Annotated in this window: 53 protein-coding genes and 6 pseudogenes (2 of these 59 only partly in view); 38 read left to right on the top strand and 21 right to left on the bottom strand. The window is 58.3% G+C overall.

Going from position 1 to position 56,296, the window contains the following annotated elements:
- From AC07UI_RS26725 to AC07UI_RS26680, 10 genes are all read left to right on the top strand, one after another.
- On the top strand, positions 1-1,031 hold the 3' portion of the coding sequence (locus tag AC07UI_RS26725) for a glycosyltransferase (protein ID WP_494995310.1). It extends 262 nt beyond the left edge of the window; only the last 1,031 of its 1,293 coding nucleotides appear in the window; its start codon lies off the left edge, out of view; the stop codon is at positions 1,029-1,031.
- A gap of 245 nt (positions 1,032-1,276) precedes the next feature.
- A complete protein-coding gene (locus AC07UI_RS26720; protein WP_494995309.1) occupies positions 1,277-1,753 on the top strand; it encodes a PI-PLC domain-containing protein in 477 nt (158 codons plus the stop codon).
- A 102-nt stretch (positions 1,754-1,855) separates the two neighbouring features.
- Positions 1,856-2,758 carry a helix-turn-helix domain-containing protein gene (locus AC07UI_RS26715; RefSeq protein ID WP_494995308.1) on the top strand — a complete coding sequence of 301 codons (903 nt, stop codon included), beginning with the start codon at positions 1,856-1,858 and terminating at the stop codon, positions 2,756-2,758.
- Between the two features lie 332 nt (positions 2,759-3,090).
- Complete coding sequence (locus AC07UI_RS26710; protein ID WP_494995307.1) at positions 3,091-4,401, top strand: ABC transporter substrate-binding protein; 1,311 nt, start codon at positions 3,091-3,093, stop codon at positions 4,399-4,401.
- An 82-nt stretch (positions 4,402-4,483) separates the two neighbouring features.
- On the top strand, positions 4,484-5,410 hold the full coding sequence (locus AC07UI_RS26705; RefSeq protein WP_494995306.1) for a carbohydrate ABC transporter permease: 927 nt from the start codon (positions 4,484-4,486) through the stop codon (positions 5,408-5,410).
- 10 nt (positions 5,411-5,420) lie between these two features.
- Positions 5,421-6,251, top strand: coding sequence for a carbohydrate ABC transporter permease (locus AC07UI_RS26700; protein ID WP_494995305.1), 831 nt, complete (start codon positions 5,421-5,423; stop codon positions 6,249-6,251).
- A 108-nt stretch (positions 6,252-6,359) separates the two neighbouring features.
- Complete coding sequence (locus tag AC07UI_RS26695) at positions 6,360-7,463, top strand: ABC transporter ATP-binding protein (RefSeq protein WP_494995304.1); 1,104 nt, start codon at positions 6,360-6,362, stop codon at positions 7,461-7,463.
- Positions 7,464-7,479: 16 nt separating this feature from the next.
- On the top strand, positions 7,480-8,955 hold the full coding sequence (locus tag AC07UI_RS26690; protein ID WP_494995303.1) for a mannitol dehydrogenase family protein: 1,476 nt from the start codon (positions 7,480-7,482) through the stop codon (positions 8,953-8,955).
- A 120-nt stretch (positions 8,956-9,075) separates the two neighbouring features.
- Entirely contained in the window at positions 9,076-10,572 is a 1,497-nt protein-coding gene (xylB, locus tag AC07UI_RS26685) for a xylulokinase (protein WP_494995302.1), read from the top strand.
- Positions 10,573-10,586: 14 nt separating this feature from the next.
- The gene (locus AC07UI_RS26680) at positions 10,587-11,531 is read left to right on the top strand and encodes a carbohydrate kinase family protein (RefSeq protein WP_494995301.1); all 945 of its coding nucleotides are present in this window, start codon (positions 10,587-10,589) and stop codon (positions 11,529-11,531) included.
- A gap of 9 nt (positions 11,532-11,540) precedes the next feature.
- Here AC07UI_RS26680 and AC07UI_RS26675 read toward each other — a convergent pair.
- Together AC07UI_RS26675 and ampC are read right to left on the bottom strand one after the other, a co-directional pair.
- Positions 11,541-11,671, bottom strand: a pseudogene (locus tag AC07UI_RS26675) (IS5/IS1182 family transposase); the annotation flags it as partial.
- A gap of 37 nt (positions 11,672-11,708) precedes the next feature.
- The gene (gene ampC / locus AC07UI_RS26670) at positions 11,709-12,890 is read right to left on the bottom strand and encodes a class C beta-lactamase (RefSeq protein WP_494995300.1); all 1,182 of its coding nucleotides are present in this window, start codon (positions 12,888-12,890) and stop codon (positions 11,709-11,711) included.
- Positions 12,891-13,141: 251 nt separating this feature from the next.
- Here ampC and AC07UI_RS26665 point away from each other — a divergent pair, with 251 nt between their 5' ends.
- Positions 13,142-14,326 carry an MFS transporter gene (locus AC07UI_RS26665; RefSeq protein ID WP_494995299.1) on the top strand — a complete coding sequence of 395 codons (1,185 nt, stop codon included), beginning with the start codon at positions 13,142-13,144 and terminating at the stop codon, positions 14,324-14,326.
- Positions 14,327-14,332: 6 nt separating this feature from the next.
- Here AC07UI_RS26665 and AC07UI_RS26660 read toward each other — a convergent pair whose 3' ends face one another.
- On the bottom strand, positions 14,333-15,370 hold the full coding sequence (locus tag AC07UI_RS26660) for an alpha/beta hydrolase family protein (RefSeq protein ID WP_494995298.1): 1,038 nt from the start codon (positions 15,368-15,370) through the stop codon (positions 14,333-14,335).
- A gap of 251 nt (positions 15,371-15,621) precedes the next feature.
- Positions 15,622-16,233 carry an FMN-dependent NADH-azoreductase gene (locus AC07UI_RS26655; protein WP_494995297.1) on the bottom strand — a complete coding sequence of 204 codons (612 nt, stop codon included), beginning with the start codon at positions 16,231-16,233 and terminating at the stop codon, positions 15,622-15,624.
- A gap of 129 nt (positions 16,234-16,362) precedes the next feature.
- Between AC07UI_RS26655 and AC07UI_RS26650 the strand changes: the two genes are divergently transcribed.
- Complete coding sequence (locus AC07UI_RS26650; RefSeq protein ID WP_494995296.1) at positions 16,363-17,271, top strand: LysR substrate-binding domain-containing protein; 909 nt, start codon at positions 16,363-16,365, stop codon at positions 17,269-17,271.
- Positions 17,268-17,627: an MmcQ/YjbR family DNA-binding protein gene (locus tag AC07UI_RS26645; protein ID WP_494995295.1), complete on the top strand. Its 360-nt coding sequence runs from the start codon at positions 17,268-17,270 to the stop codon at positions 17,625-17,627. Before AC07UI_RS26650 ends, AC07UI_RS26645 begins: the two co-directional genes overlap by 4 nt.
- Here the strand turns inward: AC07UI_RS26645 and AC07UI_RS26640 are convergent.
- A complete protein-coding gene (locus AC07UI_RS26640; RefSeq protein WP_494995294.1) occupies positions 17,622-18,047 on the bottom strand; it encodes a DUF1294 domain-containing protein in 426 nt (141 codons plus the stop codon). The genes AC07UI_RS26645 and AC07UI_RS26640 overlap by 6 nt on opposite strands.
- Positions 18,044-18,874 carry an undecaprenyl-diphosphate phosphatase gene (locus tag AC07UI_RS26635; protein ID WP_494995293.1) on the bottom strand — a complete coding sequence of 277 codons (831 nt, stop codon included), beginning with the start codon at positions 18,872-18,874 and terminating at the stop codon, positions 18,044-18,046. The genes AC07UI_RS26640 and AC07UI_RS26635 overlap by 4 nt, the downstream gene beginning before the upstream one ends.
- A 437-nt stretch (positions 18,875-19,311) precedes the next feature.
- On the opposite strand from AC07UI_RS26635, the gene pnuC reads away from it, so the two are divergent.
- The 8 genes from pnuC to fapF all read left to right on the top strand — a co-directional run bounded on the left by pnuC (position 19,312) and on the right by fapF (position 25,742).
- Complete coding sequence (gene pnuC, locus AC07UI_RS26630; protein WP_494995292.1) at positions 19,312-19,875, top strand: nicotinamide riboside transporter PnuC; 564 nt, start codon at positions 19,312-19,314, stop codon at positions 19,873-19,875.
- Positions 19,872-20,396 carry an AAA family ATPase gene (locus AC07UI_RS26625; RefSeq protein ID WP_494995291.1) on the top strand — a complete coding sequence of 175 codons (525 nt, stop codon included), beginning with the start codon at positions 19,872-19,874 and terminating at the stop codon, positions 20,394-20,396. Before pnuC ends, AC07UI_RS26625 begins: the two co-directional genes overlap by 4 nt.
- A gap of 329 nt (positions 20,397-20,725) precedes the next feature.
- The gene (gene fapA / locus AC07UI_RS26620) at positions 20,726-21,163 is read left to right on the top strand and encodes a functional amyloid chaperone FapA (protein ID WP_494995290.1); all 438 of its coding nucleotides are present in this window, start codon (positions 20,726-20,728) and stop codon (positions 21,161-21,163) included.
- A 1-nt stretch (position 21,164) separates the two neighbouring features.
- Positions 21,165-21,737 (top strand): fibril amyloid subunit FapB, encoded by a 573-nt coding sequence (fapB, locus tag AC07UI_RS26615; protein ID WP_494995289.1) that lies wholly within the window; start codon positions 21,165-21,167, stop codon positions 21,735-21,737.
- A 52-nt stretch (positions 21,738-21,789) separates the two neighbouring features.
- Positions 21,790-22,890, top strand: a complete 1,101-nt coding sequence (fapC, locus tag AC07UI_RS26610) for an amyloid-like fimbrin subunit FapC (RefSeq protein ID WP_494995288.1) — start codon at positions 21,790-21,792, stop codon at positions 22,888-22,890.
- A 69-nt stretch (positions 22,891-22,959) separates the two neighbouring features.
- Positions 22,960-23,640 carry a fibril amyloid maturation endopeptidase FapD gene (gene fapD, locus AC07UI_RS26605; protein ID WP_494995287.1) on the top strand — a complete coding sequence of 227 codons (681 nt, stop codon included), beginning with the start codon at positions 22,960-22,962 and terminating at the stop codon, positions 23,638-23,640.
- Between the two features lie 33 nt (positions 23,641-23,673).
- Positions 23,674-24,414: a fibril amyloid subunit FapE gene (gene fapE / locus AC07UI_RS26600; protein WP_494995286.1), complete on the top strand. Its 741-nt coding sequence runs from the start codon at positions 23,674-23,676 to the stop codon at positions 24,412-24,414.
- A gap of 47 nt (positions 24,415-24,461) precedes the next feature.
- Positions 24,462-25,742: a fibril amyloid transporter FapF gene (gene fapF / locus AC07UI_RS26595; RefSeq protein WP_494995285.1), complete on the top strand. Its 1,281-nt coding sequence runs from the start codon at positions 24,462-24,464 to the stop codon at positions 25,740-25,742.
- A 57-nt stretch (positions 25,743-25,799) separates the two neighbouring features.
- Here fapF and AC07UI_RS26590 read toward each other — a convergent pair whose 3' ends face one another.
- Positions 25,800-27,125 carry a sigma-54 dependent transcriptional regulator gene (locus AC07UI_RS26590; RefSeq protein ID WP_494995284.1) on the bottom strand — a complete coding sequence of 442 codons (1,326 nt, stop codon included), beginning with the start codon at positions 27,123-27,125 and terminating at the stop codon, positions 25,800-25,802.
- A 352-nt stretch (positions 27,126-27,477) separates the two neighbouring features.
- On the opposite strand from AC07UI_RS26590, the gene AC07UI_RS26585 reads away from it, so the two are divergent.
- Positions 27,478-27,744: a hypothetical protein gene (locus AC07UI_RS26585; RefSeq protein WP_494995283.1), complete on the top strand. Its 267-nt coding sequence runs from the start codon at positions 27,478-27,480 to the stop codon at positions 27,742-27,744.
- Between the two features lie 151 nt (positions 27,745-27,895).
- Here AC07UI_RS26585 and AC07UI_RS26580 read toward each other — a convergent pair.
- Positions 27,896-28,048 (bottom strand): annotated as a pseudogene (locus AC07UI_RS26580) (aldehyde dehydrogenase family protein); the annotation flags it as partial.
- A 391-nt stretch (positions 28,049-28,439) separates the two neighbouring features.
- Between AC07UI_RS26580 and nhaB the strand changes: the two are divergent.
- Positions 28,440-29,942 carry a sodium/proton antiporter NhaB gene (gene nhaB / locus AC07UI_RS26575; protein WP_494995282.1) on the top strand — a complete coding sequence of 501 codons (1,503 nt, stop codon included), beginning with the start codon at positions 28,440-28,442 and terminating at the stop codon, positions 29,940-29,942.
- A gap of 127 nt (positions 29,943-30,069) precedes the next feature.
- Here the strand turns inward: nhaB and zwf are convergent, their stop codons facing one another.
- Together zwf and gnd are read right to left on the bottom strand one after the other, a co-directional pair.
- The gene (zwf, locus tag AC07UI_RS26570; RefSeq protein ID WP_494995281.1) at positions 30,070-31,590 is read right to left on the bottom strand and encodes a glucose-6-phosphate dehydrogenase; all 1,521 of its coding nucleotides are present in this window, start codon (positions 31,588-31,590) and stop codon (positions 30,070-30,072) included.
- Entirely contained in the window at positions 31,587-32,567 is a 981-nt protein-coding gene (gnd, locus tag AC07UI_RS26565; RefSeq protein ID WP_494995280.1) for a phosphogluconate dehydrogenase (NAD(+)-dependent, decarboxylating), read from the bottom strand. Before gnd ends, zwf begins: the two co-directional genes overlap by 4 nt.
- A 356-nt stretch (positions 32,568-32,923) precedes the next feature.
- Between gnd and AC07UI_RS26560 the strand changes: the two genes are divergently transcribed.
- Complete coding sequence (locus AC07UI_RS26560; protein WP_494995279.1) at positions 32,924-33,145, top strand: hypothetical protein; 222 nt, start codon at positions 32,924-32,926, stop codon at positions 33,143-33,145.
- A 157-nt stretch (positions 33,146-33,302) separates the two neighbouring features.
- Here the strand turns inward: AC07UI_RS26560 and AC07UI_RS26555 are convergent, their stop codons facing one another.
- The 4 genes from AC07UI_RS26555 to AC07UI_RS26540 all read right to left on the bottom strand — a co-directional run bounded on the left by AC07UI_RS26555 (position 33,303) and on the right by AC07UI_RS26540 (position 36,357).
- Positions 33,303-33,794 (bottom strand): GNAT family N-acetyltransferase, encoded by a 492-nt coding sequence (locus AC07UI_RS26555; RefSeq protein WP_494995278.1) that lies wholly within the window; start codon positions 33,792-33,794, stop codon positions 33,303-33,305.
- Between the two features lie 189 nt (positions 33,795-33,983).
- Positions 33,984-35,105 carry a cell division protein ZapE gene (zapE, locus tag AC07UI_RS26550; protein ID WP_494995277.1) on the bottom strand — a complete coding sequence of 374 codons (1,122 nt, stop codon included), beginning with the start codon at positions 35,103-35,105 and terminating at the stop codon, positions 33,984-33,986.
- Between the two features lie 139 nt (positions 35,106-35,244).
- On the bottom strand, positions 35,245-35,586 hold the full coding sequence (locus tag AC07UI_RS26545; RefSeq protein WP_494995276.1) for a nuclear transport factor 2 family protein: 342 nt from the start codon (positions 35,584-35,586) through the stop codon (positions 35,245-35,247).
- A 54-nt stretch (positions 35,587-35,640) separates the two neighbouring features.
- Complete coding sequence (locus tag AC07UI_RS26540) at positions 35,641-36,357, bottom strand: helix-turn-helix transcriptional regulator (RefSeq protein ID WP_494995275.1); 717 nt, start codon at positions 36,355-36,357, stop codon at positions 35,641-35,643.
- A gap of 261 nt (positions 36,358-36,618) precedes the next feature.
- Here AC07UI_RS26540 and AC07UI_RS26535 point away from each other — a divergent pair, with 261 nt between their 5' ends.
- The 5 genes and pseudogenes from AC07UI_RS26535 to AC07UI_RS26515 all read left to right on the top strand — a co-directional run bounded on the left by AC07UI_RS26535 (position 36,619) and on the right by AC07UI_RS26515 (position 39,458).
- A complete protein-coding gene (locus tag AC07UI_RS26535) occupies positions 36,619-37,002 on the top strand; it encodes a tautomerase family protein (RefSeq protein WP_494995274.1) in 384 nt (127 codons plus the stop codon).
- A gap of 84 nt (positions 37,003-37,086) precedes the next feature.
- Positions 37,087-37,332, top strand: a pseudogene (locus tag AC07UI_RS26530) (EamA family transporter); the annotation flags it as partial.
- Between the two features lie 12 nt (positions 37,333-37,344).
- Positions 37,345-37,443 (top strand): annotated as a pseudogene (locus AC07UI_RS26525) (TetR family transcriptional regulator); the annotation flags it as partial.
- 213 nt (positions 37,444-37,656) lie between these two features.
- Positions 37,657-38,199 carry a cysteine hydrolase family protein gene (locus AC07UI_RS26520; RefSeq protein WP_494995273.1) on the top strand — a complete coding sequence of 181 codons (543 nt, stop codon included), beginning with the start codon at positions 37,657-37,659 and terminating at the stop codon, positions 38,197-38,199.
- A 305-nt stretch (positions 38,200-38,504) separates the two neighbouring features.
- Positions 38,505-39,458: a 2-hydroxyacid dehydrogenase gene (locus AC07UI_RS26515; protein WP_494995272.1), complete on the top strand. Its 954-nt coding sequence runs from the start codon at positions 38,505-38,507 to the stop codon at positions 39,456-39,458.
- A 28-nt stretch (positions 39,459-39,486) separates the two neighbouring features.
- On the opposite strand, the pseudogene AC07UI_RS26510 reads toward AC07UI_RS26515, so the two are convergent.
- Positions 39,487-39,687 (bottom strand): annotated as a pseudogene (locus AC07UI_RS26510) (type VI secretion system protein TssA); the annotation flags it as partial.
- 144 nt (positions 39,688-39,831) lie between these two features.
- Here AC07UI_RS26510 and AC07UI_RS26505 point away from each other — a divergent pair.
- A complete protein-coding gene (locus AC07UI_RS26505) occupies positions 39,832-40,425 on the top strand; it encodes a toxin-antitoxin system YwqK family antitoxin (RefSeq protein WP_494995271.1) in 594 nt (197 codons plus the stop codon).
- On the opposite strand, the pseudogene AC07UI_RS26500 reads toward AC07UI_RS26505, so the two are convergent.
- A pseudogene (locus AC07UI_RS26500) lies at positions 40,343-40,546 on the bottom strand (DUF4280 domain-containing protein); the annotation flags it as partial. The gene AC07UI_RS26505 and the pseudogene AC07UI_RS26500 overlap by 83 nt on opposite strands.
- Before the next feature lie 231 nt (positions 40,547-40,777).
- On the opposite strand from AC07UI_RS26500, the gene AC07UI_RS26495 reads away from it, so the two are divergent.
- The 3 genes from AC07UI_RS26495 (at position 40,778) to AC07UI_RS26485 (ending at position 44,181) form a co-directional block, all read left to right on the top strand.
- Positions 40,778-41,845 carry a phosphotransferase family protein gene (locus AC07UI_RS26495; protein ID WP_494995270.1) on the top strand — a complete coding sequence of 356 codons (1,068 nt, stop codon included), beginning with the start codon at positions 40,778-40,780 and terminating at the stop codon, positions 41,843-41,845.
- A 39-nt stretch (positions 41,846-41,884) separates the two neighbouring features.
- Positions 41,885-42,652 carry an SDR family oxidoreductase gene (locus AC07UI_RS26490; RefSeq protein WP_494995269.1) on the top strand — a complete coding sequence of 256 codons (768 nt, stop codon included), beginning with the start codon at positions 41,885-41,887 and terminating at the stop codon, positions 42,650-42,652.
- Between the two features lie 413 nt (positions 42,653-43,065).
- Positions 43,066-44,181, top strand: a complete 1,116-nt coding sequence (locus tag AC07UI_RS26485) for a Gfo/Idh/MocA family protein (RefSeq protein ID WP_494995268.1) — start codon at positions 43,066-43,068, stop codon at positions 44,179-44,181.
- An 88-nt stretch (positions 44,182-44,269) separates the two neighbouring features.
- Here the strand turns inward: AC07UI_RS26485 and AC07UI_RS26480 are convergent, their stop codons facing one another.
- Both AC07UI_RS26480 and AC07UI_RS26475 read right to left on the bottom strand, forming a co-directional pair.
- Positions 44,270-45,553 (bottom strand): Zn-dependent hydrolase, encoded by a 1,284-nt coding sequence (locus AC07UI_RS26480; protein WP_494995267.1) that lies wholly within the window; start codon positions 45,551-45,553, stop codon positions 44,270-44,272.
- 150 nt (positions 45,554-45,703) lie between these two features.
- Entirely contained in the window at positions 45,704-47,188 is a 1,485-nt protein-coding gene (locus tag AC07UI_RS26475; protein WP_494995266.1) for an NCS1 family nucleobase:cation symporter-1, read from the bottom strand.
- Between the two features lie 623 nt (positions 47,189-47,811).
- Here AC07UI_RS26475 and hydA point away from each other — a divergent pair.
- The 3 genes from hydA to preA all read left to right on the top strand — a co-directional run bounded on the left by hydA (position 47,812) and on the right by preA (position 52,092).
- Complete coding sequence (hydA, locus tag AC07UI_RS26470; protein WP_494995265.1) at positions 47,812-49,251, top strand: dihydropyrimidinase; 1,440 nt, start codon at positions 47,812-47,814, stop codon at positions 49,249-49,251.
- 198 nt (positions 49,252-49,449) lie between these two features.
- Positions 49,450-50,817 (top strand): NAD(P)-dependent oxidoreductase, encoded by a 1,368-nt coding sequence (locus AC07UI_RS26465; RefSeq protein ID WP_494995319.1) that lies wholly within the window; start codon positions 49,450-49,452, stop codon positions 50,815-50,817.
- Entirely contained in the window at positions 50,818-52,092 is a 1,275-nt protein-coding gene (preA, locus tag AC07UI_RS26460) for an NAD-dependent dihydropyrimidine dehydrogenase subunit PreA (protein WP_494995264.1), read from the top strand.
- A gap of 53 nt (positions 52,093-52,145) precedes the next feature.
- On the opposite strand, the gene AC07UI_RS26455 is transcribed toward preA, so the two are convergent.
- Positions 52,146-52,766 carry a TetR/AcrR family transcriptional regulator gene (locus tag AC07UI_RS26455; protein WP_494995263.1) on the bottom strand — a complete coding sequence of 207 codons (621 nt, stop codon included), beginning with the start codon at positions 52,764-52,766 and terminating at the stop codon, positions 52,146-52,148.
- 177 nt (positions 52,767-52,943) lie between these two features.
- Between AC07UI_RS26455 and copC the strand changes: the two genes are divergently transcribed.
- The gene (copC, locus tag AC07UI_RS26450) at positions 52,944-53,309 is read left to right on the top strand and encodes a copper homeostasis periplasmic binding protein CopC (protein WP_494995262.1); all 366 of its coding nucleotides are present in this window, start codon (positions 52,944-52,946) and stop codon (positions 53,307-53,309) included.
- 3 nt (positions 53,310-53,312) lie between these two features.
- Positions 53,313-54,188 (top strand): copper homeostasis membrane protein CopD, encoded by an 876-nt coding sequence (gene copD / locus AC07UI_RS26445; protein WP_494995261.1) that lies wholly within the window; start codon positions 53,313-53,315, stop codon positions 54,186-54,188.
- A gap of 118 nt (positions 54,189-54,306) precedes the next feature.
- Here copD and AC07UI_RS26440 read toward each other — a convergent pair whose 3' ends face one another.
- Entirely contained in the window at positions 54,307-55,455 is a 1,149-nt protein-coding gene (locus tag AC07UI_RS26440; protein WP_494995260.1) for an HlyD family secretion protein, read from the bottom strand.
- A protein-coding gene (locus tag AC07UI_RS26435) for an MFS transporter (protein ID WP_494995259.1) crosses the window boundary here: on the bottom strand, positions 55,452-56,296 show its 3' portion. Its footprint extends 823 nt past the window's final position; the window shows 845 of its 1,668 coding nt (coding positions 824-1,668); its start codon lies beyond the right edge, outside the window — the gene reads right to left on this strand; it ends in the stop codon at positions 55,452-55,454. Before AC07UI_RS26435 ends, AC07UI_RS26440 begins: the two co-directional genes overlap by 4 nt.

Below are 56,296 nucleotides of genomic sequence, written 5' to 3'. Positions count from 1 at the left end.
ACCAGTTCATGATGGAAGAGCAATTCGGTTGGCGCGTCGAAAAACAATGCCCCGACGCCCTGCGCGTGCTGGAGACGTCGGACCTGCAAAGCCTGCGGCATGCGCGTCATCAGCGGCTCAAGGACCGCCTCAAAGCCGGCGATGACCAGGATGACTTCCGTACGCTATTCGCACCAGCCCTGCGCGAGGAATTCGAGCACATGGCCGACACTGATCTGGCCAAACGGGAAATCGCCGCACTCTATCGCTGCGATCTCAGCCTGATGATCTCCGAGGTCGAAATCGAACTGCTGGTCGAGCAATTCAAGGTGCCACGTAATTTGCTGCACTGGTGCCCACTGATGCTCGACCCGCCGGCACAGTCGTTCGTCCCGTTTGAAGACCGCGCGCACTTTCTGAGCATCGGCAACTTCCGCCATGCGCCGAATTGGGATGCAGTGCTCTGGATGAAAACCACCCTCTGGCCATTGATCCGTCAGCAACTGCCCGGTGCGCAGTTGCATATCTATGGTGCCTATACCCCGCCCAAGGCCACAGCGTTGCACAACCCGGCCCAAGGCTTTCATGTGATGAACTGGGCTGAGGATGCCTTACAGGTCATGGCGGCGGCGCGAATCTGTCTTGCACCGCTGCGTTTCGGCGCCGGGATCAAAGGCAAGATTGTCGATGCCATGCTCTGTGGCACCCCTAACGTCACGACCCCGATTGGCGCCGAAGCCATGGGTGGCGACCTGCCTTGGCCAGGCGCCATAGCCGAAACCGCGAGCACGCTGGCCGATGCCTCGGTGCAGCTCTATAAGGACAAGACGCTGTGGAATCAGGCTCAGGATCGTGGCCGTGAACTACTGGCCGCCCGTTACCAGCAACAGGTGCATGGCCCGGCGTTGATTGAACGCTTGCAGTCGTGCCGAATAGATCTGTTGCAACTACGACGGGACAATTTTACCGGCAGTATGCTTCGGCACCACCACCATAAAAGCACTCAATACATGGCGCAGTGGATCGAGGCGAAGAACCGAACTGCCCCTTAAGCCACACACTTCAATGGTTCATGATTTTTTGCCATTGAATACGCTGCACTTCTGCCCCTGACATTAACCTTGCTTGCTCCGCCAGCAAGGTGTCACGGTGCGATTAGTTATCCAGACATTTCAATTCCCCGCCACTCGCCGATCATTGAACTATATATAAAACTGTGTGACCAGCAGCCTTGGCGACACACACCGTGGATCACACTACAAAGCAACTTATTACCCTATTGATATTGAGCGATGGAATGCATTATGGCGACTTCAAAGGTTTTAACAGTGCCATTCTGGAGGCACTGGGATCGCGACTGATCCCCAAACAAAATAAATACTTGACTCCGGGGGAATTAAAGAAGATTAGCAACCAGCAACGAATTGTACTGGCGACCCGGAGGCATCCTGACATGGACAGCCCGATATTCTGGCCAAAGATCGAACATAAGTGGAGTCGTAACGACATTACTTCCCCTGATGAACTGAAACAACACATTGCTCGCACATTAAAATCCCCACCTTCGGGTGCAATGCCCTGGTCACTATCTGCAACCAGTTATGAAAAACTGGCGGGGGTGAAAAGAATTGCCAAAGAGCTGAATGAATGGTTTGGTCCAACGTCTGGCTGGACACCAAAATGCAGCATTATCAATGTCGATTTTCTGGGCGATACTTTGCTCGTTGATTATTGCCGGGAAGTCAACATGGCGACGGGGCGAAACAAACACTGAACCTTTGGAAAAGCCGATACCTCTCCTACGGGTACGGCGGGCTGGTGCTGCCTGTCTGGAGAGGGCATCATCAGGACGCAAGAACAATAAAAGCGCCCCAAGATGACCCGAGCAGCCAGAATCACCGACCCTTCCTACGAATTGATGGACGACCACAACGGGTTGTCCATCATCTATCGGCAGCACGGCTTCCCATGCCCTCTAGTGCGCTGGCATTTCCATAAGGAGTACGAACTGCACCTGATCGTTGCCAGCTCCGGCAAGGTGTTCATTGGCGATTACATCGGCAATTTCTACCCCGAAACGCTCTTCCTCACCGGCCCCAACCTACCCCACAACTGGATCAGCCAGGTTGCCGAAGACGAAGTGGTGCCCAAGCGCGACATGCTGGTGAACTTCACCGACGAGCTGTTCGAAAGCGGCCATCAGGTATTCTCCGAGCTGAAGGCGCTCACGCCTTTGCTCGAGCGCGCGCATTACGGAATCGAGTTCCGCTGCAAACACACCATTGGCCAGGCAATGACCTTGATGCAACACATCGCCGACTCCAAAGGTGCTACCCGGCTTGGGCACTTTTTCATTCTGCTGGAACTGCTCAGCACGTGCGACGATTACCAGGTGCTCTCGGGCGCGACTACCCCGCAACTGGCCGATGAGCACAATATCGACCGCACCAACCGCGCGGTGGATTACATCTTTGCTCATTACGCCCGCGAATTGCCGCTTGAAGAAGTCGCCGAATATCTGGGCATGAAACCTACGTATTTTTCCCGGGTGTTCAAGCAGGCCACGGGGCGCTGCTTCATCGAGTTCGTCAATCGCTTGCGCATCAGCAAGTCCTGCGAGCTGCTGGCTGATGGCAAAAAGCCGATCACCGATGTGTGTTTCGAATCTGGCTTCAACAATATTTCCAATTTCAACCGGCGTTTTCAGCAGCTCAAGGGCATGACGCCTTCGCACTATCGACGCTTGGCGGTGCAACGGTTGACTGAGCAGAATCTGTAAAATACACCCCTTGTTGATCGTTCCCACGCTCCGCGTGGTAACGCCGCCCTGGACGCTCCGCGTCCGTACGCGAATGTGACGCGCAGCGTCACGGAATGCATTCCCACGCGGAGCGTGGGAACGATCAGCGCTGACATTCTGCTGAATCGTTTATCCCGAATTATCCTCATCTTGTCCCCCAGTGCAAAATAGTATCGATTCAAGTGTCATGGATGATTTGTCATCGCACCGTTTGAGGGCTGTAATCAGCCCACATTCTTCCTTACCTGTGGAAGACACAAAAACAATAACGGTCCTTCTGCTGCCCACCGGGCGTAGAAGAGGAGTGCGCGATGAAACCCTCTGTAAAAGCTCTGCTTGTCACCACCTGCATGACCCTCAGCGGCGTCAGCCTTGGCGCACAAACCCTGACCATTGCCACGGTCAACAACAGCGACATGATCCGCATGCAAAAGCTCTCGAAGACCTTCGAAGCCGAGCACCCGGATATCAAGCTCAATTGGGTCGTGCTGGAAGAAAACGTCCTGCGCCAACGACTGACCACGGACATCGCCACCCAGGGCGGACAGTTCGACGTATTGACCATCGGTATGTACGAAGCCGCACTCTGGGGCGCCCAGGGTTGGCTGGAGCCGATGCGGGACCTGCCCGCCTCCTACGACCTCAACGATGTTTTCCCTTCGGTGCGTGCAGGCCTGTCGGTCAAGGGCACGCTCTACGCCTTGCCGTTCTATGCCGAAAGCTCCATGACCTACTACCGCACCGACCTGTTCAAGGATGCCGGGCTGACGATGCCTGAACATCCCACCTGGAAGCAGATCGGCGAGTTCGCCACCCTGCTGAACAAACCCGGGCAGGACCAATACGGCATCTGCCTGCGCGGCAAGGCCGGCTGGGGGGAAAACATTGCGCTGATTTCTACCATCGCCAATGCCTATGGAGCGCGCTGGTTCGATGAGAAATGGCAGCCGGAATTCAGCGGCCCCGAATGGAAAGACGCGGTGAATTTCTACGTTGACACCCTGAAGAAATCCGGCCCGCCAGGCGCGTCCAGTAACGGGTTCAACGAAAACCTGGCGTTGTTCAACAGCGGCAAATGCGCCATGTGGATTGATGCCACGGTGGCCGGTTCCTTCGTCACCGACAAAACCCAGAGCAAGGTCAGCGAGCATGTCGGCTTTGCTTATGCGCCCCATCAAGTGAGTGACCAGAGTTCGGCCTGGCTTTACTCCTGGTCCCTGGCGATCCCGACCAGCTCCAAAGCCAAGGATGCGGCAAAAACCTTCACCAGCTGGGCGACTTCCAAAGAGTATGGCGCACTGGTCGCCGAGAAAGACGGCATCGCCAACGTTCCCCCAGGCACCCGCGCTTCTACCTACAGCGAGGCCTACATGAGCGCGGCTCCGTTCGCTAGGGTGACGCTGGAATCGCTGAAAGCGGCCGACCCGAGCAAACCGACTATCAAACCCGTGCCTTACGTTGGTATCCAGTTGGTGACCATTCCTGAATTCCAGGCAATCGGCACTCAGGTGGGCAAGTTGTTCTCCGCCGCATTGACCGGTCAGAGCAGCGTCGACCAAGCCCTCGCCTCCGCCCAGCAAACCACCGAACGCGAGATGAAACGCGCCGGTTATCCCAAATAACCCGGACCCCCCTGTGGGATCGCCGCACCGTCGCTCCCACATTTGATCTTCATCTGCCTGTCACCAATCGGTTGTGATCACCATGAATACTTCGACGCTCAAAGCACATATGGAAATTCCCCAGCCGGTTCGCAAAAGCCGGTTGGCCAACCCCGGCTGGTTTCTGGTCAGCCCCTCGGTGGCGCTGTTGCTGCTGTGGATGATCGTGCCACTGGGCATGACCCTGTACTTTTCGCTGATCCGCTACAGCCTGCTCTACCCTGGTGAAAACCAGTTCGTGGGACTGGAGAACTTCACCTACTTCCTGAGCGATTCGGGCTTCCTGCCCGGCGCCACCAATACCCTGTTGCTGGTCGGCAGCGTGCTGCTGATCAGCGTGGTACTGGGGGTGTTGATCAGCGCCTTGCTGGAGGCCAGCGAGTTTCTCGGGCGCGGCATCGTCCGCGTACTGCTGATCTCACCGTTCTTCATCATGCCCACCGTGGGTGCGTTGATCTGGAAGAACCTGATTTTCCATCCGGTGTCGGGGATTCTCGCCTACGTCTGGAAGCTGTTCGGCGCGCAACCGGTGGACTGGCTGGCGCATTACCCGCTGCTGTCGATCATCATCATTGTCTCCTGGCAATGGCTGCCCTTCGCGATCCTGATCCTGATGACCGCCATGCAGTCCCTCGACCAGGAACAGAAAGAAGCCGCGCGCCTGGACGGTGCCGGGCCGATCGCGATCTTCTGGCACCTGACCCTGCCGCACCTGGCCCGGCCGATTGCGGTGGTGGTGATGATCGAAACCATCTTCCTGCTCTCGGTGTTCGCCGAAATCTTCACCACCACCAACGGTGGCCCCGGCTATGCCTCGACCAACCTCGCCTACCTGATCTACAACCAGGCGCTGGTGCAATTCGATGTCGGCATGGCGTCCGCCGGCGGCTTGATTGCGGTGGTGATTGCCAATATCGCGGCGATTGTGCTGGTCCGGATGATCGGCAAAAACCTGACAGACAAAGCCTGAGGCCTGCACCATGACCCTTCAACAATCCCGTCGTCTGCAAAGCCTGCTGCTGGGCACTCTGGCCTGGGCCATCGCGATCCTGATTTTCTTCCCGATCTTCTGGATGGTGCTGACCAGTTTCAAAACCGAAATCGACGCGTTCGCCACGCCACCGCAGTTCCTCTTCACCCCGACGCTGGAGAACTACCTGCACATCAACGAGCGTAGCGACTACTTCAGTTTCGCCTGGAACTCCGTGGTGATTTCCTTCAGTGCCACGGCCCTGTGCCTGCTGATTGCGGTGCCGGCGGCTTACTCCATGGCGTTCTACGAAACCCAGCGCACCAAAGGCACGCTGCTGTGGATGCTCTCGACCAAGATGCTGCCACCGGTGGGCGTGCTGATGCCGATCTACCTGCTGGCCAAGAGTTTCGGCCTGCTCGACACGCGCATCGCGCTGATCGTGATCTACACGCTGATCAACCTGCCGATCGTGGTCTGGATGATTTACACCTACTTCAAGGACATTCCTAAAGACATCCTCGAAGCCGCGCGACTGGACGGTGCGACGCTCGCTCAGGAAATGCTTCGGGTGCTGCTGCCGATCGCCAAGGGCGGCCTGGCGTCCACCGTGCTGCTGTCGCTGATCCTGTGCTGGAACGAAGCGTTCTGGTCGCTGAACCTCACCTCGTCGAAAGCCGCGCCGCTGACCGCGTTGATCGCCTCCTATTCGAGTCCCGAAGGGTTGTTCTGGGCCAAGTTGTCGGCGGTGTCGACGCTGGCCTGTGCGCCGATCCTGATCTTCGGCTGGATCAGCCAGAAACAGCTGGTGCGTGGTTTGTCATTTGGCGCGGTGAAGTAGGGACACGGGGCATACACGATCCAATGCAGGAGCTGGTACAGCCTGTGATCTTTTGATCTTCGGCTCCTGCATAAACCCAATCAGAACAATTAAAAATGGAGGCCCATCATGGCCAACCTGAAAATCAAGAATCTGCAAAAAGGCTTCGAAGGCTTTTCCATCATCAAAGGCATCGACCTGGAAGTGAACGACCGCGAGTTCGTGGTCTTTGTTGGTCCGTCCGGTTGCGGCAAGTCCACACTGTTGCGGCTGATCGCCGGGCTGGAGGAAGTCAGCAGCGGAACCATCGAGCTCGATGGCCGCGACATCACCGAAGTCAGCCCGGCCAAACGCGACCTGGCAATGGTGTTCCAGACCTACGCCCTGTACCCGCACATGAGCGTGCGCAAAAACATGTCCTTCGCTCTTGATCTCGCTGGCGTGGCCAAGGCCGAAGTCGATAAAAAGGTAAACGACGCCGCGCGGATTCTGGAACTTGCGCCAATGCTGGAGCGCAAACCGAAGCAGCTTTCCGGCGGTCAACGCCAGCGCGTGGCTATCGGTCGGGCGATTGTCCGTAATCCGAAAATCTTCCTGTTCGACGAGCCGCTGTCCAACCTCGACGCCGCCCTGCGGGTGCAGATGCGTCTGGAACTGGCGCGGCTGCACAAAGAACTGCAAGCGACGATGATCTACGTGACCCACGACCAGGTCGAAGCCATGACCCTGGCCGACAAAGTGGTAGTACTCAATGGTGGACGCATCGAGCAGGTCGGCTCGCCACTGGAGCTCTATCACCAGCCAGCCAACCTGTTTGTGGCTGGCTTCCTCGGCACGCCAAAAATGGGCTTTCTCAAAGGCAAGGTCAGCCGTATCGACGCTCAGGGCTGTGAAGTCGAACTGGACGCCGGCACCCGCATCCGCCTGCCGCTCAGTGGCGCGACGTTGAGCGTTGGCGGCCCGATCACCCTGGGGATTCGTCCGGAACACTTGAACCTGGCGCAACCGGGCGACTGCACCTTGCAGGTCACAGCCGATGTCAGCGAGCGCCTGGGCAGCGACACCTTCTGCCACGTCCTGACCGCCTCCGGCGAAGCCCTGACCATGCGCATACGCGGTGACCTGGCCAGCCGTTATGGCGAGAAGCTGAGCCTGCACCTGGACGCTGAACACTGCCATTTATTCGATGCCAACGGTGTGGCGGTTACCCGACCGCTACGCGCCGCCGCCTGATTGCCGAGAGCTCAACATGAAACTGAACAAGCAGAACCTTAGCCGTCTGGCGCCTGAAGTGGCGGTGCCCGCCTATGCCGTGGCGGACACCCGGCAAGGTATCGCGCATATCGGTGTCGGTGGTTTTCACCGCGCCCATCAGGCGTATTACACCGACGCCTTGATGAACTTGGGTGAAGGCCTGGACTGGAGCATCTGCGGCGTCGGCCTGCGCGCCGAGGATCGCCGCGCCCGGGATGACCTGGCCGGCCAGGACTACCTGTTCACCCTGTTTGAACTGGGCGATACCGATGACACTCAGGTCCGGGTCATCGGCGCCATCAGCGACATGCTGCTGGCCGAAGACGGTGCCGATCCGCTGATCGACAAGCTCGCCAGCCCGCAGATTCGCATCGTCTCGCTGACCATCACCGAGGGCGGCTATTGCATTGACGACAGCAACGGCGAGTTCATGGCGCACTTGCCACAGATCCGGCATGATCTGGCCCATCCGGACAGCCCGAAAACCGTGTTCGGTTTTCTCTGTGCAGCCCTGGCCAAGCGCCGCGCCGCTGGCATTCCAGCGTTCACCCTGATGTCCTGCGATAACCTGCCGCACAACGGCGCGGTGGCCCGCAAGGCGCTGCTGGCCTTTGCTGCCCTGCGCGATGCCGGCCTGCACGACTGGATTGGTGCCCACGTCAGCTTCCCCAACGCCATGGTCGATCGCATCACGCCGATGACCAGCGCCGCCCATCGCCTGCAACTGCACGACGAACACGGCATCGACGATACCTGGCCGGTGGTCTGTGAGCCCTTTGTGCAATGGGTGCTGGAGGACAAATTCGTCAACGGTCGTCCAGCCTGGGAAAAGGTCGGCGTGCAGTTCACCGACGACGTCACACCCTATGAAGAGATGAAGATCAAACTGCTCAACGGCAGCCATCTGGCGCTGACCTATCTGGGAGTTCTCAAAGGTTATCGCTTCGTCCACGAGACCATGAACGACCCGCTGTTCGTACGTTTCATGCGCGCCTACATGGACCTCGACGTAACGCCGCAACTGGCGCCGGTCCCGGGAATCGATCTGACACGTTACAAAGACACTCTGGTAGATCGCTTCTCCAACCAGGCGATTGCCGATCAGCTTGAACGGGTGTGTTCTGATGGCTCCTCGAAATTTCCCAAGTTCACCGTGCCGACCATCAATCGGCTGATCGCCAATGGCGAAGAAACAGAGCGCGCGGCATTAGTGGTTGCCGCTTGGGCGCTGTATCTCAAAGGCGTCGATGAGAATGGTGACAGCTACGCCATTGCTGACCCTCGAGCTGAGTTTTGTCAGGCGTTGGTGGCGGATGATGTGTTGGTCACGCAGAGATTGCTCGCGGTTGAGGAGATCTTTGGTACGGCGATTCCTGAATCGGCCGAGTTTGTCGCGGCGTTTGAGCGGTGCTTGAACAGCTTGCGCGAGGATGGGGTGACCAGGACGTTAGAGAAGCTACTCGCAAACTGATCGTTCCCACGCTCTGCGTGGGAATGCAGCCCGTGACGCTCCGCGTCACCTCCAAGAACGGACGCAGAGCGTCCAGTGAAGCATTCCCACGCGCAGCGTGGGAATGATCAAGGTCTTTGCATGGCAAACCAAAAACTATTCCTGGGCATCGACTGCGGCACCCAAGGTACCAAAGCCATTGTCCTCGACTCGGTCAGTGGCAAGGTTCTGGGCCATGGCGCAGCCAGCCATAGCATGATCAGCGGCGCCAATGGCCGTCGCGAGCAGGACACTGACCAGTGGCTTGGCGCCTTGATACTCTCGACGCGCAGAGCGCTGCAGGCGGCCGATGTCAGTGGTCAGGACATCCTTGGCATCGGCGTTTCCGGCCAGCAGCATGGCTTGGTGCTGCTCGATGATGAAGGTCAGGTACTGCGCCCGGCCAAGCTTTGGTGCGATACCGAGTCCACCCCGGAAAATGATCGGCTGCTGGCTCATCTGGGCGGCGAACGTGGTTCGCTGGAACGCCTCGGCGTGGTCATCGCACCTGGCTATACGGTATCGAAACTGCTCTGGACCAAAGAGCGGCATCCTGAGGTTTTTGCCGAGATAGCGACGATATTGCTGCCCCACGACTACCTTAATTACTGGCTGACCGGCCGCCGTTGCAGCGAATACGGTGATGCCTCAGGCACCGGTTATTTCAATGTGCGCAGCCGTGAATGGGATGTGTCATTGCTCAACCATATCGACCCCCGCGGTCGGCTGGCCGCGGCCTTGCCACAACTGATCGAAGCCCGTACGCCGGTGGGCACTTTGCTTCCAGACATCGCTGAGCTGCTGGGTGTCAATCCCAAAGCACTGGTATCCAGTGGCGGTGGCGACAACATGATGGGCGCCATCGGCACCGGCAACATTCAGCCCGGGGCGATCACCATGAGCCTCGGGTCCTCCGGCACTGTGTATGCCTACGCCGAACAGCCGCACGTCAGCCCGGACGCGTCGGTGGCAAGCTTCTGTTCATCCAGCGGCGGCTGGCTGCCGTTGATCTGCACCATGAACCTGACCAACGCCACGGGGATGATTCGCCAGTTGTTCGAGCTGGACATCGATCGCTTCAACCAGCTTGTCGCCCAGGCGCCTATTGGCGCCGAAGGTGTGTGCATGCTGCCGTTCCTCAACGGCGAACGGGTCCCCGCCCTGCCCCATGCCAGCGGCAGCCTGCTGGGTTTGAACATGACCAACCTGACTCAGGCCAACCTGTGCCGCGCCGTGGTCGAAGGCACCACCTTCGGTTTGCGCTATGGTCTGGATCTGTTGCGCAACAACGGTTTGCAGAGCCGCAGTATTCGGCTGACTGGCGGCGGATCAAAAAGCCCGATATGGCGGCAGATGGTCGCCGATATCATGAACACCCCCGTGATCTGCCCCGAACAAAGCGAAGCCGCGGCCCTCGGTGCGGCGATTCAGGCTGCCTGGTGCGAGTCCTGGGCAAATGGAACAGAACAAAGCCTGTTTGAACTGTGCGAGCGTTGTGTCAGCCTCGACCCAGTCAGTCAAACCTTGCCGGGCGCGGCCAGCGTAAACGCCTATCAACAGGCCTATGAACGCTATCAACAGCATGTGGCAACCCTTTAAAAGAGAGAACGACTATGTATTTGGTGTGTGGTGAAGCGCTGTTCGATTTCTTCAGCGAAAACGACATCAGCGGTCAGGCTTCGAAAGTGAATTACAAAGCGATTGCTGGCGGTTCACCGTTCAACGTGGCCGTAGGTTTACGGCGTTTGGGCATCGACGTGGCGCTGCTCGCCGGGCTGTCCAACGACTACCTGGGTCGACGTCTGCGGCAGGTGTTGCAGGAGGAAGGCGTGCGCCCGGACTACCTGTTGGACTTCGACGCACCGACCACTCTGGCGATGGTCGCCGTCGGCACCGATGGCTCGCCGCATTACAGCTTCCGCGGTGAAGGCTGTGCTGATCGTCTGCTGTTGCCTGCACATTTGCCTGTGTTGGGCGCCGATGTGCGCGGCTTGCATATTGGTTCGTTCTCGTTGGTGGTGCAGCCGATTGCCGATACCCTGCTTGCCCTGGTGCGCCGGGAAAGCGGCAAGCGTCTGATCAGCCTCGACCCCAATGTACGACTCAACCCCGAACCGGATATCGAACGGTGGCGCGAGCGCATCAGCACACTGGTCGAACATGCCGACCTGATCAAGGTCAGCGATGAAGACCTGAAGCTGCTCTACCCGGAGTGTGATCCGCAGAGCGTGATCGAAGGCTGGCTGGAACACCGCTGTCAGCTGGTATTCCTCACCCGTGGCAGTCAGGGCGCAACGGTATTCAGCCGCCGCCATGGCAATTGGTCGGTACCGGCTTGCCCCGTAGTGATGGCTGACACCGTGGGTGCCGGCGACACCTTCCAGGCGGCCCTGATCGCCTGGCTGACCGAACAGCGACTCGATTCAATCGAAGGCCTGCAACGCCTGACCCGCGAACAGATCAGCGCCATGCTCACCTTCGCTGTCAGCGCCGCCGCCCTGACCTGCAGCAAAACCGGGCCGGATTTGCCGTATCGGCATCAGCTGGATCTTCGCTGACGGTCCGGCTCTGAACCAATAGTGCTGCCATAGGCGCCGCGGCGTGCAAGCCAGCGAGGCCATGGCAGCAAAACTTCTTGCCGGTTTGTCGTAGCGGGTACCGATCCTTGGCTTTCCTTCAGCCAGTCAAACATCCGCTCGGCGGTGTCCGTAAGCAACCCGTCTATCCAGGTGACCTCAGTTCGCTATTGGTAAACAGCAATCCAGCTTGTTCAGTATTCGATGCGCCAGGCGAACCCGGGACTCGTTGGGATAGTTCTTATTGGCCAGCACCACAATGCCGAGCTGTTTCGCAGGCACAAAGGCCACGTAGGCACCAAAACCACCGGTCGAGCCGGTCTTGTTGATCCAGACAGCCTCCTGCGGCGGCAGGGGCGGATTCAGTTCTGTGACGGCATTGCTCTGATAAATCATCTTGTCGGAGTTGCCTTCGATCAGCGTATTCAGCTCCGCCGGGTAGCTGTACTGCTCCCAGACCAGATCCTGCGTCATCGAACCCAGCTTGAAGTAGCCCGTATGGGTATCGACGATCGCACGTTTGAGTTTTGTCTCTGTCTGCGTGAGGCCCAGGTTGGCCTCGACGAAGTGGATCAGGTCCCTGGCGGTGGTTTTCACACCGTAGGCTTCAGCTCCAAGTACACCGGGGTTCAACCGGACCGGAGCATCCTCTTTGTTGTAGCCCTGAGCGTAGAGGGGCATCTTGCTTGCCGGAACGTTGATGAAGCTCTCAGGCATACCCAATTTGGGAAACAGCCGTTGCTCCATCGCCTCTTCAAACGGCATGTTCATGCTCTTGGCCGCGATCAAGCCGAGCATCCCGATACTGGGGTTGGCATAGGTCCTGTACGTGCCAGGGGCGTAGCTGGGCTGCCAGGCCTTGAAGTAGTCCATCATCTGCCCGGTATTCTGTATGTCGTCAGGAAACTGAAGAGGGAAGCCTCCAGCCGTGTGAGTCCCCAAATTCATCAACGTCACCTTGTCGAAATGACTGCCCTGGAGTTGAGGCAGATACTTGCCTGGGCTGTCGGTGAGTGAAAGCTGCCCATTGGCCTGAGTGTAAGTCGCCAACGTGGCCGTGAATGTTTTGCTGATCGAGCCGACTTCAAAGAGCGTATCGCTCGTAACCTTCTGCTGTGTTTCCCTGGAGGTCACGCCGTAGTTGTAGAACCGCTGCTTGCCATTGGCCGTAACCGCAATGGCCAGGCCGGGAATGTTGTATTGCTGCATGACCTCTCGAGCGGCATCTTGCACGAGGGTATCGATATCCGGCTGTTGGGTATTGGCCATGGCGAATTTGCCGAAAAAGACTGCCCAGGCGAGCAAGAGAAATTCTGCGCAACGCTTTGCGATTGGGCGCATTCGGATTGTCCTCAGGTCTTTTTAATGGGGGACGAAAACTATCATCTCAATCCGACTGCTTCAAAGGTGTTCTATCACCGAATGTTTCGCCAGTTCCGTAGCGACGATCAAGCATTCCATCCACCAAACGAATCCCACCCACCGAGACATCGGCAGCCCCGCCTCGGCAAACAAATCGTTAGCCTGCTTCCTTTTATTCCACGTCCACGCCATGATGCAACTCTCCAACCGCCGCCCGCGAACGAGCCCTCATGTCTGCGCAACAAATGGCCACACTCAGCTCCATGGCGATCACCCGGCAGATCGTCTCCATCGTTTTCTATACCTTCATCGCATTTCTGTGCATCGGCTTGCCGATCGCCGTGCTGCCCGGTTACGTCCATGAACAACTTGGGTTCAGTGCCGTGGTGGCCGGGCTGACCATCGGTTCGCAATACCTCGCGACCCTGCTCAGCCGCCCCATGGCGGGACGCATGTCGGACAGCATCGGCACCAAGCGCGCGATCATTTATGGCCTGATAGGGATTGTTCTGAGTGGCGGGCTCACGCTGATCTCTACCTTGCTGCAAAGCTTGCCGCTGCTGAGTCTGCTGATTTTGATCGGCGGCCGCTTATTGCTGGGCATCGCCCAAGGTTTGATCGGGGTCGGCACCATCAGTTGGTGCATGGGCCAGGTCGGCGTGGAGCATACCGCCCGCTCGATTTCCTGGAATGGCATAGCGTCTTATGGCGCCATCGCCATTGGCGCACCGCTGGGGGTGGTGATGGTCGGTGAGCTGGGCTTTACCAGTCTGGGCATCGCCCTGTCGCTGTTGGCACTGGCAGCCTTGCTGATGATTCGCAACAAACCCTCGGTTCCCGTCATTCGCGGCGAGCGCCTGCCCTTCCGGGCCGTGTTTGGCCGCATTGCCCCGTTTGGCGCCAGCCTGAGTCTGGCATCGATCGGCTATGGCACCTTGACCACCTTTATTACGCTCTTCTATGTCAGCCGCGGCTGGACCGGTGCCGCGTACTGCCTGACGGTATTCGGGATGTGTTTTATTCTGTCGCGTCTGCTGTTTATCTCCAGCATCAGCCGGTTCGGTGGTTTCACAGCGGCGATTGCCTGTATGTGCATCGAAACCGTGGGGCTGGTATTGCTCTGGCTTGCGCCATCGACAGGCGTTGCCTTGATGGGCGCCGGGATGACCGGATTCGGTTTGTCGCTGGTCTACCCAGCCCTGGGCGTCGAGGCGATCAAGCAGGTACCCAACACCAGTCGCGGTGCGGGGCTGAGTGCTTATGCGGTGTTTTTCGATCTGGCGCTGGCGATTGCCGGGCCATTGATGGGCGCCGTGGCGCTGAACCTGGGGTACTCGTGGATCTTCTTCTGCGCAGCACTGCTTTCGATGACGGGGCTGGGTCTGACCCTGTTATTGAAGTACCGATCCGTGTAGGAACAACTATTGATCGGCGGTCTGCAACCCTGCCCTGCTTGGCTTGCCCAGCTCATGGGAAAAAAAGCGGCCGGCTTCAGAGATCAAGTTGCGGTGAATGTCTTCGCGGTCGACGCCGACAGCGTCGGTACACAAGGCCGGCATCGCCACCAGCTGCTCCTCTGTACAGGGCGCCATGAACACAAAGTGCCCGGCACCGGCCAGCAGCTTGAAATCCGGAGCAGTCGGCAGTTTTCGCGCCAGCGCAGCAGCGTTTTTATCGATAGCCACCAGTTTGTCGCCATCACCGCTATAAAGCAGCACCGGCACATGCACCCCGGACAGCGTATTACGACCGAACTTCAGACTCAGCGGGGCCATCAGTAACAATGCATGAACCCTCGGGTCAGCGACTGGCCGCAAGTCATCGCGATCGACGATCAATTCGCCCTGGGTGTTACAGGCGTCGTTGTCGTCGGGGCGCTCCTGGCAATAACGGCGCAGGCGATCCAGATCCGGCGTGGCACCGGACAGGATCAATGCGGTTTCGCCGCCGGCCGAATAGCCAATCACGCCGACCTGGTCGGCATTGACGAACGGCGACAGCATCGGATCAGCCAGTGTTGCGGTGATCGCTTCGGAAATCTGGATCGGCCGGCCATACAGATTGCTCAATGTGCCGAGGCGACTGTGATCCTTGTAGTTGTCACCGGGGTGTATCACTGCTACCACCACAAAACCTTTGCGCGCCAGCGACGTGGCCAGATCATGCAAAGCCAGCGGGGTCCCGGTATTGCCGTGGGACAGCATCAGCATCGGAAACCGGCCAATCGCAATTTTGGCATCTTTGGAGGCTTCGATCTTATACCCCTCAACCTTGCTTGAATGCTCTATGCCGGTCGATGGGTAGAAGGCAATCGCCCGCATTGGCTGCAAATCCAGCGGATCGAGAAAGCTCATCTCATGGAAGCCGACGCTCCAATGAGGGTGCGGCGCAGGTGCGGCTTGCACTGTATTCAGGCTGCTGAGCAGGCAGATCAGTAACACTGCACAAAGACGCATCATGGGATGCCCTACCTTTGCTGCGTAATTAGAAAGCCCGTTTTTTGCTGCCAGCCCTTACAGCCAAGGCTTTGTGCCAGTCCTGGCCACTTCTGAGGCATGCACAGCGCGGGGTCGGTAACCCATGAGTGCATAACCCGGGCCAAAACCTGAAACGTCAAAAACAAAAAACTCCGTACCCTGACCATCTACTGATGGGCAGGGTACAGAGTTTAGTGGGTATTACCTGAGCCATTTACTTTTTTACACTAGTTTTACGCAGCGGCGAACAACTGCTCGCTGATTTGCACCTGGGCATCGCTCATGGCTTTAACGCGGACTTCGTCACCGTAGGCCAGGCCGTGGGCACGGACGAACTCGATGTCAGTGATGCCCATGAAGCCGAGCATGACTTTCAAGTACTCTTCGTGGCCGACGCCGGTAGCCTGGCCGACGTGCATACCGCCGGAAGTCGAAACCACGACGACTTTCTTGTTACCGCACAGACCTTCAGGACCGGCTTCGGTATAACGGAAGGTCTGGCCGGCAACTGCGATGCGGTCGATCCAGGCTTTCAATTGGGTTGGAATGGTGAAGTTGTACATTGGCGCGGCGATGACTACGGCATCAGCCGCAAGGAATTCGGCCAGGGTCGAAGCACTCAGCTGCGCTTCGTGCTGCTGTGCAGCATCGCGCAGTTCAGCGGTGGTGCCGGCGGCAACCAGAGTGGCGGCGGAGAAGTGGCTGATCGCGTCGCTTGCCAGGTCACGGTAAGTCACCACAGCTGCCGGCTCTGCGGCTTGCCAGGCGTGAACGACGCTGCGGCTGAGCTGACGGGAAGCCGAGTTGTCGCCCAGGATGCTCGAATCAATATGCAAGAGTTTCATGTGGGATCTCCAAGTGAGGATCGCCACCGGGCGATCAAGTGAGGACAATCCTACAGATGAAACCAATGGCTGATTAGTCGACAATAATGCGATAGTTCGTCCCACTGATAGAACAATCGAGTCCTGACCATGCAAGACCTGAATGACCTCTACTATTTCGCCAAGGTCGTGGAAGCCGGCGGTTTCGCCGCCGCAGGGCGCTTGCTGGGCATTCCAAAGTCGCGTCTGTCCCGGCGCATTGCCGAGTTGGAGGAGCGACTCAACGCCCGCCTGCTGCAGCGCACCACACGCCAATTGAAGTTGACCGCCGTCGGTGAGCGTTACCTGCGGCACTGCCAAGCCATGCTACTGGAAGCGGAAATGGCCGACGAAGCTGTCGCCAGCATGTCCAGCGAACCTCGCGGACGCCTGCGGGTGTCGTGCCCGGTTGGCCTGGCCCATGAGTTTCTGCCCTCGGTGATCAGCACTTTTCTGGAGAAATTCCCCCAGGTTCAGCTTGAGATGACGTTACTCAACCGCCGCGTTGACCTGGTGACCGAAGGCATCGATGTCGCCTTGAGAGTGCGAGAAATCGGGGATGAAGATCCACTGCTGGTCACCCGCCGTCTGCGCCAGGCCCAAATGGTGATGATTGCAAGCCCGGCCTTTCTGCGCGAACGGGAAATCAACAGTCCTGAGGACTTGAAAAACGTCCCGGTGCTGGGCGCGCTGGAGGCCGACCGCATGGTGCATTTGCGCATGCTGGATAAGCACGGAAAAATCTGTGAGTTGACCCTTGAAGCGCGCTTGGGCATCGATGATTTTATTGTGCGCAAAGCCAGCACGCTGGCAGGTTTGGGCTTCACTATCCTGCCGATGATGTATTGCGAGCAGGAGCTGGAAAACGGCCAGCTGGTGCAGCTACTGCCCGATTGGTCGTTGCCTGGCGGATGGCTGCTGGCGGTCTACCCTCATCGACGCGGCCTGCTGCCTGCGGTGCGCGCCTGGATTGATCATCTGACCGATTCGTTCAAAAGCTGCGGAGATCGACTGCTATGAAAGCCAGGCCCATGACTGAAGAAGATGTGGCGCACTTCTGCCTGGCACTGCCCGGTGCCAGGGAAGATTACAAATGGGGTGGTGTGCGGGTGTTCTCGATTGCCGGGAACAAGATGTTTGCGCTGCAGAACCTGCGGGGTGCGTCACTGGCCTTCAAGGTCGATAAAGAGCTGTTTCTCGGCCATGTCGACCGCCCGGGCATTCATCCTGCGCCTTATCTGGCACGGGCGCAGTGGATCATCATGGAAACGCCCTACCCGCTGGCCACCGAAGAACTGCAAGGCTTGCTGCAACGCTCCCATCAATTGGTGGTCAGCAAGTTGCCCAAGCGCATGCAGATCGGCTTACAGCTATAGGGAAAACAGCCTGGCGCCAAGGAACAACCGGTCGACCCAGAACACCTGGTGCAGCAGGACGATCGCCCAGAACACCAGCTGATACGAGACCTTGCGCGTCTTGTGCCGAAAAAACTGTTGAGCCAACAAAGCCCCTGGCCAGCCACCGGCCAGTTCCAGGGCATGCAGGACGTTTTCCGGAGTTCGCCAACTGTCGGCGCGGGCCTTGCGCTTGTCACTCCAGTACAGGAAAAACGCCAGTACGCTCACAACTCCATAGGCTGCCAAGGGAATCAAAGAGACACCCCGCAGCCACAGGAGTACCGAGCCCAAGACCGGCAGCGCACACAACACCAGGAACACCAGCCCTTTGAATCGCGGGTTTTGAATGGCAACCCCGGGCTTTGGCCCGAAGTTGCTACGCGGCCGAAGTTCGATCACGGTTTGGCAGCCGCCCAGTCGACCCAGCCAAACTGCCAGGTGGCGAGAATCAGCAGGCCAAAGGCAATCCGGTACCAGGCAAATGCCGCGTAGCTGTGGCTGGCAATGAACTTGAGCAGCCCCTTGACCGCAATCATCGCGAAGATGAACGCGGTAACGAAGCCAATGGCGAAGACTGGAAAGTCATCGGGCTGGAATAAATGACGGTATTTGTAGCCCGAGTACACCGCCGCACCGACCATGGTCGGCATTGCCAGAAAGAATGAAAACTCCGTAGCGGTTTTGCGCGACAGGCCGAACAGCAAGCCACCGATAATGGTTGAGCCGGAGCGGGAGGTGCCAGGAATCATCGCCAGACACTGGGCAAAGCCGACTTTCAACGCGTCTTTCCAGGTGATTTCGTCGACGCTTTCGGCATGCACTTCATGTTGACGTTGCTCGGCCCAGAGCATGATGATCCCGCCCACCACCAACGCTGTAGCGACGGTAATCGGGTTAAAGAGGTAATGGTGAATCAGGTTGGCGAAAATCACCCCCAACACCACGGCCGGCATAAAGGCAATCAGCAGATTGACGGTAAATCGTTGGGCATTGCGTTGTGTCGGCAACCCGAGAACAACATCCAGGATCTTGCGGCGAAACTCCCAGACCACAGCCAGAATCGCCCCGAGCTGGATGATGATGTTGAAGGCCATGGCCCTTTCCCCACCAAAATTCAGCAAGTCCGCGACAATAATCTGGTGCCCGGTACTGGAAATGGGCAAGAACTCTGTGAGCCCTTCTACAACTCCTAAAATCAATGCCTGAGTGGCGGTCCAAAGATCCATCTATCCCCCATGAAGCCATGCCCCAGGCATGCCTCGTTAATATATTTCATAGCGTACAGTGCGATAGCGCAGCTGAATTCCTGCGCGCACAAGATCAACAAAAACCGTAAAAAAGCTTGAAAAAACAAGCCGTATTCAGGTTTTTCATGCGCGGCCGAAATGCTACCAGACATACCCGATTAACGCTGTAGCCTTAGTACACTTGGGTAACGTTGGCTCCCAAAGCATTCCGGGATGCTGGCGGGCATTTATGACAAGAAAAAGAATACGCCGTGACGGGTTATCAAAAGCGGGTGCTCAATGCGGCCATTGATGTGGCCCGGGCCGTTGAGCAAGGCTCCGATCTTTGCGCAAATACCCCGATCACGCTGATTAACGCGTCAGGCCACTCTCTGGTTACAATCGCCCCCCCTCTTCGACTACCCCAAGGAATCCGCATGTCCGGGCTTGAACTGTTTGCCGCCGCGCTCGGTGTAATTGCCGTCTGGCTGACAGTCAAACAGAACCCCTGGTGCTGGCCGATCGGCCTGGTCATGGTGCTGCTCTACAGCTGGATCTTCTTTGAGGTGAAACTGTATTCGGACATGCTCCTGCAAGTGATCTATGCCGCGTTGCAGCTCTATGGCTGGTGGCAATGGACTCGCGCGGGCGAGGCTCGGCAGGGACGGCCAGTCAGTCAACTGGACACTCCATCGATGCTGCTTGGCCTTGCTGTCGGTGCAGTCGGCAGTCTGCTGCTGGGGGCTGCCATGGCCTACTGGACGGATGCGGCTCAGCCATGGCTGGACGCCGCGCTGACCGGATTCAGCCTGGTCGCACAACTGTGGATGGCGCAGAAGCGCGTGCAGTGCTGGCCACTGTGGATTGCGGTGGATGTGATTTTCGTTGGTCTGTTCGTCTACAAGGGCCTGTACCTGACAGCCGCGCTCTATGGCCTGTTTACCCTGCTGGCCGTGCAAGGCTGGCGGGAATGGCGCGCTGCTCCGGCGTTGCGCGCATGAAAGTACTGGTCTTGAGCGGCCCGGAATCCAGCGGCAAGAGTTGGCTGGCCGCCGAGTTGCAAGCCCGTTTCGGCGGGTTGCTGGTGGGCGAGTACGTGCGGCGCTTTATCGAAAAGGAGGCCCGCGAAACCTGCTACGAGGATATTTCGGTGATTGCACTTGGCCAGCTACGGTGGGAGGACAGGGCTCGCGCCAGACAACCATCACTGTTGATCCTCGACACCCACCTGCTGAGCAACATGCTCTGGAGCCATGCGCTGTTCGGTGACTGCCCGGCCTGGATCGAAGAAGCCTTGCTGGCGCGGCACTACGATCTGCACCTGCTGCTCAGCCCGGAGGCGGTCGTCTGGACTGACGACGGTCAACGCTGTCAGCCGGATCTTGCCGATCGCCAGGCATTTTTCCAGGCCAGTCGCGATTGGCTCGACCGGCACCAGCAGACTTACCAGATGCTGCGTGGCGACTGGGCACAGCGCAGGCGCGATGCATTCGAGGCGGTTAATCGGCTGCTGGGCGCCTGACTTCAGCACGCCCCGCCCGGCAAGATGTCCATTCCTGAAACACCCTCCTCCCCACAAACCCGCCAAATGAAGCGGCTCAAGCCTCGCCGGGGGCAAAGTGTTAATCAACGGAAACAGTCGATCTACACAGTCCATGATGAGCAATGGCGGACAGATAAACGGCGCAATGCCCGGCCATCTGTCTCAGCGTCGTTACAACAAATTTTGACTCCTGCAACAAAGAATCACAACCCACTGTTTTAACTATAAAAATAAAAGGCGGCACACCTTCTGCTCTCTTCCTCGCAACGCTGAGAAGGGCCAGCGCACTTTAAGAAGGAATTGCCGTCGTGGGGAATATCGATAAAGGCATTTTTCGCCTCCTGCTGATCGGATGTGCATTGGGTTCGAGTATCAGTCTGCCTGTCCAGGCCGGCGATGGGGTCATCGTCCTGATGCGGGAGGTCCAACCGCGTTCCGCGACTCGCCCCCCCCTGGTTCCCGACCCTAACCCCTTGACCGCCAATGCCAACCCCTCCAGGCAAGTCATCAGTGCAACGAACGAATTGACGGACGGCGACTTTGCCAGCATCAGCAGCGGCGCAGGCATCACCGGAATGATCGCTCAAGGCACCGGCACGCTGCGCGGCAACATCAACGATCAGACACAGCTGCCCGGCGTGTCCGCTGGACATTCCCCAGGTTCCGGCAACGGTATTGCCAACAGGATCAACGGAACCATCCAGCAAGGCCTGGGCGGTCTGAAAATGATCTCGGGAGACCGTTGAAATGAATCGCACTCTGCTGATTCTGGCCATGTTTTGCAGTGCGCCGACCTTTGCCCAACCTCCTGTCATCGATACTGCCTCCATCGACAACTCCGGCAGGCAGTACCAAGGCAACTTCTCGGTCAACCAGGCTGCCGGCGATCAGCAACAACAGGCCAACGCCCGAGCCATCGCAATTGACACCGACGCCAGCGCCACCACGCAGATTCGCCAACGGTTGCGTACTCATGTCGATCCCAGGATCGATGCCCAGTCAACCATTAAAGGCGACTCCTTCAGTAACGGCAATGGCGTACTGGGGGTCAACCAGAGCTCGGGCGCCAGCAACCAGCAAGCCAACGCCCTGCGGATAAGCATCAGTGCTACGCCGCAAAGTATCGACGACAGCGTCCTCATGCAACAGAACGTGGCACTGCTCAACAACTCCGATTCAACCGATCTTACTCCTGGCCATCGCCAGGTCGCTACCAGCGACCAGGCCTTCACCGGTAGCCGTGGGGTGATCCAGTTGAATCAGAGCGCCGGGGTGGGAAACCGAACGGCCAACACCCTGAGCGTACGGGTCGCGGATTGACCCAAACAGGTAAGAACAACACTTAACCTAAAATAAAGTACGGAGAATCACCATGAAACCCTCGATGGCAATCAAGCCTCTGGTTTTCGCAATTGCTGCGGTCATGGCTGTTGCTGTACAAGCTGCAGATCCACAACCAAATCCAAAAGACACCACCAACGCCGGCGGCACCGCGAAAGCCTGGGATACACAAACCAGCATTGGCAACTACATCCTCAATGAAGGGACTAAAAACAAAGCCGAGATGAACAACTCGGCCACGGGCGCCTCCGGTAACGTGGGCGTCAACGTTGCAGCAGGCGACGGCAACCAACAAGACAACGCTGCCGCCATTGCCAGCGGCGATGGTTCGTTTGTCTTTGGTTCAGCGTTGGCAACCGCTCAGGTCACGCAAACCGGCGACAGTAACTCGGTCGACAACTTCTCCACTACAAACAGCGCCACTATGAGCGGTTCGGCCAACGGCGGCAGCGGCAACCTGGGCATCAACATGACTGCCGGCGACCTTAACCAACAGAAAAACACCATGGCGATCGCTGTGTCTGGCGGTAAGCACGCTACCGCAACCGCAAGTGCCGATCAGCAAGGCCTTGGCCTGATGGTGAATAACAAAGCCGATCGGACGTTCCGCAAGGATACGCTGTCGTCTACCAACTCATCCAGCGGTCATTCCTCTTCCAGTAATTCATCCAGTTTGCACGTTGAGAAGCACGTTGATAAGCGCTTTGAGAAGGACGTTGATAAGAAAGTTGCTGTGAAAGCTGATGTGAAAATTGATGTGGACGCTGCCAAGACCGTTACTAAGGATGATGGCCGTCACGAGCGCCGCAGTGCAACTTTCGACGCATCGATCAAGGCAAAGGTCGACGCATCGGTCGAAAAATCGTTCGACAAAAAGGTCCACGAAAAGGTCGACAATTCGTTCGACAAATCGCGCGAATTCAGTGAGAGCAGTTCTTTTGAATTGAGCAACACAGTGTCCTGGCAAGTGCTGACCCCAACTGGCTGGGCAAACCCTGTGACCAACACTGCTACCTTGAACGGTTCGGTTAATGGCGGCAGTGGCAACCTGGGCGTCAACGTGGCTGCCGGTGTTGGCAACCAACAAAGCAACTCGCTGTCCATTGCAGCCGGTTGCAAAACTTGCCTGTAAGCTAATTTCCAGGGTCTGGAGGCCCCCTTCGGGGGGCCTTTTCTCACTACTACACGAAGGCATCCGACCATGCGTATTTTCGCCCTGGCGCTCCTGCTTTGTCTGGCTGGCCTGAGCGAAGCAGGACAAATGCCGCTTTCCGTCTTGCCAGGTGGAACGGTCGTTTTCAAACCGATCCAGAGCGTACGTGAGCGCAAATTCGCCGACCTGGTCCAACAGAAAACCGACTTCAGTTGCGGCGCAGCTTCCCTGGCCACCATATTGCGCCAGGCCTATTGGCTGGACGTGAATGAAGAACAAATCATCGAAGGCATGCTGGCTCACTCCGACCAGGATCTGGTCCGCGTCCAGGGCTTCTCCATGCTCGACATGAAGCATTATGTGGAAAGTATCGGCATGCGGGCCCGTGGTTACCGGGTATCGCCGGAAGGTCTGACCAGTGTCGCCATTCCGGTCATCGTGCTGATGGACATCCGCGGCTACAAGCACTTCGTGGTCATGCAAAAAGCGGAGAAAGACTGGGTGTATATCGGTGATCCGGTACTCGGTCACAAACGCTTCAAGTTCGACGACTTTGTCAAAGGCTGGAACGGCATCATCTTCGCCGTCATAGGCCAGGGCTACGACAAGACCAACGTCTTGCGCGAACCACCTATGCCACTGACCGCCAAGAACCGCATCAACACCTTCAGCCCGGTGCAGGACGCAGAGTTGATGGATTTCGGATTCATCCAGAGCGACTTCTTCTAATGGCAAGGGAGCACGAAGCTCCGGGAGCATCCAATGAAGACTCCATACTGGCTGGCCGTCGTTTGCCTGGCCGCCAGCCTGCCGATCCAGGCACAAGCGTTCAAACCGATTGAACTCAAGGATCAGGAATTGGCAACCCTGCGTGGCCGGTATGTCATGCCGGGCCGGATCATCAGTTTCGGGATTGTCATGACTAGCACCTGGCAAAATGCCAGCAGTGAAGTGATCGGGGCAACCTCCTCGATGCAGATTCAAGAATCGACCATCAAGCCGCAGTTCTATGTGTCGATAATCGACAAAAAAGGTGATGGCTCGGCGCCCTCACAAGGGGCCGGCAATGTCAGCGGCGGCAGCGGCCTCAGCACCACCCAGGGTGTAACCCAGGTCGTGCGCGCCGCCGGCGACTACAACAGCGCGTACAACAATGTCGACATCAACGTCAAAGAAGCCAACCAGGCACCACAAATGGATACCCAAGGCCAGCCATTGACCGCCGGCACGACCCTGTCCGCCTCCAACGGTGCCGGGACCTTCAGTATGTCGTCGAGTGGCGCGGGCGTGCAATTGAACATCCAGGCCAACAACAATCAGGGCAGTTCCATGCAACGTATTGCCCAGGGCGGCCTGATGCAGAACGCGACCTTGCTCGGCGGCAGAAACCAGGTGAACAACCTGACGTCCCTCAATGTCGTCCTGCGCAACAACCTGCCGACAGCCGGGGCGCTGGACTGCAGTCTGGACCAACTGAAAGGCCTACGCACTCTGGGATACTGATCTACGCTCAGTCTCATAAAAATGTAGTCAGAAGGGACGGCTAACCCATGCACCGATCGTTTTCGTTAAAAGCAGTCGTTTGTTTGAGTACCCTGGTCCCGGCCACATTGTTGCAAGCAGCACCGGACCCCCAGGTAGAAGCCCTAAAACAAGAACTCACGGAGCTGAAAACACGTTACGAAGCACAACAGAAGGCGCTGATGGTACTTGAACAGCGCGTTAAGCAAGTCGAAGAAACACCTGCAACACCTGTCCCCAAACGCCTGACCAAATCCCCGGCCGAACAGACCAGAGGTGGTCAGGCGGTGGCCACCGGTGCACCTGGAACCACGGGCAGCTCCTACGGGCAGTCGCTCAAGGAAGATTCGGCACCGGCACAAAGCGTTTCCAACCTCTACGACGAAGCCAGCGGTTTCTTCGGCGGGGGCAAGTTCAGTGTCGAAACCGGCCTGACCTACACCCACTACGATACCCGGCAGCTGGTTCTTAACGGTTTTCTGGCACTGGACTCGATTTTTCTCGGCAACATCAACATCGACAAGATCAAGGCCGACACCTGGACCCTGGACCTGACAGCCCGCTACAACCTGGCGCAACGCTGGCAATTCGACGTCAACGTCCCGGTCGTCTATCGCGAATCGACGTACTCTTCTGGTGGTGCAGGAGGCGCAGCCCCGGTCTCATCCGAGGCCACCGTTACCCGCGATCCGACCATAGGCGATGTCAACTTTGGTATTGCCTACAAGTTCCTCGATGAATCGGTCAACCTGCCCGATGCGGTCGTCACTCTGCGAGTCAAGGCGCCGACGGGTAAAAATCCGTACGGAATCAAGCTGGTCAATGACCCGAACAACGACAATTTGTCGGTACCTCAGTCACTCCCTACCGGCAACGGTGTCTGGTCGATTACCCCGGGTATCTCGTTGGTCAAGACCTACGACCCTGCCGTGCTCTTCGGCAGCCTGGCCTATACCTACAACAAGCAGGATTCATTCAGCGATATCAGCCCCACTATAAATACCAAGGTCCCGGGAGACGTGAAACTGGGCGATTACTGGCAGGTCGGCGCCGGCATTGCGTTTGCCTTGAACGAGAAGATGAGTATGTCGTTTTCGTTTTCCGACCAATTCGCCCGCAAAAGCAAAGTCAGACCGGACGGCCAGGGCTGGTCAACAATCCCGGACAGCGACTACAACGCTGCCAACTTCAACATCGGCCTGACCCTGGCGGCAACCGACAAACTGACGATAGTCCCCAACCTCGCCATCGGCTTGACCCAGGACGCACCGGCCTTCTCCTTCAGCCTGAAATTCCCGTACTACTTCTAACGGCCACTCAAACGGCAAAGCCCGCTTCGGCGGGCTTTGCCGTTTGAAGCTTGAACGTCAGCGTATCTGGTGCTTGTGCAACAAGCGGTAGAAGGTAGGCCGCGAAATACCGAGCACTCTTGCCGCGATACTCAAGTTGTCACTGTGGCGATTCAACACATCGCACAGCGCCTGGCGTTCGGCGCTGTGTTTGTAGTCCTCAAGTGTTCCCATGGGCGCTGCAATGGCCTGATGGCTGAGTAACCCCAAGTCCCGGGCTTCGATTTGCCGCCCTTCGGCCAGGACCAATCCCCGGCGAACACGGTTGGCCAGTTCACGCACATTGCCCGGCCAGTCATGTTTGCCCATGGCGATCAGCGCGTCCTCACTGAAACTGCGCGGACGCCGCCCGGTTTCCTGGCTGTAAAAGTGGGAAAAATGGTTGGCCAGCTTCGGCAGGTCACCATGGCGCTCGCGTAAAGGCGCGGTGACGACCTGTAAAACGTTCAGCCGATAATACAGATCTTCACGAAAACGCTTTTTCTCGATAGCGGATTCAAGATCGACGTGGGTCGCTGCCAGTACCCGTACATCGACCGGAATAGGCTGGCTGCCACCGACCCGCTCAATGTGCTTTTCCTGTAAAAACCGCAGCAGATTGGCTTGTAACTCCAACGGCAGGTCGCCGATCTCGTCGAGAAACAGCGTGCCGCCGTGGGCCGCCTCGATACGTCCGACCTTGCGCTGGTGAGCGCCGGTAAAAGCGCCCTTTTCATGACCAAAGAGTTCGGACTGAATCAGATGTTCAGGGATAGCACCGCAATTGATCGCCACAAACGGCTTGCTGCGGCGTTGTGACTGCCGGTGCAAGGTTCTAGCCACCAACTCCTTGCCGGTGCCGCTCTCGCCGCGGATCAAAACCGGCGATTCGGTAGGCGCCAGTTTGCTCAACAGTTTGCGCAACTCGCGAATCGGCCGACTGTCACCGAGCAATTCATGTTCCAGCTTATAAACATGAATCGAGCCTTGGCCGCGCAACCGTGCCATGCCGAATGCACGCCCCAGGGTTACCTGAACCCTGGACACATCGAACGGCAAGGTATGAAAGTCAAAAAACCATTCGCAGACAAAATCACCGACATTCTGCAAACGCAGAACGTCCTGGCTAAGCACAGCGATCCATTCGGTTCCGCTGTGGCTGATCAATTCCTTGACCGCCTCCTGTCGCTCCAGGTGAAACGGCTGCAGCCGGAGCAGGCCGACATCGCAGGAACGGTCAGAGGCCGATTCCAGCGTACAACTGTCTACATCCCAACCCACCAAGCGCAATCCGGGCAGCAGACGGTGACAATCATCACAGGGATCGACCACTAGCAATCGTCGTAAGGCAGGTGTTTCGATCATGACTGTTCCTTGGCGCCAAATTTATGAAATGTTATTAGAAACAGTCATTTGGCAGAACCAGTTGTAACATTAGCAATATTTTGACGCCCTCTTGTATCAATTGATTATAGGGCTAAGACCGAATCCTTCCGAGTTCGTTATAAGGAGGAAGGCTATTAGCTGCCTAACTAATTAAAACCTTTCATTCAGCTTTCAAAATCGCGGTTTAAGCATTGTGAATAAAAAAAGTTTAAAAAACTTGTTATCGTGTGTGACCTGCCCCCACTCTGCGGGCATCAGTACAAGTAACCAGCCGAAAGGTAAGCCCAACCGACGGCACATCACTTGTTTGGGCACAAGGAGAGAAGACCCCATGAACGCCCCGCTCCGCATCAACGAAGCACTTTTGATTGCCGGCCACGCATTCGAGCCTTTTCAATGCGTTGCCTGGGCCCCGCAAGACGGTAATGGCGAACTCAGCCTGACCGTTATCGACCGGACCAACACCCATATTGGCCGCAAACAGATTCCGAGCAGTGCCTATTCCGACCCGGCGCAACTGGAAAGTCTGCTGGAAGAGGTACGTGCCGAGTTGAGCCAGGAAGGTTATAAACTGCAATCCTGGACAATGCCGGAATAAGCACGCTCACGGATCACTATCAGTGATCCGCGCAACGCTCTCGCCCAACTCTGGATATACCGCCTTTCGTCGCGTTTGCTTTAATGCTTGAAAGCGATCTGGCGGTATATCAGCTTCTTGAAGTTCCCCGGTTCCCTCCCGTTTACGATTTTCAATGTCGTATGCAAACAGATTTGGTTTCAGTGAACGCGTCGAGCCAATCGGCGCCGAAATCTCGCCCGTTTCCAGACTGTTTGAAACCACCAAAAGGCATGTTCGCATCAATGAGCGTGTGGCTGTTGACCCATACCGTACCGGCCTCAATCAGCGAGAGACGGTCGTCGGGATTGATGACTAGCGTAGGTGAAACGTAAAAACCGTCACCGTTGGGCACCATTGCGCCGCTGATCAATTCAGCGTGGTGGCCGGGGATGTGGAAGTGACCAATCAGCTGGTAGAACTGGTGGCCAGCTATGACATTTTGACCTTGGTGGTGAAACGCGAGGAGTAACCACGGCTGCAGATCGTTCCCACGCTTCCGCGTGGGAATGCCGCCTTGGACGCTCTGCGTCCGCCCCTTGGTGACAAGGAGCGTCACGGGATGCATTCCTTTGCTGCGCGTGGGAACGATCCTCAGGCCTGAAGGCTTTTTCCCACACTTGATCTTCCCTTTCGCTTACGGCAACTTGCGCGCCTCTCACTACAAGGAGCTGCCGATGTCCGGTTCAATGGCCCAGGCGTTCGCGCACAATTTTCTCGGGCATTCACCACGCTGGTACAAGGCAGGCATTGTCGCGTTCCTGATCCTCAACCCGCTGGTACTCTGGACCGTCGGCCCGGTGGCTGCCGGTTGGTTGCTGGTGGTGGAGTTCATTTTTACCCTGGCCATGGCACTCAAGTGCTACCCGCTGATGCCCGGCGGATTACTGATGGTCGAAGCCCTGCTGTTGCGCTTGACCACGCCTCAGGCACTGTATGACGAACTGCTGCATAACTTCCCGGTCATCCTGCTGCTGATGTTCATGGTGGCGGGCATTTATTTCATGAAAGACCTATTGCTGTTCCTGTTCTCGCGCCTGCTGCTGGGGGTTCGGTCCAAGGCGTTGTTGGGGTTGATGTTCTGCTTTCTCTCGGCGTTTCTGTCGGCGTTTCTCGATGCCTTGACGGTAACGGCAGTGATCATCAGCGCCGCGGTGGGGTTTTACTCGGTCTATCACCGTGTTGCCTCGGGCAATGATCCACGCCAGGACAGCGAGTTCAGCGACGACAAACACCTGCCGAAGCTACACCACAAAGACCTTGAACAGTTCCGCGCCTTTCTGCGCAGCCTGCTGATGCACGGTGCAGTGGGCACCGCCCTGGGTGGTGTCTGTACGCTGGTGGGCGAGCCACAGAACTTGCTGATCGGCCATGAGATGGGCTGGCACTTTTCCGGGTTCTTCCTGAAGATCGCCCCGGTATCGCTGCCGGTCCTGGTGGCAGGCCTGGTGACTTGCGTGCTGTTGGAGAAGTTGCGCTGGTTCGGTTACGGCACCTTGCTGCCGGATAACGTGCGCGCAGTACTGGCCAACTATGCCGCTGAAGACAGCGCCGAACGCACCTCCCGTCAGCGCGCGGCGCTATTGGTTCAGAGCCTGGCGGCACTGATTCTGATCGCCGGGCTGGCGTTTCACATCGCCGAAGTCGGCCTGATCGGCTTGATGGTGATCGTGCTGATCACCTCGTTCACCGGCATCACTGAAGAACACCGCATCGGCAACGCCTTCAAGGACGCAATGCCATTCACCGCATTGTTGGTGGTGTTTTTCGCGGTGGTGGCGGTGATCCACGATCAACAACTGTTTACCCCATTGATTCAGTGGGTGCTGGCCCTGCCGCCCGAGCAACAACCGGGCATGCTGTTTATCGCCAACGGCCTGCTATCGGCCATCAGCGATAACGTGTTCGTGGCGACGATTTACATCACAGAAGTGAAACAGGCGTTCATTTCCGGTCATATGAGTCGCGAACACTTCGAGACCCTGGCCATCGCCATCAATACCGGCACTAACCTGCCGAGCGTGGCGACGCCAAATGGGCAAGCAGCGTTTTTGTTTTTGCTGACGTCGGCGATTGCGCCGCTGATTCGTTTATCGTACGGGCGAATGGTATGGATGGCGCTGCCATATACGGTGGTAATGGGTGTGCTGGGCTGGTTTGCGGTCAGTTACTGGCTGTAAGCCGAAAGATAATCGCGTAGCAACTGCCGAAGGCTGCGTTCGGCAACTGCTACGAAGAGCCGGCTTCAGCGCGGCAGGATAGACCGCTCGAAGGCCCCTGCCGCGCCATCCTCGACATTGCTGCCGGTCACCCGAGACGGTGCCAGGCGCGTCCGTCACGGGCCAGCAATTGCTCCGCCGACGCCGGGCCGTCTTCACCTGCCGGGTAAGTCTGAATGGTGGAGTCCTCCTTCCAGGCATCAAGGAACGGTTGCACGGCGCGCCAGCCATTCTCGATATTGTCGGCACGCTGGAACAACGTCTGGTCGCCGGTCAGGCAGTCATAGATCAAGGTTTCGTAGCCGGTAGACGGCTGCATCTCGAAGAAATCCTTGTAGGCGAATCCCAGCTCGATGTTGGCCATGGCGAGCGCCGGCCCGGGGCGTTTGGCCAGCAAGTCGAACCACATGCCTTCGTTGGGCTGGATCTGGATCCTCAGATAGGTCGGTTGCAATTCATCAACTTCGGTATCGCGGAACTGCGCGTACGGCGCGGGTTTGAAGCAGATGGCGATTTCCGTGTGGCGCACGCTCATGCGTTTGCCTGTACGCAGGTAGAACGGCACGCCGACCCAGCGCCAGTTATCGATCATGACCGTGAGCGCGACGTAGGTTTCGGTGTTGCTGTCGGGTGCTACCTTAGGCTCATCGCGGTAACCGGGCAGCGGCTTGCCGCCAAGTTCGCCCGCTGCATACTGGCCGCGCACCGAGTTCGCCAGCGCCTCCTCGGTGGACCAAGGGCGAATCGCTCCGATGACTTTGGCCTTTTCCCCACGCACCGCATCGGCACCGAAAGCGGCCGGTGGTTCCATCGCGACCATTGCCAACAACTGGAACAGGTGATTGGGCACCATGTCCCGCAGCGCGCCGGTGTGTTCGTAGAAGCTGCCGCGCGTCTCGACACCCACGGCTTCCGCCGCGGTGATTTGCACATGATCGATGTAATGGTTGTTCCAGAAGGCCTCGAACAGGCTGTTGGAAAACCGGCTGACGAGGATGTTCTGAACCGTTTCCTTACCCAGGTAATGGTCAATCCGGTAGATCTGCTTCTCCGTCATGACCTTGAGCAGACAGGCGTTCAGCTCTTGCGCGGTTTGCAGGTCGGAGCCGAAAGGCTTTTCGACCACCACCCGGCGGAAGGCCTCCGGCGCTTCTTCGAGCAGGCCGGAGGATCCGAGACGACGCACCACTTCACTGAAAAAGCGCGGCGCCGTCGCCAGGTAAAACACTGCGTTACCGGTGCCACTGGCGGCGATTTTTGCCGCCAGTGCTTTGTAGGTGCTGTCGTCGAGGAAATCGCCCTGGACATAGCTGATGCCCTTGGCCAGTCTGGACCACGACGCTGGTTCAAGGACGTCGTCGCCTTTGCCGATTTTGTTGGCCGCCTCGGTACGAATGAAATCTTCGAGCTTCTTGGCAAAGTCCGCATCGCTGATCGCGTTGTGATCGACGCCCACGATACGCAGGCCATCGCTCAGCAAACCATCGCGACTGAGGTTGTACAGCGCCGGCATCAGCAGGCGCTTGACCAGATCACCATGGGCGCCGAACAGAAACAGCGTGGTCGCCGGCGCGGGTTCAGCCTTGGATTTTTTTCGGCGCGAGGTCATTTCTTGGGTGTCTCGACATGGCCGCCAAAACCGAAACGCATGGCTGACAGTAATTTGTCGCCATAGGTACTTTGCTGGCGGGAGCGGAAGCGCGCGAACAACGAGTTGGACAAGACCGGTACTGGCACCGATTGCTCCATGGCCGCCTCGATGGTCCAGCGCCCCTCGCCGCTGTCGGCCACGGCGCCAGAATAACCGTCGAGTTTCGGATCGCTGGCCAGCGCATCGGCGGTCAGGTCCAGCAGCCAGGAGGAAACCACGCTGCCACGGCGCCAGACTTCGGCGATGTCGGCCACGTTCAGATCAAAGCGCTGATCTTGCGGCAGGTTTTCCGAGGCTTTGGTTTTGAGGATGTCGAAACCTTCGGCAAACGCCTGCATCATTCCATATTCGATGCCATTGTGAATCATTTTCACGAAGTGCCCGGAGCCCGCCGGGCCGGCGTGGATGTAACCGCGTTCGGCGCGATCATCCTCGGCCACCCGATCCTTGGTCCGCGGGATGTTGCCCAGGCCCGGCGCCAGGCTGTCGAACAGCGGGTCCAGACGTTTGACCACATCGGCATCGCCGCCAATCATCATGCAGTAACCGCGCTCCAGCCCCCACACGCCGCCGGAGGTGCCGACGTCAATGTAGTGCAGGCCTTTTTCCGACAGCGTGTGAGCGCGACGGATGTCGTCCTTATAAAAGGTGTTGCCGCCGTCGATGATCACATCGCCAGCATCGAGCAATTGACTCAAGGTTTCGATGGTTTCTTCGGTCGGCCCACCGGCTGGAAGCATTACCCAGACCGCTCGCGGTTTTTCCAGGCCCGCGACCAGCGCCGGCAAGTCCGCAACACCGGTTGCGCCCTCTTCGCTCAGGGCGGTGACAAATGCGGCGTTGCGGTCGTAAACCACGGTGCAATGCCCATTGAGCATCAGTCGCCGCGCAATATTGCCGCCCATGCGGCCCAGTCCGATAATCCCCAATTGCATGTACTGATGCTCCTTACTACAAATAAATATGTTTTAAAAGTTATAGCGCAATGAGGCTAATGAAGGTTAGTCGAAAGCGTCCAGACATAGTTTCCTCTCAAGCGGAGCAATACGCTGGATCACCTGAGACATTACGAAGAAGACAGACGACAATTAGAAATAAAAAAGTTCCATTCGCAGAAAAAAAGAAATCAGAAACGGCACCGGCTGCTTCCCGCCCTCGCAACGAGGATCACAACCACTTCTTCGCCCCATGCAACTGTTAACTTGCGCTTAATAGAATGGCCACACACTGCGCCCATGACCTCATATCACGGACGAAGCAGGCACCACACATTCTTGATGGAAAACACAGCATGAAACTTTCAACTCTGATCCTCGCTGGCCTGATGGCCGTTAGTTCTGCCGCCGTGTTCGCCGAAGGGGGCGCCGAACGATCCAGACAGCATTGGGACAACTTCAATCTGAGTCAGCAAGAAGTCCATGGCAAATCCGATAACACGGCGTCTGCCGACGCGGTTAAAACCGCACCTGCCAATGACGATCAGGCAGTAAAGAAACAAAAACCCAGCGCCTGATCCCTACGCAGCAATCTATGAAACTCTGGCAATACCGCTCCTTTGGCAGAGATTAACCTTGGCGTCCTTCCGGACGCCTTTTTTATGCCTGGAACATTCGTAACGCCCGCCTTACTGGTCGGCGCAGCCACTCATGCACGCCTGGTGCCCGACGGTGTTACAAGGCTTTGGTCCAGAACAACATACGGCCATGGGCCGGGTCTAACATCCCTGCGGCGAAACCGAATTTACCGTAGGACGCCTGAGCTACCTCATTGCCCTCGAGGACTTCCAGGGTGATTTTGCAGCAGCCACGCTGGCGGGCAATGTCCTCGACCTTTTTCAGCATTTTCTGGCTCAGTCCACGCCCACGAAATTTCTTCACCACCGACACGTCATGAACGTTGACCAATGGACGGCAGGCGAACGTTGAAAACCCTTCGAAACAATTCACCAACCCGGCCGGCTCGCCACCGACGAATGCTAATACACTGAATGCATGGGGACGCTTGGCCAGTTCGCCGGGCAGATTGTGCAACACATCGGCCGATAATGACTCGCCGCCGCCCATGGGATCTTCGGCGTAGTGATTCAGGATAATGCTGATGGCTTCGGCATGCACCGGGTTGGTATAGCTGGCTTGTAGTACCAGAATTTCTGCGGATTCCATTTCCATCCTCGATCGCATAGTGATGTTCGCTCCCTCAACGCGTCTCCAGACGACGGAGAAGGTCAACGGACCTTATCGTGACCGGGCCGGTTCCGACAACACCTGCGTGAGATTGCTGTAGTCCCTGGAATTTTCCGTCGGCGTCAGCGTCAGCGTCTTACGCCGCAAATCTGCTCTTCGGTGCAGATTTCAACGCGCTCCAGAAAACCGCTGCAATTGCATCTCCCGCAAGCGACTGAGGGTGCGGCGAAATGCAAACTCCAGGTAACCCTCGGTGTACAACGATTCCATCGGCACCTGGGCCTCGATGTACAGAGGAACCTTACGGTCGTAACACTCATCGACCAACGCGATGAAGCGCCGCACGCTGTCGTCATGCACCGACAACTGCGGCAGCTCCCGATCTCCTGCATCGACCCGCTCGACCCCGTCTTCGGTGCCGCGGGCAATTCGCCCGGGACGCTTGTGAGCGCTGAGGTTCGGTACTTCGCTCAATAGAATAGCGTTGAACCTGTCGCACAACGCCATGAAGTCCATCGCTGCAAAGGGTTGCTCGCACAGGTCCGCATAAAGACTCCAGAGCACGGTTTCGCTGGACTGCACGGCAGTGAGACGACGGTAACCGACGCTGACCGGCTCACTGGAAACGGCATGCCCGGCAGCCAATCCCTTGAACACTTCGTCCATGACGTCCGGTTGGCCAGGCGTGCGGACCCAATAACGCTGAACTCCGAGGCCCGGATGCAAGCGATGGTCTTCCCTGCCATCCATTGCCACCACCTGCATATGGTTTTTGATCGCTTCAATGGCCGGCACAAACCGCTCACGATTGAAGCCATCGGCGTAGAGCTGCACCGGAGGTTGATTGGAGGTGGACACGATGACCACGCCTTCCTCGAACATCACCTGAAACAATCGCCCGAGAATGATCGCGTCGCCGATATCGTTGACGAACAACTCGTCGAAACACAGCACCCGCACCTCAGCGCTCAGCTCACGGGCCAGCGCCTTTAGCGGGTCGGCAGTACCGGTCAATTGAAACGAGCGCTGATGCACCCAGCCCATGAAATGGTGAAAGTGCTGACGTCGGGCCGGTATCCGCAAACTTTGGTAGAACTGATCCATCAACCAGGTCTTGCCTCGGCCCACCGGCCCCCAGAGGTAGACGCCGCTGATGTGCGTATGGCCCTGGTGCAGCGTTCTGTGACACTGCTCAAGCGCCTGCACCGCTTGCCATTGGGCGTCGTCCTGGACGAAGCCCTTTTGCTCGATGGCGTGTTGATAGGCGCTGAGGGGGGAATCGAAGGTCATACGGGCAAATGGGTCCGGGGGCTGAAGCCGGACAGTATGCCAGTAAACAACGATATCTCCCGTAGCAGTTGCCGCCAGGCTACGTTCGACCGCTACGCGGCCGAACACAGGCTTCGCCTGCGGCTACAGGAGCGTACAGTTACAACGAAATATCCAGCCGAGCGATCTTGCCTTGCTCGTCGAGCCGGAACACATAGCGCAGCTCCAGCGGGCTTCCGGGAAAGGTGCCGCGGATCTGGTTTTTGACCAGCACCTTGCCGGTGCGTTGTTGCACATCAAGGACTTCAACCCGCGGTTGGTAACGTCGGGCGGCGTCCTCCATCCATTGGGCAATGGCAATGGTGCCGACCCGATGCTCGCCCTCATCGAAAACGTTGGCATCCTCGGCGAAGAAACTGGCGACCGCCGAGCTGTCACGGGCATTGGTGGCAGCAATGTAAGCGGCGATGGCGGGCGCGAGTGAAGAGGCTGGATTCGACATGTTGATACGGCTCCTTGTTTGTTGATTCTGGAGCCATGCTAAGACAGCCATGTGTCAATTCTTGTCAGGAGTGAAGCGCCCCGCCTCATCCAGTTGCATCAACTTGCGCCAGGCCCGCAACAGATCACTGCGACGCCCCGGATAGCGCTCACCCTGCTCGCTGGCGGCGGCGATCCGGTCGGCGCGAAAAGTCCGATAGGCCTCACGCAACTCGCACCAGGCGACAATCACCCGCACCTCATTGAAAAAGCCTAACGCCAACGGCCATATCAGCCGCTGGCTGGGGACTTTATTCACGTCTGCGTAATCGATGTGCAGCTTTGCCTGGCCGCGAATGGCCTGGCGAAAGACATTCAACTCCACGGCATTCTGCGGATACCCATAACCGGGCGGTCCGGGCAACACCGTCGGATTGCGCAAGGCATCCTGCGCCGCCGGTGCCAATACCGCCGCGATCTTCGCCAGGGCATCGGCCGCCGCTTTACTCAACACTTCATCGCCGCGCTGATCGACATAACGCAAACCCAACACAATGGCTTCAGTTTCGTCGGCGTTGAGCATCAACGGTGGCAGAAACAGACCGCTGCGCAGTACGTAGCCAATGCCCGCCTCGCCAAAGATCGGCGCCCCAAGGGCGGTCAATTCGGCAATGTCGCGGTAAATCGTGCGCTCGGAAATCTCCAGCTCGCTGGCCAGCGCCGCTGCCGTCACCGGGCGGCTCTTGCCGCGCAGTACTTGCAGCAACGTCAATAAACGGGTGGTACGCGACACGCTGATCACGCTCCTGTTCGAAAGGTTCGTGAAGATTAGCAGAGCATCCTGTCAGAAATTGTCAGCAGAGAAATAGGCGGTGAACCGCCACTCGCAGGTGTGCCCGGAAAAATGCCTCGCGGGCATGCCTGCGATGACGATCTGACAAGCAATGGATATTTCTGCAGAAGAAAATAGATTCCAATAGAAATTTATTTTATAGGGGTTGCCCAAGATGTATTTTTGATCCATTCAACAGCCACTCGCCTCTGGAGTCATCCCATGCCTTTAGTTCGTGTCGACATCAAAAAGCATCAGGATCCCACCTACGTAAAACGGGTCGGCAAGTTGATCTACAACGCCATGCACACCGCTATCGGCGTCCCCGATCACGACAACTTCCAAATCCTCGCCGAGCACGATGAACAGCACTTCATCTACGACCCGGTTTACCTGGGCATCAACCGCACCGACAACCTGGTGATCATCCAGATCACCCTGAACGAAGGTCGCAGCACCGAGCAGAAGAAACTGCTCTACAAGACCATCGCCGAGAGCCTCAACACTGAACTGGCCGTGCGCCTGGAAGATGTGTTCATCAACCTGGTGGAGGTCAAGAAAGAGAATTGGTCGTTCGGCAATGGGGTTGCTCAGTACGCCGATTGATTGAACTGGACGCTGATCGTTTGCCGCAGCATTCTCTGCAAACACACCGCTTGATCGCGGCTTACGCCCCGATCCCGGGGAGCTATCCATGAAAAAGGCGCTTATTTCGCCTTCGCCTTGTCGGGCCTGATCTGGAGCACCAACTTCATCTTCATGAAATGGGCGGCGGCCTGGATTTCGCCGACACAGATCGTTTTTTTGCGGGTGCTGTTCGGCTTTGTGCCAATTCTGATTTTCGCCCTCAGTCGGCGCGCACCGAGCTGCTCGCATCTACGTCACGGACACCACTTTATGGTCATGGCCTTACAGGCGACGGTGATCTACTACGCCTTTGCCAAGGGTGCTGCCGGACTGACCCATGGTGGTTTCTACCGTCACTTCGATTCCAGGGAAGCCCTGGCGCAGGAGGCATGTGGTCGTGCATTCGAGCAATCGGCGCAGCACTGACGGTGCCGTTGACAAGCTTCGATGGCCAACAGCATGATCGGCCTATGAACATTCTCGCGCTTGATCTCACCCGCACCACCACGACCGCCTCCGGCGGGTCGTGAGGTCGTTACGTGGATTGAACATCGCGCAGTGAACCCAAGGCCCGGCCAGCAATGGACAGGGGCTTTTGTTTCTCCGTCCACCTGGCACACAAGGAGAAACACCATGCCGTCACTCAGCACCAGGCACCCCGCTCTATTGATCATCGATATGCAGGTCGGGCTATTCAATGGACCGCACAAACCCCATGACGCAGAGCGCGTTCTGGCCAACATCAATCAACTGATCGCCAAGGCTCGTCAGACCGGCGCGTCAATTTTTGCGGTGAGGCATACCGGCCCGCAAGGTTCGCCCATCGCCTCCGGGAGCCCACTGTGGCAACTGCTGCCCACCCTTGAACTTGATGCGAGTGTTGACACACTGTTCGATAAAACCACACCCAGCTGCTTTTTCGGTAACCGTCTGGCTGATCAGCTGACAGCGGGCGGGATCAATGAATTGGTCATCGTCGGCATGAAAACCCAGTACTGCATCGACACCACTTGCCGTGTTGCCGTCGAACTGGGATTTCAACCAATACTGGTAGCGGACGCCCATACCTGCATGGACACGCCAGCGCTGCCGGCCAAAGCGATCATCGAACACCATAATGCGACGCTTGGCGGGGCTTTCGTGAAGCTGCTGAACACGGCAGATGTTCAATTTTGACGGGATAGGTACCCGCCGCCAAAAGATTGTCCGAACGCGACGTGATGAAACACTGTTGCTACGCCGACCGAGGTGAGTACCGATCCCCTGTAGGAGCTGGCGCAGCCTGCGATCTTTTGATCTTGCTCGGGACAGCTGTTTCGATAAGCTGCGATCTTTGGACCCAAGCCGCGCCGCGCCAGCTACCCTTGTCAAACAATTCCCGAGCCAGCAATCCCGGGTCTTTTCAGAGATGTCCCGGGGATGGGCAAAACACTATTTTCAGCGTCGGCAAATCCACCTTTTGAAGTCATCAGGAGCGCAGCATGCCCATCACCGTTCTGGTACTGGTTGAAACCATTAACGACTATTTGCCGATTCTTGAAAGCCAGGGGTTTCACCTGATTCTTGCACCAACACCCGCCGAGCGAGCCCACGCCATTCAGACCCACGCCAGACAGATCCGGGCGGTACTGACGCGCGGTCCGCTTGGGTTTTACGCCGAAGAAATCGCTGCTCTGCCGCTGCTTGAAATCATCTGCGTAATCGGCGCGGGCTATGAACATGTCGACCTGCAGGCCGCCAGCAATCGGGGCATTACCGTGACCAACGGCGCGGGGGTCAACGCTTCGTCGGTGGCCGATCACGCGATGGCGCTCTTGCTGTCTCTGGTACGTGGCATCCCTCAAGCCGATGCGGCGGTCCGGCGCGGCGAATGGCCGAAGATCATGCGGCCTTCACTGGCTGGCAAGCGCCTGGGCATTCTCGGCCTGGGCGCGGTGGGTCTGGCCATCGCCAAACGCGCCGCCAAGGGCTTCGATATGTCGGTGAATTACCACAGCCGCCAACAGCGCGACGACGTCCCTTATAACTACTGTGATTCGGCGACCGAACTGGCACGTGCTTCTGACTTCCTGATCATTGCCACTCCCGGCGGCGCCAGCACTCGCCACCTGATCGATAAAAAAGCCATTGATGCCCTCGGGCCGAAGGGTTTCATCGTCAATATCGCCCGGGGTAGCGTGATCGTCACTGACGAGCTGATCAGTGCCCTGGAACATCGGCGCATCGCCGGCGCGGCGCTGGATGTCTTTGATGACGAACCGCAAGTGCCGGACGCCCTCAAGATCCTGAACAACGTGGTACTGACACCCCATGTCGCCGGGCTATCGCCGGAGGCGACGCAGGCGACCGTGCATTTGGTGGCCGAAAACCTGCTGGCGTTTTTCTCCGGCAAAGCGGTGCTTACCCCGATCCCGCTGCCTCCCCCGCGCGACTAAAAAAGAACGGAGCTCTTTGCGGGTCCATCTACAGAACTCCCAGCAGTGTCCAGAGGCGACGGGACTCCGCATCGGCGGATATCAGCTCGCCAAGCAATTCGCTCAGCGGCTTGTTGCCCCACTCCACCCCTCGCCGGATCAGATAGGGCACCGGACTATGAGGCTCGGTCCGTGCCAGGTATTCGGCGATCAGCAACAACTGACGATAGGCTTCTTCCCGGTTCGCAGGCTCGCTGAACACCCTTGGCACATCGGCCTGGGGAGGCCGATCAGAATCCGCTACTGCCGGGGTAGGTTCACGTTGCGATTGAGCGGGCTGTTTCGGGTGCATGGCAATGAACTCCTTGATGAGTACCAGCATTGAGCAAATGCCATGAGCGAATCCACCAGGCTTGAGCTGATCCGCGGTGACAGTCACCTCACCGGCCGCCTGCTCGACAGCGAGCTGGAAGGCCCGTTGCGCATTGAGGAAGCCGGTCGCCAGCAAGCCGACCTCAGTTACAGCCAGGGGCAATTGCAGGGGGCGAGCACTCTCTATCACCCCAACGGCAAGGTCAGCGCGCTATTGCCCTATGTCAGCGGCAAGCTGCACGGCATGGCAACCTTTCATGCACCTGAGGACTGGTTGCAACGCAAGGCCACCTATCGCAAGGGGCTGCTGCATGGCGAAGCGAGTAATTACTTTCCCGATGGGCAACTGGCTGAACTGGAGCATTACCGCGACGGCGTCCGCGATGGGTCGTATCAGCGCTTCCATCCCAACGGAAAGAAGGCCCTTGACGCCCGTTACCTGAACGGTCAGTTGCTCGATCCCGGACAGCCTTTCGCCAGCGATGGACGCCCGCTGGACCCTGAGGGCAAGCCCATGTCGCGGTTACGTTGGTGGTGGCCGCGGCGACCATCGGGTTGGCCGGACTCTGGCACATGCCGAAGGTGGGAATGCTCACCAGCGGAATGTGGTCCATGATATTCGCCGCCGGCAGCCCGCCGGTGAGCGTGCGATTGACCGGCAGCACATTGAGCACCGTCGGGGCCACACCGAAACTGCATTGCAAGGTAGCGGTAGCACACACCTGCGGACATCCCACCTGACACCTCCTGTGCGGATGGAGAACTCATGGCAACTGACCCTCGCCAATGATCAACCATAGCTCGCAGGTGCCCGGCCTGCACGGCTGAACGCCAATCAGCCCATCAAGAACGCTGATTATCCGGCAACACGCTAACCTATAAGACCTTGCGGCACTTGTGAGCACACCACTGCGCGAATTAGATTAGCCAATAATGTCGGGCCTCCAAAATAAGCAGAAGGGATAAGCATGGCGCTTACTGACCAGTCCACCCGTATCCGCTCCGGCGAAGAACTCGATGTCAGTCGCATCGATCCGTACCTCAAGGCGCATATTCCTGGCCTGAGCGGGACGCCGCAGATCAGCCAGTTTCCGGGCGGCGCGTCGAATCTGACCTACCTGCTGGAATACCCTGAGCAGGAATTCGTCCTGCGCCGGCCGCCGTTCGGCCACAAGGCCAAGTCGGCCCATGACATGGGCCGTGAATACCGCATTCTCAATCAGCTCAAAGACGGCTTCCCGTATTGCCCGAAAGCCTACGTGCACTGCACCGACGAGTCGGTGATCGGGGCCGAGTTCTACGTGATGGAGCGGGTCAACGGCATAATCCTGCGTTCTGACCTGCCAGCTGAACTGGGCCTTGATGCGCAGAAAACCGAAGCGCTGTGCAAGAGCTTCATCGACAAGTTCGTCGAACTGCACCGGGTCGACTACAAGGCTTGCGGGCTGGCCGATCTGGGCAAGCCCGAAGGTTATGTCCAGCGGCAGATTCGCGGCTGGAGCGATCGCTACGACAAGGCGCTGACCCCCGACGCACCGAGCTGGGAAACCGTCAAAGCCTGGCTCAACGACAAGATGCCCGCCGATCACCCGACCTCGAGCATCGTGCACAACGACTATCGCTTCGACAACGTGATCCTCGACCCGCACAACCCGATGCAGATCATCGGCGTGCTGGACTGGGAACTGACCACCCTCGGCGATCCGCTGATGGACCTGGGCAACACCCTCGCCTACTGGATCGAAGCCGGCGACCCGGCACCCGTGCAACTGATGCGCCGCCAGCCGAGCCATGCGCCCGGCATGTTGACCCGCCGCCAGTTCGTCGATTACTACGCCGAACGCGCGGGGCTGCAGATTGACAACTTCGACTTCTACTACACCTATGGGCTGTTCCGCCTGGCGGGTATCGTGCAGCAGATCTACTACCGCTTCTTCCATGGCCAGACCCAGGACAAACGCTTCGCGCAGTTCATTCACATGAACAAACTGCTGGAGCAGATGAGCCTGCAAGTCATCCACACATCCAGCCTCTGACTACGCGCCTCGCACCTGGCATACAACAAGGAGAAAACCATGTCCAAGACTCAGCTGTTCGACCTTGACGGCAAGATCGCTTTCGTTTCCGGCGCCAGCCGCGGTATCGGTGAAGCCATTGCCAAACTATTGGCCCAGCAAGGCGCCCACGTAATCGTCTCGAGCCGCAAACTCGACGGTTGCCAGCATGTTGCCGACGCCATTATCGCCGACGGTGGCAAGGCCACAGCCGTCGCCTGCCATATCGGTGAAATGGAACAGATCACTCAGGTCTTCGCCGGGATTCGCGAGCAGTTCGGGCGTCTGGATATTCTGGTCAACAACGCGGCGACCAACCCGCAGTTCTGCAACGTGCTGGATACTGACCTCGGCGCATTCCAGAAAACCGTCGACGTGAACATTCGCGGCTACTTCTTCATGTCGGTGGAAGCCGGCAAGCTGATGCGCGAGACCGGTGGCGGCAGCATCATCAACGTCGCGTCGATCAATGGCATCTCGCCGGGGATCTTCCAGGGCATCTACTCGGTGACCAAGGCTGCGGTGATCAACATGACCAAGGTCTTTGCCAAGGAGTGCGCACAGTTCGGCATTCGCTGCAATGCGTTGCTGCCGGGGCTGACTGATACCAGGTTTGCTTCGGCGCTGGTGAATAATGACGCGATTCTCAACGTCGCTCTGCAGCAGATCCCGCTCAAGCGTGTGGCGGATCCGAGTGAGATGGCCGGTGCAGTGTTGTATCTGGCAAGTGACGCGTCGAGTTACACCACTGGGGTTTCGTTGAATGTGGATGGTGGATTTTTGTCCTGATTACAGCGGGTTTTGGGTGAACAAGAGGCAGCCTTCGGGCTGCCTTTTGTTTTTCCGGCGATTGTAATTCCACCTTTGGCTTCGACGGTGCAACACAATCCCGGTTTCGCGCCCATCATCGATCTCACTGTGATGCACGATCCTTGTAGGAGCCGAGCTTGCTCGCGATGGCCTGACAGCCGGCCAGTCTCTCGCTGGTGTACATATCCATTTCTTGCGGTAACGACGGGAATGGATATTCACTCAGTCGATATCAAGGGTGAATGTGCCGCCGCCATCGCGAGCAAGCTCGGCTCCTACAGGGAATGGTGATCACAACCAAAGAATGAATATTTATTCCGAATATTGAATTTTGAGAATATTTATTCTATTAATGTGCACCCTGAAAACAAAAATCCAAAAGGACCCCAACAATGCGCGAACTTGGAATCGGCTTGATCGGCACAGGCTTCATGGGCCGCGCCCACGCCCTGGCCTTTCGCAACGTCAGTGCAGTCTTCGAACTCCCCATACACCTGCATCTGGCCGCACTGGCCGACGCCGACACCCAGCGTGCCGAACACTGCGCCAACGCCTGGGGCTTCGAAAAAGCCCATGGCGACTGGCAACAATTGATCGACGACCCAAAGGTCAACGTCGTAGCAATCACCACGCCCAATCACCTGCACTACCCCATGGCCATGGCCGCCCTGGCCGCAGGCAAACCCGTGTACTGCGAAAAACCACTGGCCGTCAGCCTCGAACAGGCCGATCAGATGCGCCGCGCCGCCAAAGCCGCCGGCGTGGTGACGCGGGTCGGTTACAACTACCAGCACAACCCGATCATTGGCCTGGCCCGTGAGTTGATTCAGAGCGGCGAGCTCGGAGAGATCATCAGTTTTCAGGGCGAGTTCAGCGAAGACTTCATGGCCGACCCGCAATCACCATGGTCCTGGCGCTGCGAAGCACAGCATGCCGGTGGTGCCCTGGCGGATCTGGGCAGTCATTTGCTGGCGATGGCCCGGTACCTGGTCGGTGATGTGGAAGCAGTATGTGCCGACAGCCAAACCGTGCACCGGCAACGCCCTGCCACCACCGGCAGCCATGAACAACGCACCATCGCCGTCGATGATCAGGCCCATGCCTTGCTGCGGTTTACCAACGGTGCACGTGGCACCTTCAGCAGCAGTTGGCTCAAGCATGGTTACAAAAACCACCTGAGCTTCGAGATCAGCGGCACACGCGGCACTCTGGCGTTCGATCAGGAGCGCTTGAATGAACTGCGCTTGTGCCGTGCGGGTCAGGAAGGCTTTCAGCGTTTACTGGCCGGCCCTTCCCTGCCCGGTTATGCCGCCTTCAGTCCGGCACCGGGTCATCAGTTGGGCTACAACGAGTTGAAGACGCTGGAGGTGCACGGGTTGATTATGGCACTGGCCGGGCAAGGCTCGGACGGTACCGACTTTGAAGAAGCCTGGGAGGTGGAACGCCTGGCGACGGCCATTCGGCTGGCCGCGCTGGAGCAACGTTGGGTCAGGGTGGATGAGGTGTAACTGCGCGTTCTGGCGCGGTGGGTTTCGAAGCAAACCACGGCTTCGAAGCCCACCCACCAATCGCTTCAGGTCTTGGTAATGACGCCTGTCAAGCCGCCAACTTTCTGCTGGCAATCGCCGCCGACGCCGCCAACATTGCCCGCAACAGCACCGCACAACCAGCCGCCAGATCGTCCGGCGCGGCGTTTTCGATTTCGTTGTGGCTGATCCCGCCTTCGCACGGCACGAAGATCATCCCGGCCGGGCCCAGTTCAGCGAGGAAAATCGCGTCATGCCCGGCGCCGCTGACGATGTCCATGTGCGACAGGCCCAAGCCCTGGGCGGCACTGCGCACGGCATCGACGCAGCCTTTGTCGAAATACAGCGGCGGGAAATCGGCGGTCGGCGTCAGCTCGAAGCTCAGGCCGTGCTCCTGGCAAGTGGTGTCGATCACCTGCCTGACCTCAGCAATCATCGAATCCAGCCGCGCGGGTTCCAGGTGACGGAAGTCCAGGGTCATGCGCACTTCACCGGGGATCACGTTGCGCGAGCCGGGGTAGGCTTGCAGACAACCCACGGTACCGCAGGCGTGAGGCTGATGACTCAGTGCGGCACGATTGACCGCCGCGACCACCGCCGCCGCGCCGACCAGTGCGTCCTTGCGCAGGTGCATCGGGGTCGGACCGGCATGGGCTTCAACGCCCTTGAGTTTGAGATCGAACCACTTTTGCCCCAGCGCGCCCATCACCACGCCGATGGTCTTGCGCTCATCCTCAAGGATCGGCCCTTGTTCGATGTGCGCTTCAAAATAGGCGCCCACAGCATGGCCACTGACCTTGCGACTGCCGGCGTAACCAATGGCGTTCAGCGCTTCGCCGACCGTCACGCCTTGGGCATCGGTCTTGGCCAGGATTTGCTCCAGGGTGAATTTCTCGGCGAACACTCCAGAGCCCATCATGCACGGAGCAAACCGTGAACCTTCTTCATTGGTCCAGACCACCACTTCCAGCGGTGCCTCGGTTTCGATGCCCAGATCATTGAGCGTGCGCAGCACTTCCACACCGGCCAACACGCCGAAGCAGCCGTCGAATTTGCCACCCGTGGGCTGAGTATCGATATGGCTGCCGGTCATCACCGGCGGCAGCGTTGGATCGAGCCCGGCACGACGGGCGAAGATGTTGCCGACAGCGTCGATGCTCACGGTGCAGCCAGCCTCCTCGCACCATTGCACGAAGATGTCACGGGCCTGGCGGTCGAGGTCGGTCAGGGCCAGGCGACAGACGCCGCCCTTGACCGTGGCGCCGAGTCTGGCCAGTTCCATTAACGACTGCCACAGACGGTCGCGGTTGATGTGCTGATGGGTGGACTGCAGAACGTCAAGGGCAGCGTTCATGATGATCTCCTCAGACAGTTGTTATGGGTTTCTTCAGGTATTTCTTTGGTGTATTCGAGGCCGCCATCGCGAGCAAGCTCGCTCCCACACTGGATCTCCAATGTTCACAGAACCCTGTGGGAGCGAGCTTGCTCGCGATGAGGCCATCCGTCACGCCGCAGATTTCGCCACAGTCGGGCTCCGCTGCATCGAGCACAGCCCGTAATACAACAACCCACCCAGCGCCGAGCCGGTGAACCAGCCGTAGCTGTAAAACCAGCTGAATGCGTTGCTGCCCAACGACAGCAAGGTCAGCGCCACCGGGATGCCGAACGCGATAAAGCCGTTCCAGTTCCACGCCGGATACACGTCATCGCGGTACAGCCCCGCCAGGTCGAGCTGCTGTTTCTTGATCAGGAAATAGTCCACCACCATGATCCCGGCGATAGGCCCGAGCAGGCTGGAGTAGCCCAGTAACCAGTTGGAATACACTGTTTCCAGGCTGATATCTGAGACCAGCAAGCCGAGTTTTTTCAGCAGCTCGTGAGCCATCAACGCCAGCCCCACCAACCCGGTCAACATCACCGCTGTGGTCCGATTGATCAGCTTGGGCGCGATGTTCTGGAAGTCGTTGGTCGGCGAAACAATGTTCGCCGCAGTGTTGGTGGACAAGGTCGCAATGATGATCAGCGCCATGGCCAGCGCCACCCAGACGGGGCTTTGAATATGACCGATCAGGGTCACCGGATCGGAGACCGTCACCCCTACCAACTTCGCGGAGGCCGCGGTCATCACCACACCCAGCGCGGCGAACAGGAACATGGTCAGCGGTAAACCGAAAATCTGTCCAAGGATCTGGTCTTTCTGACTTTTCGCGTAGCGGCTGAAGTCCGGAATGTTCAGCGACAGTGTCGCCCAGAACCCGACCATGGCGGTCAGCCCGGCGCAGAAGTAGCTGGTCACGCTGGCGCCTTCCGGGCGTTTCGGCGGGATCGCCATCAATTCGGTCAGTGAGACATTCGGCAAGGCCCAGACCAGCAACCCGATGCCCACCAGTACCAGCAGCGGTGCAGACAACGTTTCCAGCCACTTGATCGATTCCGCCCCGCGCAACACCACCCACAGGTTGAGTGCCCAGAACATCATGAAACCGATCACCTCGCCGGTGCCGCCCAGGGACTTCCAGCCCTCGAAAATCGACCCGAGAAACAAGTGAATGGCCAGGCCACCGAACATCGTCTGGATGCCAAACCAGCCGCAGGCCACCAAGGCCCGAATCAAACACGGCACATTGGAGCCAATCACACCGAATGAGGAGCGCAGCAGTACCGGAAACGGGATGCCGTACTTGGTTCCAGCGAAGGCATTAAGGGTCAAGGGGATCAATACGATGAGATTGGCAAACAGAATCGCCAGTAACGCCTCACCGACCGACAGCCCGAAGTATGCGGTAAGCACCCCGCCGAGCGTGTAGGTCGGCACGCAGACCGACATACCGATCCAGAGCGCCGTGATGTGCCATTTGTTCCAGGTGCGCTCATGCACTTTGGTCGGCGCAATGTCGTGGTTGTAACGAGGACTGTCGAGTACGTCGCTTCCGGCATCCAGCTCGTACAAGCCTTGGCGTTCGGTCACCTGTGATCTGATCTGTTGCATGGCCGCTCCACTGTTCTTTTGATTATTTTGCTCATCGGGTTGGCTGGCGGGTTAAACCGCAAACCGGGCGATGGCCGGAGTACTTACGACTTCTGCGGACCGGCCAGCGTGTCAGCGGCGGCACTCAATAAACGTGCCGGGTATCCCACTGGCTCACTTGCCACTCCGTAAAATCCATGTAAACAACTGATGTTCATCAGTTTTATTTAATGACTCATTGAGCCCTTGGCTACTTGCCCATTCACTCAGGCTGAATGTCAGGCAAGTTGTCCGAACAGTCAGGACTCAATCTGGTGCATCACTATTTTTTAAAATGATTTCGCCCGCTGACAGGCATAGCTCAAACGGCTGATTTCACATAGGAAATCTTGACCATATTTGGATCCTGTCAAGTGCGTCAAAATGGTGAGCGACCTCACCATTTTGGTGATTTTTATAATTATTCGTTTATTTTCAATGAGTTAAACACGTTATAAGCTTATAAAAAATATTCTTGCTCATTCAAAGAACACCAGCTAGCGTTTATTCCTGACAGCACTGACAGGAATATAACTTCCTCCAGCTTGCCGTAACGACAACACCTAGAACTGGCATTAGCCGGTCAAGCCTGTGAGGAACTCGGAATGTCTCTGTTGATCCGTGGCGCCACCGTTGTTACCCATGATGAAAGTTACCGCGCTGACGTGCTTTGCGCTGACGGTTTGATCCAGGCAATCGGCAATAATCTGGATATCCCCACCGACTGCGAAGTGCTCGATGGCAGCGGTCAATACTTGATGCCCGGCGGCATCGATCCCCACACCCACATGCAACTCCCCTTCATGGGCACCGTCGCCAGCGAAGACTTTTTCAGCGGCACGGCAGCCGGACTTGCCGGTGGCACCACCTCGATCATCGACTTCGTGATTCCCAATCCGCAGCAATCGTTGCTGGAGGCTTTTCATCAGTGGCGCGGCTGGGCCGAGAAGTCCGCCGCAGACTACGGTTTTCACGTCGCCATCACCTGGTGGAGCGAGCAGGTTCGCGAGGAAATGGCCGAGCTGGTCAGTCACCATGGCGTGAACAGTTTCAAGCACTTCATGGCTTACAAGAACGCGATCATGGCCGCCGACGATACGCTGGTGGCCAGCTTCGAACGCTGTCTGGAGTTGGGCGCGGTGCCGACGGTGCACGCGGAAAATGGCGAACTGGTCTATCACCTGCAACGCAAACTGATGGCCCAAGGCATCACCGGCCCCGAGGCGCATCCGTTGTCGCGGCCATCCCAGGTTGAAGGCGAAGCGGCCAGCCGCGCAATCCGGATAGCCGAAACCCTAGGTACGCCGCTGTATCTGGTCCACGTCTCGACCCGTGAGGCACTGGATGAAATCACCTATGCGCGCAGCAAGGGGCAGCCGGTCTACGGTGAAGTCCTGGCCGGACACCTGCTGCTGGACGACAGCGTCTACCAGCACCCGGATTGGCAAACAGCCGCCGGTTATGTGATGAGCCCGCCCTTCCGCCCTCGCGGCCATCAAGACGCGCTTTGGCACGGCCTGCAATCGGGCAACCTGCACACCACCGCCACTGACCATTGCTGCTTCTGCGCCGAACAGAAAGCCGCCGGCCGTGATGACTTCAGCAAAATCCCCAACGGCACTGCCGGTATCGAAGACCGCATGGCCGTGCTCTGGGATGAAGGGGTGAACACCGGACGGCTGTCGATGCAGGAATTCGTCGGCCTGACCTCAACCAACACCGCGAAGATCTTCAACCTCTACCCACGCAAAGGCGCGATTCGCGTCGGTGCCGATGCCGATCTGGTGCTCTGGGACCCGGAAGGCACCCGCACCATTTCGGCCAAGACCCATCACCAGCAGGTCGACTTCAATATCTTCGAAGGCAAGACCGTGCGCGGCGTACCCAGCCATACCATCAGCCAGGGTCGGCTGGTCTGGGTCGACGGCGACCTGCGGGCCGAGCGCGGTGCCGGGCGTTACATCGAACGCCCGGCCTATCCGGCGGTGTTCGATCTGCTGAACAAACGCGCCGAGTTGCAGCGACCGGTTCCCGTAAAGCGCTGAATCCGGGCCTTTGATGATCGTTCCCACGCTCTGCGTGGTAACGCCTCTGGGGACGCTCCGCGTCCCACGCTTGTGACGTAGAGCGTCACGGGCTGCATTCCCACGCAGAGCGTGGGAACGATCACCAGGTAGAACGTGCGATACACCAATACCAATGCCCATCAGAGGCAGTACCTCAAAAACCGTGAGGCCATCACCGTGATCAAGACCCTGAGCCACCTCCCGCATCCCCATGAGGACGCGGCCGCCCTTGCCGGCCATTTCACCGATCTGGCGCCGCCGCTCAATGCCCGTCAGGCCACACTGGAAGCCTCGCGCTGCCTGTATTGCTACGACGCACCGTGTGTCAATGCGTGCCCGAGCGAGATCGACATCCCGTCGTTCATTCGCAATATCCATCAGGAAAACGTTCAGGGCGCCGCGCAGACAATCCTTTCGGCGAACATCCTGGGCGGCAGTTGCGCACGGGTCTGTCCGACCGAAGTCCTGTGTCAGCAAGCCTGCGTGCGCAACAACGCTCAAGAGTGCGCGCCAGTGCTGATCGGCCTGCTGCAACGTTACGCCGTGGACAACGCGCAGTTCAGCGAACACCCATTCAAACGTGCCGCGCCGACCGGTAAACGCATCGCTGTGGTCGGTGCCGGGCCGGCGGGGTTGTCCTGCGCTCATCGCTCGGCGATGCATGGCCATGAGGTGGTGATTTTCGAGGCCCGCGAGAAAGCCGGCGGACTCAACGAATACGGGATCGCCAAGTACAAGCTGGTGGACGACTTCGCTCAACAGGAGCTGGAGTTTTTGCTGGGTATCGGCGGGATCGAGATCCGTCACGGGCACAAACTCGGCGACAACCTCAGCCTCACTGAACTGCATCAGCAGTTCGATTCGGTGTTCCTCGGCCTCGGCCTGACTGCCAGCAAGCAGCTCGGTCTGGCCCACGAAGACGCCCCCGGCATGCTCGCTGCCACCGATTACATCCGTGAGCTGCGCCAGGCCGATGACCTGACGCAATTACCACTGGCCGATCGCTGCATCGTCCTTGGCGCCGGCAATACTGCCATCGACATGGCCGTGCAAATGGCTCGCCTCGGCGCTCGCGACGTGAACCTGGTGTACCGACGCGGCCTTGCGGAAATGGGCGCCACCGAGCATGAACAGAACATTGCCAAGGCCAATCAGGTACGTCTGTTGACCTGGGCTCAGCCCGAAGAAGTCTTGCTCAATAAAAAGGGTCAGGTACGCGGCATGCGCTTTGCCCGCACGCGGCTGGAAAACGGTCGCCTGCAATGCACCGGCGAGACCTTCGAGCTGGCCGCCGACGCGATCTTCAAAGCCATCGGCCAGTCCTTCGACGACGCAGCGCTGAACGATCCGCTGGCCCGTGAACTCAAGCGCGAGGGCGAGCGCATTCTGGTGGACGAACAGCTGCGCACCAGCATCCCCGGAGTCTACGCCGGAGGCGACTGCACCAGCCTCGGCCAGGACCTCACCGTCCAGGCCGTGCAGCACGGCAAGCTGGCCGCTGAAGCCATCAATGCCCAACTCATGCTCAATGTGGAGGCTGCATAAATGGCCGATCTGTCGATTGTCTTCGCTGGCATCAAAGCCCCCAATCCATTCTGGCTGGCCTCCGCTCCGCCCACCGACAAAGCCTACAACGTAGTCCGCGCCTTTGAGGCCGGCTGGGGTGGCGTGGTCTGGAAAACCCTCGGTGAGGACCCGGCGGCGGTCAACGTGTCGTCGCGCTACTCCGCCCACTTCGGCGCCAACCGCGAGGTCATCGGCATCAACAACATCGAGCTGATCACCGACCGTTCACTGGAAATCAACCTGCGGGAAATCACCCAGGTCAAAAAGGACTGGCCGGACCGCGCGCTGATCGTGTCCTTGATGGTGCCCTGCGTCGAAGAGTCGTGGAAAGCCATCCTGCCGCTGGTGCAAGCCACCGGCGCTGATGGTGTCGAGCTGAACTTTGGTTGCCCTCACGGCATGCCTGAACGCGGCATGGGCGCAGCGGTCGGCCAGGTCCCGGAATACGTCGAGCAGGTTACCCGCTGGTGCAAGACTTACTGCTCACTGCCGGTGATCGTCAAACTCACGCCCAACATCACCGACATTCGCGTTGCCGCCCGCGCCGCCCACCGTGGCGGTGCCGATGCGGTGTCGCTGATCAACACCATCAACTCCATCACCAGTATCGACCTGGATCGCATGGTCGCTCATCCAATGGTTGGCAGCCAAAGCACCCATGGCGGTTACTGCGGCTCGGCGGTCAAACCGATTGCGCTGAACATGGTGGCCGAGATTGCCCGTGACCCACAAACCCGTGGCCTGCCGATTTGCGGCATTGGCGGGATTGGCAATTGGCGCGATGCGGCAGAATTCATCGCCCTTGGCAGCGGCGCGGTGCAGGTGTGCACGGCAGCGATGCTGCATGGTTTTCGCATCGTTGAGGAGATGAAGGACGGTCTGTCGCGCTGGATGGACAGCCAAGGCTACACCAGCCTGCAGGAATTTTCGGGTCGGGCGGTGAGCAATACCACGGACTGGAAGTACCTGGACATGAACTACCGGGTCATCGCCAAAATCGACCAGGACGCGTGCATCGGCTGCGGTCGCTGCCACATCGCCTGTGAAGACACCGCGCACCAAGCTATCGCCAGCCTCAAGCAGCCTGACGGCACGCATCAATATGAAGTAATCGACGACGAGTGCGTGGGCTGCAATCTATGCCAGATCACCTGCCCGGTTCAGGACTGTATCGAGATGGTACCCATCGACACCGGCAAGCCATTCCTGGACTGGGACCACGATCCGAGGAATCCGTATCGCGTGGCGGTTTAAACAAACCTGCTGATGATCGTTCCCACGCTCTGCGTGGGAACGAGCTGCGTGGGTTACGGCTCCAAGCCAATCCCCCGCAGAATCACGCTGGTCACGGTCTGTACCGCCCGTTCAAACTGCATATCCGACAGCGGTTGGTGATCGTTGAGGATCATCACCTGGTGATCGAAGTCAGCGTAATGCTGGGTCGAGGCCCAGATCATGTACAGCAGCGCGGAGGGTTCCACCGCCAGGATGCGTTTGTCTTCCACCCACTGACGAATTTTCGCTTCCTTCATTTTCGCCCAGTCGTACAGGCTCGCATCCAGCGCCTCTCCAAGGGTCGGTGCGCCATGAATGATTTCATTGGCCCAGACTTTCGAGCCATAAGGCCGGCTACGGGAATGGTTCATCTTGGCGCGGATGTAGCTGCTCAGCACCACCCGCGGATCATCGAACATCTCGAAGCACAACGCGTCCTGCTTCCACACATCCAGCAGATCAAACAGCACGGCGCTGTACAGCTCACTTTTGGTGCTGAAGTAGTAGTGCAGGTTGGAGCGCGGCAGTTGCACTTCTCTGGCAATATCGGCCATCGCCGTGCTGCCGTATCCTTTCTCGGCGAAGATTTTTTCGGCCGCCAGCAGAATTTTTTCGACGTTACTGCGACGAATCTCGATCTTGTGATTGCCCATGAGGGCTCCCTGACGACAGCGTTGGTCAAGACTAGCATCCGCTCTAGTTCGGGGCGACAGCCGCAAACGAAACTTCGTACGCTAGACTTCCCCCGAGAAAACGCTGAGTACCGTTTCGCTCGGCACCTGCGTCATGCTCTATTAGCGCCCCCTCGTATTCAATGAAGGTACCTGCCAATGCTGATCAAAAAAGCCCTGACTACCACTGCCCTGCTGAGCGCGCTGCTCGCCGCCTCTTCGGTGTTTGCCCACGCGCACCTGAAAAGCGAAACGCCGGCCGCTGACAGTACCGCTGCTGCCCCCAAGGAATTACGACTGGTGTTCTCCGAAGGTGTTGAAGCAGCCTTTACCAAAGTCACCCTTAGCAAGGACGGCGCTGATGTCGCGGTCAAAAGCATCACCACCGAAGGCAGCGACAAAAAGACCCTGATCGTGACTCCAGCAGCTCCATTGGCAGCGGGTAATTACAAGGTCGAGTGGCACGCGGTCTCGGTCGACACCCATAAAAGTGAAGGCAACTATAGCTTCAAGGTCGGCCAATAATTCATGTCGAGCGCGCTGGTCCTGTGCCGATTCCTGCATTTCGCCGGGGTGCTGATGCTGTTTGGTGCCTGTGTCTTCAGGCCCCTGCTGTTACGCCGCGAGCCGCTTACAGAGGCGCTTGGCGTACTGGATCGACGTCTCGCTGGCGTAACGAAACTGCTCGCCTCGTTGGCGCTCGCCAGCGGGGTTTGCTGGCTGTTGCTGATCACCGGCAGCATGGCTGGTTCATGGCAGGCGGCGATTGACCTGCCGACGTTGCAGTTAGTCCTGAGCAATACGTTTTTCGGGCAGGTCTGGAGCTGGCACCTGCTGCTCAATCTGTTGTTAATGGTGTGCCTGATCACACCGCCAGGCAGATCGTTTCCTCTACGACTGGCCCTGAGCAGCCTGCTGCTGGCAACGCTGGCGCCGGTCGGACACGGCGCCATGCTCGATGGTCTCAACGGCCAGTTACTGATCCTCAACCAGGTGATTCATCTAGCGTGCGTCGGCGCCTGGCTCGGTGGGTTGATGCTGTTGGTCATGATTGTGCTGCAACCAGCAACCCATCCGGTCAGCTTGATACTGCAACGATTCAGCGGTGTCGGTTACGGGCTGGTGGCCGGTTTGCTGGTCACCGGGTTGATCAACGTCCGCGTACTCACCGGCGCCTTTTGGCCGACGCCGTTGCTGTCCGGTTTTGCGCTGATTCTACTGATCAAGGTGCTGCTGGTCGGCGGCATGCTGGGACTGGCGCTGTTCAATCGCCTTAGAGTGAAAGACTGCCACAAGCGCCTGTCGACACTGCGTACCAGTGTGATGCTTGAGTGGCTGCTGGGCGTTGCCGCCGTCGCGGCGGTATCGCTGCTGGGGACGATGCCACCAATGATGGCGAGTTAGAGTCACCTCGATCGTTCCCGCGCTCCGCGTGGGAATGCCGCCCTGGACGCTCTGCGTCCGCCCTTGATTTGACGCAGAGCGTCACGAGATGCCTTCCCACGCAGGAACATTGGAACGATCAATTTTTGCCTGAAACGCCCCCTTCCCCCGCCGTATCAATGCTCACCACCACCGACATCCCCGGTCGGAGCCGTTCGCTTTGTGGCTGATCGGGATCGACGGTAATACGCACCGGAACCCGCTGGGCGATTTTGACGAAGTTGCCGGTGGCATTGTCGGCTTGCAGCAGACTGAACTCCGAGCCGGTGGCCGGAGAGATCCGCTGCACCCGACCGTGGAATTTCTGGTGATTGAGGGCGTCGACGGTAAAAGTCGCTGGTTGGCCAGTCTGAACATTGTCCATCTGGGTTTCTTTCAGGTTGGCGATCACCCACAGCTGATTCGGCACCAGCGCCATCAACTGCGCGCCCGAATTGACGTAGGCCCCCAGACGCACACCGATCTGCCCGAGCTGACCGTCCTGTGGGGCGATGACCCGGGTATTGGACAGATCGATGCGGGCCAGTTCAACCACAGCCTCAGCGCTGGCCACCGCCGCCTCCAGCGAACCGCGATTGACGATCACCGTTTGCAGGTCCTGCCGGGCGATTTCCAGGGTCGCCTGGGCTTGAGCCTCGGCGGCGATGGTTTGCGCGTTGGCCGCGCGGGCCACATCCAGGTCGCGCCTGGAGACCGAGCCATCAATGATCAGTTCTTCGTTACGCCGCAGGTCTGCCGCACTTTTACGGACCTGGGCCTGACTGTCGACCAACGCGGCCTGACGCAATTTGATGGTCGCTTCGGCACTGTTGCGTTGTTGCACCACATTGGCCAACCCCGCCTTCTGCACCGCGAGTTGCGCCAGCGACTGATCCAGACGCTGCTTGTAGATGCGGTCGTCCAGGCGCACCAGCAGGTCCCCGGCTTTGACGAACTGGAAATCCTGCACCGGCACCTCATACACATAGCCGCTGAGTTGCGGCCCGATGATCGTCACCTGGCCCCGGACCAACGCGTTTTCCGTGGTCTCGATGGCGCTGCTGAACGGTGGCAATTGCCAGGCATACAGCACAATTAGCACTCCGACGATGGCAATGGCGGCAAAGCCCATGGACGAGATAACCCGCACCCGTAGCGAGCGCGGCTCGGTGGCCGGCGCTGACGGCGGCTCGGTGCCCTCGGGCGTTGCGGCAATGGCGTTGGTGGTCGTCTTCGTCAGTTCGGTCATGGAGAGGTGGCACCGCTGGGTTGAACGGGAGATGGGGTGGCAGGCACAGGCTTGAGCGCTTTGGTCGTGCTCATCAGCCACAGGCTGCGCAGAAAGATCCAGAGCATGGTCAGCACGGCGATCACCGCAATCAGCATGAACACATCGTTATAGGCCAGCACGTTGGCTTCGCGGGTCGCTGCGCTAGCGAGGCTGCGTATGCCCTGGAGGGTGCGTAAATCCGGGTCAGCGATGATTGTTCCATAAGCCGAGCCGCCGCTTTGCACGCGGCCGGCTACCCGTGGGTCGAGCAGCGTCAGGTGCTCGACGATAGTGTTGGAATGAAACTTCTCGCGCACGATCTGGAACGTCCCCAGCAGCGCCGAGCCGATCAGCCCGCCGAGGTTCTGACAGATCCCGAACAGCACCGAAAAACTCACCAGATTGCGCGGATTGGTCAGTACATTGCGTGCGCCATAGACCATGGTCGGCCCGAGAAAAAACGTTCCGCCAAAGGCCAGCAGGAACTGGCTGAAGTACATGTTGGCCGGGCGGGTTAGGTTGTTCGAAAAACTGTCCATCACCGAGCCCACCGCCATCAACGCCAGAGAGATGACCACAGGCATGAACAGATGCGCCGGGTTGATGGTCAGGGCGCTGGTCGCCAGGCCGGCAATACTGCCCAGCAGCATGACGGCATAAAGGGTGCGCATCTGCTGGCTGCTCATGTTCAGCGCCTGCAAAAAACCCACCGCTCCGGTGGACTGCTCCGAGAGCACCATACGAATCAGGATCACCGCCAACGCCAGGCGAATCATCGCCCCACTACCCAGCCATCGGGTCATCAGCATCGGGTTGCTGC

The organism is Pseudomonas sp. GW821-FHT04C07, from assembly GCF_059420325.1.
This window is presented reverse-complemented; position numbering and strand designations above follow the sequence as displayed.

Bases quoted from the DNA above. Each gene is read 5' to 3' on its own strand.
- AC07UI_RS26560 (WP_494995279.1), top strand. From the start codon at position 32,924: ATGAAACTTTCAACTCTGATCCTCGCTGGCCTGATGGCCGTTAGTTCT.
- AC07UI_RS26710 (WP_494995307.1), top strand. From the start codon at position 3,091: ATGAAACCCTCTGTAAAAGCTCTGCTTGTCACCACCTGCATGACCCTC.
- xylB (WP_494995302.1), top strand. From the start codon at position 9,076: ATGGCAAACCAAAAACTATTCCTGGGCATCGACTGCGGCACCCAAGGT.
- AC07UI_RS26650 (WP_494995296.1), top strand. From the start codon at position 16,363: ATGCAAGACCTGAATGACCTCTACTATTTCGCCAAGGTCGTGGAAGCC.
- AC07UI_RS26480 (WP_494995267.1), bottom strand. From the start codon at position 45,553: ATGAACGCTGCCCTTGACGTTCTGCAGTCCACCCATCAGCACATCAAC.
- fapD (WP_494995287.1), top strand. From the start codon at position 22,960: ATGCGTATTTTCGCCCTGGCGCTCCTGCTTTGTCTGGCTGGCCTGAGC.
- zapE (WP_494995277.1), bottom strand. From the start codon at position 35,105: ATGACCTTCGATTCCCCCCTCAGCGCCTATCAACACGCCATCGAGCAA.
- fapF (WP_494995285.1), top strand. From the start codon at position 24,462: ATGCACCGATCGTTTTCGTTAAAAGCAGTCGTTTGTTTGAGTACCCTG.
- AC07UI_RS26495 (WP_494995270.1), top strand. From the start codon at position 40,778: ATGGCGCTTACTGACCAGTCCACCCGTATCCGCTCCGGCGAAGAACTC.
- ampC (WP_494995300.1), bottom strand. From the start codon at position 12,890: ATGCGCCCAATCGCAAAGCGTTGCGCAGAATTTCTCTTGCTCGCCTGG.
- AC07UI_RS26455 (WP_494995263.1), bottom strand. From the start codon at position 52,766: ATGGGCAATCACAAGATCGAGATTCGTCGCAGTAACGTCGAAAAAATT.
- AC07UI_RS26485 (WP_494995268.1), top strand. From the start codon at position 43,066: ATGCGCGAACTTGGAATCGGCTTGATCGGCACAGGCTTCATGGGCCGC.
- AC07UI_RS26590 (WP_494995284.1), bottom strand. From the start codon at position 27,125: ATGATCGAAACACCTGCCTTACGACGATTGCTAGTGGTCGATCCCTGT.
- fapE (WP_494995286.1), top strand. From the start codon at position 23,674: ATGAAGACTCCATACTGGCTGGCCGTCGTTTGCCTGGCCGCCAGCCTG.
- AC07UI_RS26680 (WP_494995301.1), top strand. From the start codon at position 10,587: ATGTATTTGGTGTGTGGTGAAGCGCTGTTCGATTTCTTCAGCGAAAAC.
- AC07UI_RS26660 (WP_494995298.1), bottom strand. From the start codon at position 15,370: ATGATGCGTCTTTGTGCAGTGTTACTGATCTGCCTGCTCAGCAGCCTG.
- AC07UI_RS26440 (WP_494995260.1), bottom strand. From the start codon at position 55,455: ATGACCGAACTGACGAAGACGACCACCAACGCCATTGCCGCAACGCCC.
- AC07UI_RS26625 (WP_494995291.1), top strand. From the start codon at position 19,872: ATGAAAGTACTGGTCTTGAGCGGCCCGGAATCCAGCGGCAAGAGTTGG.
- AC07UI_RS26535 (WP_494995274.1), top strand. From the start codon at position 36,619: ATGCCTTTAGTTCGTGTCGACATCAAAAAGCATCAGGATCCCACCTAC.
- AC07UI_RS26490 (WP_494995269.1), top strand. From the start codon at position 41,885: ATGTCCAAGACTCAGCTGTTCGACCTTGACGGCAAGATCGCTTTCGTT.
- AC07UI_RS26705 (WP_494995306.1), top strand. From the start codon at position 4,484: ATGAATACTTCGACGCTCAAAGCACATATGGAAATTCCCCAGCCGGTT.
- hydA (WP_494995265.1), top strand. From the start codon at position 47,812: ATGTCTCTGTTGATCCGTGGCGCCACCGTTGTTACCCATGATGAAAGT.
- nhaB (WP_494995282.1), top strand. From the start codon at position 28,440: ATGTCCGGTTCAATGGCCCAGGCGTTCGCGCACAATTTTCTCGGGCAT.
- zwf (WP_494995281.1), bottom strand. From the start codon at position 31,590: ATGACCTCGCGCCGAAAAAAATCCAAGGCTGAACCCGCGCCGGCGACC.
- AC07UI_RS26690 (WP_494995303.1), top strand. From the start codon at position 7,480: ATGAAACTGAACAAGCAGAACCTTAGCCGTCTGGCGCCTGAAGTGGCG.
- preA (WP_494995264.1), top strand. From the start codon at position 50,818: ATGGCCGATCTGTCGATTGTCTTCGCTGGCATCAAAGCCCCCAATCCA.
- copD (WP_494995261.1), top strand. From the start codon at position 53,313: ATGTCGAGCGCGCTGGTCCTGTGCCGATTCCTGCATTTCGCCGGGGTG.
- AC07UI_RS26720 (WP_494995309.1), top strand. From the start codon at position 1,277: ATGCATTATGGCGACTTCAAAGGTTTTAACAGTGCCATTCTGGAGGCA.
- AC07UI_RS26555 (WP_494995278.1), bottom strand. From the start codon at position 33,794: ATGGAATCCGCAGAAATTCTGGTACTACAAGCCAGCTATACCAACCCG.
- AC07UI_RS26715 (WP_494995308.1), top strand. From the start codon at position 1,856: ATGACCCGAGCAGCCAGAATCACCGACCCTTCCTACGAATTGATGGAC.
- AC07UI_RS26635 (WP_494995293.1), bottom strand. From the start codon at position 18,874: ATGGATCTTTGGACCGCCACTCAGGCATTGATTTTAGGAGTTGTAGAA.
- AC07UI_RS26585 (WP_494995283.1), top strand. From the start codon at position 27,478: ATGAACGCCCCGCTCCGCATCAACGAAGCACTTTTGATTGCCGGCCAC.
- AC07UI_RS26505 (WP_494995271.1), top strand. From the start codon at position 39,832: ATGAGCGAATCCACCAGGCTTGAGCTGATCCGCGGTGACAGTCACCTC.
- AC07UI_RS26695 (WP_494995304.1), top strand. From the start codon at position 6,360: ATGGCCAACCTGAAAATCAAGAATCTGCAAAAAGGCTTCGAAGGCTTT.
- copC (WP_494995262.1), top strand. From the start codon at position 52,944: ATGCTGATCAAAAAAGCCCTGACTACCACTGCCCTGCTGAGCGCGCTG.
- AC07UI_RS26655 (WP_494995297.1), bottom strand. From the start codon at position 16,233: ATGAAACTCTTGCATATTGATTCGAGCATCCTGGGCGACAACTCGGCT.
- gnd (WP_494995280.1), bottom strand. From the start codon at position 32,567: ATGCAATTGGGGATTATCGGACTGGGCCGCATGGGCGGCAATATTGCG.
- fapC (WP_494995288.1), top strand. From the start codon at position 21,790: ATGAAACCCTCGATGGCAATCAAGCCTCTGGTTTTCGCAATTGCTGCG.
- fapB (WP_494995289.1), top strand. From the start codon at position 21,165: ATGAATCGCACTCTGCTGATTCTGGCCATGTTTTGCAGTGCGCCGACC.
- AC07UI_RS26520 (WP_494995273.1), top strand. From the start codon at position 37,657: ATGCCGTCACTCAGCACCAGGCACCCCGCTCTATTGATCATCGATATG.
- pnuC (WP_494995292.1), top strand. From the start codon at position 19,312: ATGTCCGGGCTTGAACTGTTTGCCGCCGCGCTCGGTGTAATTGCCGTC.
- AC07UI_RS26475 (WP_494995266.1), bottom strand. From the start codon at position 47,188: ATGCAACAGATCAGATCACAGGTGACCGAACGCCAAGGCTTGTACGAG.
- AC07UI_RS26645 (WP_494995295.1), top strand. From the start codon at position 17,268: ATGAAAGCCAGGCCCATGACTGAAGAAGATGTGGCGCACTTCTGCCTG.
- AC07UI_RS26700 (WP_494995305.1), top strand. From the start codon at position 5,421: ATGACCCTTCAACAATCCCGTCGTCTGCAAAGCCTGCTGCTGGGCACT.
- AC07UI_RS26665 (WP_494995299.1), top strand. From the start codon at position 13,142: ATGTCTGCGCAACAAATGGCCACACTCAGCTCCATGGCGATCACCCGG.
- AC07UI_RS26515 (WP_494995272.1), top strand. From the start codon at position 38,505: ATGCCCATCACCGTTCTGGTACTGGTTGAAACCATTAACGACTATTTG.
- AC07UI_RS26545 (WP_494995276.1), bottom strand. From the start codon at position 35,586: ATGTCGAATCCAGCCTCTTCACTCGCGCCCGCCATCGCCGCTTACATT.